Origin of the sequence: Labrenzia sp. PO1, assembly GCF_012273635.1 — a bacterium.
In the GTDB taxonomy this organism is placed as follows: domain Bacteria; phylum Pseudomonadota; class Alphaproteobacteria; order Rhizobiales; family Stappiaceae; genus Roseibium; species Roseibium algicola.
In genome coordinates this window covers 56,378-114,048 of the sequence record NZ_JAAXCR010000005.1, presented here as the reverse complement: position 1 = coordinate 114,048, position 57,671 = coordinate 56,378, and the positions used below count along the sequence as shown (strand labels likewise).

The window sequence follows — 57,671 nt, the reverse complement described above, 5'->3', positions numbered from 1 at the left end:
GGGCTGCCATCGGAGCCCTGATCGTGACCGGCGTCCAGGGTGCCCTGTCGGAATCCGAAGTCTTCCTGGAAAGCTGGATGCTGATCATGGGGGGGCTGTTCGTACTCGCTGTCCTGTTTCTGCCGAAAGGCATTGCAGGTGCCGTCTCGATGGCCGTCGACCGGCTGCCCTTTTTCGCCGGCAGCGCCAGGAAATCCGCGAGCAATGTCATGAAAACCACGGAGGCGGCGTCATGAAGACAGCAACCGACCACCTCAGCCTTCGGGACGTCAGTGTGTCCTTTGGCGGTTTCCAGGCGATCTCAGGACTGTCGCTGGATGTGAACAGCGGCGAACTGCGTTGCCTGATCGGACCGAACGGTGCTGGCAAGACCACGGCGCTCGACCTGATCTGCGGCAAGACCCGTGTGACCTCCGGCGAGATCCGCTTCAAGGGCGAGGCGATCCATACCCTGAAGGAATATCAGATCGCCCGCGTCGGTATCGGGCGCAAGTTCCAGGTGCCGAGTGTCTTCCGCGAACTGACCGTTCGGGAAAACCTGAATATCGGTCAATCACGAAACACCGGCGTTCTGGCCAACCTCGTGCGTTTCGGTGCAAGTCACGACGACGAGGAAATCGAACGTCTTGCGGTTCTGGTCGGCCTTCAGGACGATCTCGATCTTGCTGCCGGACATCTGTCTCACGGTCAGACGCAATGGCTGGAGATCGCGCTGATCCTGGCCCAGAACCCGACACTCATCCTGATGGACGAGCCGACAGCAGGCATGACCGCGCAGGAAACCGGCAAGACGGCCGAGCTGTTCAACAGGCTGCGGGGCGAGCACACGCTGATTGTCGTCGAGCACGACATGGGATTCGTGCGCGACATCGCTGAAACCATTTCGGTCATGCACCAGGGCAAGCTGCTTGCCGAAGGTTCGCTGGAGGAAGTCTCCAGCGACCCGCGGGTGAAGGAAGCATACCTTGGAACGAAGGAGGCCGGCCATGCTTGAGCTGAACGGTCTCGATGGTTTCTACGGCCGAAGCCGTGCGCTCCAGTCCGTTTCCATGGACATTGACGAGGGTGATTTTTTCTCCGTTCTCGGCCGCAACGGCGTGGGCAAGACGACGCTTCTTCGCAGTGTCCTCGGGTTGATGAGCCGCACGTCCGGTTCGGTCAAACTGGACGGAATGGAATTGAACAGCCTGCCGACGCACGCAAGAGCGCTCGCCGGCATCGGCTATGTCCCGCAAGGCCGCGGCATCCTGCCGGCCTTCACCGTGCGCGAGAACCTGATGATCGGCACCTTCGCCGCCCAGTCGGGCCAGGGTGAGATCGCCGACTGGGTGCTGGAGCTGTTTCCGATCCTGAAGGAGTTCCTGAACAGGCGGGGCGGCAACCTTTCCGGAGGTCAGCAGCAGCAGCTTGCAATCGGTCGGGCGCTTCTTTCCCAGCCCAAGGTGCTTCTTCTCGATGAGCCGACGGAAGGCATCCAGCCCAACATCGTCGAGCAGATCGAGGATGTCCTGATCGACCTGAACCGAACCAGGGGCCTCACCATCGTTCTGGTGGAGCAGAACCTCACTTTCGCACGCCGGGCCTCGAACCGGTTCGCGATCCTCGACCGCGGCACCGTCGCGGTCACTTCCGGCATTGCCCAACTGTCCGACGACCTTGTCCACGAACACCTCGTGGTCTGAGGCGCGGCAACCCGTTCCTAGAAGGAGGAATTGATGTATCACGGTGATATTTCCAGCAGCAACGACACCGTCGGCGTGGCGGTGGTCAACTACAAGATGCCGCGTCTGCATACCCGCGAGGAAGTGCTGGCCAATGCCCGCAACATCGCGGACATGATCGCGGGAATGAAGGTCGGCCTTCCGGGCATGGACCTGGTGATCTTCCCGGAATATTCCACCCACGGGATCATGTATGACCCCAAGGAGATGTACGAAACCGCTTCCCAGGTGCCTGGAGAGGAAACGGCCATCTTCGCCGAAGCCTGCAAGAAGGCGAACGTCTGGGGCGTGTTCTCCCTGACAGGCGAGCGACACGAGGATCACCCAAACAAGGCGCCTTACAACACGCTCATCCTGATGAACAACAAGGGCGAGATCGTCCAGAAATACCGCAAGATCATGCCCTGGGTGCCGATCGAAGGCTGGTATCCGGGCGATTGCACCTACGTCTCGGAAGGCCCGAAGGGGATGAAGATCAGCCTGATCATCTGTGACGACGGCAACTATCCGGAAATCTGGCGTGACTGCGCCATGCGCGGGGCGGAACTCATCATCCGCTGCCAGGGCTACATGTATCCGGCCAAGGAGCAGCAGATCCAGATTTCCAAATCCATGGCCTGGGCGAACAACTGCTATGTGGCGGTTGCAAACGCCGCCGGCTTCGATGGCGTCTATTCCTATTTCGGCCATTCGGCCCTGATCGGTTTCGACGGCCGGACGCTGGGGGAATGCGGCACCGAAGAAAACGGCATTCAATATGCCCAGATGTCGGTGTCGGGGATCCGCGATGCCCGCAAGAACATGCAGTCGCAGAACCACCTCTTCAAACTGCTGCACCGTGGCTACACCGGCACTATCAACTCCGGCGACGGCGACAAGGGCCAGGCAGCCTGCCCCTATAACTTCTACGCCAACTGGGTGAACGATCCGGAAGGAACGCGGGAGATGGTCGAGGCCATGACCCGCACGACGGTCGGCACCGAGGAATGTCCGATGGAAGGCATCCCGAACGGCGCAAGCACCCACCGCTAGGGCTCAGGTCCAATCCGGGCGGGAAGTCTCTCGCCCGGTTCGAAATCGATCAGCTCTTGCCGCAGGCCAACAACCTGTCAGCACGCGCTGATCCGGCGATCCTCCCGAGCGATGCGGTTCGCAGCGCCGCATCCTCCTGGCGCTGCAGCGATTTCCCCCGCTGCAGCGTCTTCAACAGGAAGTCCAGGAATGAATGCACCGATAGCTGGTCCGGTTGAGGACCCGATTGACGCCTATCGCATTGTCAGCGAACCCTTTTATCGCCCCTTTGCAAAGGAGGTCGGCCATTATGAAGCCGCCTATGCCGCACGGTTGCCGATCCTTCTGAAGGGGCCGACGGGATGCGGCAAAACGCGGTTTGTCGAGCACATGGCCTGGCGGCTGAAGCGTCCTCTCGTCACGGTGTCCTGTCATGAGGACATGACCGCGTCGGATCTGGTTGGACGGTTTCTGCTGGATGCCGACGGTACCGTCTGGCACGACGGCCCGCTGACGGCGGCCGTCCGGAACGGTGCGATCTGTTATCTCGACGAAGTGGTGGAAGCGCGGCAGGACACGACGGTCGTCATCCATTCCCTGACCGACCATCGCCGCCATTTGCCGCTGGAAAAGAAGAATGAACTGGTCAAGGCGCATCCGGACTTCCAGCTCGTGATCTCCTACAACCCCGGCTATCAGAGTGTGCTTAAAGATCTGAAGGAATCCACCCGGCAGCGGTTCTGCGCGATTTCCTTCGACTATCCTGATGCGGCAATCGAAGCGGAAATCGTGGCGCGCGAAGCCGGTGTCGAGCCTGAAACAGCAAGGGTTCTTGTCCGGGTTGCGGAAAGATCCCGGAACCTCAAGGGTCACGGACTGCGCGAAGGTGCATCGACGCGCATGTTGATTGCAGCCGGTCAGCTGACAGCGCAAGGCGTGCCGTTGGAAGAGGCCTGTCAGATTGCCATCGTGCTGCCGCTCGTAGATGAGCCGGAGATCCGCGCTGCGATGTCCTCCGCTGTTTCTGCCTGCCTGTAAGACATGGCGGCGACGATGACCGAGGCTGCCACGGCAAAGACGAACACCGTTGAGACGCGCGAATATGAACGGCAATTGTCTGCCGTCTGGACTAAAGCCCTGTCCCGGATTGCCCAGGCCGGTTACGGCGAAACCGTAACGCAAGCCTATCGAACTTGTGGCCCGATGGTTGCGGAGGCGGTTTCGGAAGAAGCCGCAGCCGATCTCGGACGCCTGGTTTCCTGGATTGCCATTCGTTCCGGCCGGCGCGCATCGGCAAGGGTGCCGCATACAGCGGCTCGCGCAGCGCAGCACTTGAAGACATTTCCTGCTTTTTCGGAGTGGTGCGCTCTTTTGGAACGGACCGGACGCGACTTGCCGGAAGCCGTTGAAGCACTGCTTGAGACGTCTGACAGATCCTTGGCAGAAATCGGCTTGTCCGGCTTCAGGACATTCGTCGGCATGGGTTTGGCACTCAGACTGACGAACCGCGAAAAAGCGCGATTGTTTCTCGCTGGTGAAGATCCGGAAGCGCGGCACTTTCTTGACCGGCAGTCGTCAGTCTTGCGATTTGACGACGAAGAGCTTCGGTTGAAGACGTTTCATGCCGCCTTGTGGGGTCAGCTTCCGCCCATTGTCGAAACCCCGGCCATAGCTCCGGAGCAAATGCGTCGCAGGGCCGGGTTCGGACGGGATGGCATTCGTCTGCCGTCGGGATTCCCGGGTTTTGACCGCGCGGACAGCCTGAAGCTTTATCATGCGGCTCTTGCCCATGTCGGCGCTCACATTGCCTTCACCCGGCAGGTGTTTGAGCGAAAGTCCCTGAAACCCTTGCAAGTCGCAGTTATCTCCTTGCTTGAAGACGCGCGGGTCGAACGGCTCGCTCTGCAAAAGATGCCGGGACTGAGGTCTCTCTGGAGCAGCTTCCACACCATGGATGCACGCTCCGCAGACCTGGCGACAACCTTGATGGCACGGTTGTCGCGCACGCTGATAGATCCGGAATACAGCGATACCAACGGTTGGGTGGAGAAAGGAAAACGCCTGTTCGAGGAAGCCTTTGCGGCGACCCCCAACGACCAGACCTTCTGCCGAAGAATTGGCGGACTGCTAGCCAACGATCTGGGTCAGATGCGGCTGCAGTTCGACGCCCGTACCTATGTGGTGCAGCCGGCCTACAGGGACGACAACCTCGGTATCTGGACCTTCGACGAGGAACCGGACCTGATCGAGATGGATGTTGCGGTTGAAACGGAAGGTGTGCGCCTGGAGCAACAAGAACGCGACGAGGCCGAGCGGCAGGAGCCCGAAGAGGAAGAAAAGCGCGAGGAAGAGGCCGCGGCTGCGGAAAAGCTAAGGCTTCGAGATGAGGACGCGGTAACCCGGCTGATCTCCTACCCCGAATACGATCATGTCAGCCGCCGCATGCGTCCGGACTGGTGCACTGTTCATGTCACTGAGGCACCGCGAAAGGCGGCAAACGGTCTGTTGCGGAGCCTCAGGCATGAAACCAGGATACAGAGTTCTCTCATCTCTCTGATCTCCGGTGCCAATGTGAATGCGTTTCAGCGGGAGGGCCGGCTGGAAACCGGTGACTTTCTCGATCTGGATGCATGCATCGATGCCCAGGCAAGTCGCCGCAACCGGGAGATCCCCGATCCGAGGATCTTCGGCCGGAAGAGTTGCAAGGGACGGGACCTGGACATTCTGTTGCTGATCGACCAGTCACACTCCACCGGCGAGACGGCAGGCGAGGGGGGCGCCAGCGTTCTCGATCTTGAACGCCTGTCTGCCGCGATAATGGCCGGGGCGATGGAGACGACCGGCGACAATTGCGCACTTGCAGGGTTTTGCTCGGACACTCGGGAGACGGTCCGATATGCGCGGATCAAGGACTTCGGCCAACCGGTCGACCAAGGCGTGTATGAACGCTTGGCCGGTCTGGAAAGTGCATTCTCGACCCGGCTGGGCCCGGTTATGCGTCACGGTGGGCGTGAGCTTGCCGAAAGGACGGCATATCGAAAGGTATTGCTGGTGGTGACTGACGGCGAGCCGTCCGATATTGATGTCGATGATCCGGATTATCTCCTGGAAGACGCCCGTTTCGCCTTGCGCGAATTGGCGATGGCCGGCATCGATGTTTTCTGTTTCTCGCTCGGCGACAACCGCAACGATTATTCCGGCAGGATTTTTGCCAGCAAGAATGTCAGAAAGCTCGCGGACCTTTCCAGGCTTCCTGGCGCTCTGCTTGGGCTCTATGGAGAGTTGAAAAAGTAGGAACTGCCTCTGGTGAGCTGCTCTCATTTTGCCGGATTGCCAGTTCTGTGGTGAACCTTGCGCCAGTCCTGAGCGAGCTCTGGTCGCCTGTTCCGACCGTACCGATTCTGTTGAAACATCAGAAAATCTGCCTTTAACCGGCAAAACACCCGGAAAAGTTTCAAGGAAGATTTTGCGTGGGTTTAACTTCAGCCAGGGTTCTGAAAATGTGGCCGGTCCATCGCCGGAGACCTCGCGGCAGGATTCAAGGGCAAATTAAGCAATTGAAATAAATAAGGAAAAAATAGGATCGGCTAGAATGATGCTCTGGAACTGGCAAAGATTGGCACACCCGTCGGGTCGGAAAGTTTCGTAGAGGCATCTGGAATGCCGGTTCAACCAGGCCGGGTTAGGGTTTCGTTAACTTAAATTTCCTTGCACCATCTGCTGGAATCCTGCATCCATGACGGAGTTACCGCTTATATCGGGTACAAAACCGTCAGAGGGCATTAATGGCCGTTACCGAACAATTTTCCGGTGGACGCGATACGACCGCAAAAATCGAAAGTTTCACGCAGAAGCTTTCCGACCGTTTGCAGACGATGCGCGAAATGACCTACCCGCCGGAAGCCCGCAAGGTTTTCGGCCGGACGTTTTCCACGACGGATCTGGTTCGTCTGCTGGGCGTGCCGGAAAGCACGCTTCGCACCCTGACGCTGGAAGGCAAGGGCCCGCAGCCGCATCGCGCCGAAAACAACCGCCGGATCTATACAGTCGATCAGGTTTGGGAACTGAGGGCATTCCTCGCGGAACTCAGGCCTGACGATGCGCATCGCCTCGTGCCTCATCGCCGACCGGGAGAAAAACTGCAGGTCGTTGCTGCTGCGAACTTCAAGGGTGGCAGCTCTAAGACGACCACCTCCGTTCATCTGGCCCATTACCTGGCTATCCAGGGCTACCGGGTGCTGTGTGTCGACCTGGATCCCCAGGCCTCCATGACCACGACCTTCGGCATTCAGCCGGATCGTGATCTTCGGTCCGGCGAAGACGATGACGAACGGACCGACACGACCTACGATGCTTTGCGGTATGACAATTACCGCGTGCCGTTCTCCGAGGTCATACGCGAGACCTACTTCCCGGGCATTCACCTTGCCTGCGGCAACCTGCGCCTGATGGATTTCGAATACGATACGCCTACCGCGCTTGCCGAAAGGACGACCGACGAGCTTGGCCTGTTCTTCCAGCGCCTCGATGCCGTGATCCAGTCGGTTGAAGAGCACTATGACGTCGTTGTCCTCGATACGCCACCTTCGCTCGGCTACACGACTATGGCGGCTCTCTATGCGGCAACGGGCCTGATCATCACCGTTCACCCGGCCATGCTCGACGTCTCGTCATGCTCCCAGTTCCTGAAGATGATTTCGGATGTGACCCATACGTTGTCCGAAGGCGGTGCGGTTTTCGAACACGACTTCACGAAGTTCCTGCTGACCAGGGTCAACCCCAATGACGGGCCGCAGAAGATCATGTCCGGCACCATGAGGGACTTGTTCGGGACAGACGTCCTTGTGGCCGAGGCGATTGAATCGACTGCCATCGCATCTGCCGGCGTTGCCAAGAAAAGTCTCTACGAGATCGAATCCGGTGAAGTCGGCCGGGAAACCCTGAAGCGGGCGCTGGAAAGCGCAGACCGCGTCAACGCCGAAATTCTCGATCTGATCAAGAGTGTATGGGGCAGGGAGGTTTGACGATGAAAAAGTCGATCGTCAAAATGATGTCCGACGCGGCGGCTGCAGCTGCCGACAAGAAGGAGCCGCCCAAGCCGGTTGCGGGCCAGAAGGTAACCGCGCCCGTCGTGAATTCCATGGGGCGGGCCTTGTCGCATATGCGCGAGGACAGCATCGTTGCCCTTGATCCGTCGAAAATCGACCCAAGCCCGTTTTCCGATCGCTTCGAAACAGACCTCGAAGCGCAGGAGGCCCTGGAGGAACTCAAGCTTTCGATCCAGGATGAGGGGCAGAGGATCCCCGTTCTGGTGCGCCCGCACCCCACGGAACGGGACCGCTATCAGCTGGCCTATGGACACCGCAGGCTGTTTGCCATTCAGACATTGATGGCGGAAGCCGGCAAACCGGAGACGTTCAAGGTCAAGGCGTACGTTCGCAAGCTGAGCGATGCCGAGCTGATCAAGGAACAGTCGCTTGAAAACGGCGTCCGCGAAAACCTGACCTTCGCGGAGATGGTCCTGTGGGCTGTGCAGCTGCGCGAAGCAGGGCTCAAGCAGCGCGAGATGCAGCCGGTGCTCGGCCAGGTTCAAACGGTCATTTCCAATATGCGGAAGATCGCCGACAGCATCCCGCACGACATCATTCGCGCGATTGGCCGTGCCAGGAATGTCGGCCGGCCGGCATGGATGGAACTGGCAAAGCTGTTTGAAGACCCTGCCGCCGAACAGCGCGTTCGATCCGTCATAGACGGTGAGGATTTCAGGCTGGCTGCTGCGCAGGACAGAATGTCCATGGTAACGCAGGCCGCAAGAGGCAAACAAAAGAAGGCTGCACCGGCAACTCAGGCTGCAGCAGAAATCACATCGAACGGAACGGTACTGGCAAAACTGAAGAGAACATCGGCGGCAACCGTGTTCTCGATACCGAAATCCGAAGCTGAATTCAGTCACTGGCTGGAGGAGAACCTTCCGGACGTCTATCGCGATTATCTGCGGCAACGGCAGGAAACGGGACGTACGAAGGGCTGAAGATGATCGCGGCATACCTCGAAAGGGTATGCCGGGCGCACAATGATCCGGGGCAGGTGTTCAAGTGTCGTCCCGGGCCATATCGGCAAGAGGCCGGATTTCGGCCAGGCCCCGTGAGGAAGGAGACGGTGCGAGAGAAATAGAGACTAAATGAAAAGAGACCGAAACGGCGGCAACCGTTCAGTCTCTTTAATCACGGTTCAACTTGGAACGTCCAAACAGGAACCTCAACACTTCCCTGTTTTAGGCGAATTCCGAATCACGCGCAAGATCCATCTTGTGTGAACGGTGGATTTCTGCCGATTTCCCGAAGTTGAACCTCCTGAAACGCATAACGCCGCACGTTGGCTCGTGTCGGTGAACGGAGGTTGTCATGCCTGCTGTTTCGAACGTCTCTTCCTTCCGGAAGGTGACGCCGGGGATACTTGCGTCCCAGCGTCTGGCAATGTCGAACGACATTCCCGATATTGGAAAATCCGAAGTCGCTATTGCCTTGAAACGTGCGGCCCAGCCGATCGGTCTCACGTCGACTGCCTACCATGTCCTGGACATCCTGCTTGGCCTGTCAAAGCCGGACGACTGGAAAGGGGACAACAGGCCCGTCGTTGCCATCTCCAACGAGAAGCTTGCCTCATATGTCGGCAAGAGTGAACGAACGGTCATTCGCGCCATCAAGCAGCTGGTCGAGGCCCGTATTCTCGCCTACAGGGACAGTTCTACCGGCCGCAGGTGGGTGCACCGCAACGACAGTGGCGACATTACCTTTGCCTATGGTCTCGATTTCACGCCGGCAAGAGTGCGATACCGCGAAATCAAGTGCCTGGCCGATGAATGGCAGGCTCATCTCAATGCCGTCCGGGAAGCCAAACGGACGGTCATGAGGATCTCTAGGGCGATTGTCGATATCGTCGATGCAACGAAAGACGTCGACTTGACAGACTTCCTGGATCAGATGGCAGGCATTCTGGACGCGGAGATTGATGTTCAGGCAAAAGCTCAGGCGTTGCTGGACCTTTATGACCTGGTGATGGAAGCTCTGAAGGAGGCCTCCAATACACAGCCAACAGCACATAAAAATGGGGATTCGTCATGCGAAGATGACATCAATGTCACCCCTATATTTAATACAAACTCACCAGACTCTTGTTCAAATAACCGGACATCTGCTCACGCAGATGAAATCAAAAATAAGACTAACGTCGCCTACGGCGCCGAAATAGCTCCTGAAAGGGAGCAAGCGGAGCGGGGTGGGGGCTCCAACAGAGGATATACACTGCAGAAAGGCTCCGGTAAGGCGGATTTTGTCCGATCGGAAACCCTGGACGCTGTTTCGATCTCTTTGCTGGAAAGCGCATGTACGTCGATCCAGGGCGATTTTGGGCTATCTCTCAAAAGCTGGCCGGACCTCATTGCCGCAACCGACGTGCTTAGGATCGGTATCGGATTAAGTGAAAAAGGCTTTACCGAAGCCTGCGGAAGGCTGGGGCGGCATGTTACGGCGGCGATTCTGGCGATGGTGGCCGAAAAGGCCTTGCGGGATCCGGAAAAAATCAGCTCGCCGGGCGGTTACTTCCGGGCATGTTGTGAACGGGCGACCGAAGGCAAACTTGCGCTGGCAAAATCCCTGTTCGGCCTCGCTGCGCGCTGATCGGGCGCCGCGGGGAGCGGGATCCTCTTGTGCGAGTACTGCTTCCGGGCAGGGGGCGCCAAAATGAAGGGACCTTGAAACTTTGCGGTCTTCCCGGGAGTGCTGATCCTGCACATACACGGATAATCGCAACAGGGCACGTCGGTGGCGCTGGTTTCGAGCCTTCATAAACTTGCCTTACGCATGGCCGACTTTTGTCAAAACGACGCCTCATTCCTGCGATCCTGTTCCCAACCTGGAAGCCCGGTGTTTTGCACCATGAACTAATTTGTCCGTTCGTTCGTCTTTCAACGACAACGAAGCAAGACCGACTGGAAACTTCATGAGCAGATCTGTTTTCATTGCACTTTTTTTCATGGCATTTGTCCAAAGCGCTTATGCGAAATCCAGTGACCTGAAGAACCACCGGGGAGACCCTGAAGAATTCAGTTTTGCGACGGTGATCGCGAAGGCTCGGGAACTCGGGACAAGACCGTATGAAGCGCAAAAAGTGCGATCTGAAGATCTTCTGGAGGAAATTGACTACGACGCACATTGGAAGATCAGCTTTCGCAAGTCGGCCACCCTGGAGCTGGTACCAGGCGTCCCAATTCAGTTTTTTCACCTGGGCCGCTTCTTCAAGCAACCGGTCAAGCTGAACGAAGTCGCTGATGGCGTTTCCCGAGAAATTCTCTATTCACCTGACTATTTCGACATGCCGCACGACAGTCCGGCGCGAAAGTTGCCCGAAAATCTCGGATTTGCCGGGTTCCGCGTCATGCGGGAGGATTTGAAAACCGACTGGGTTTCCTTCCTGGGCGCATCCTATTTCAGGACAGATGGCCAGTCTCGCCAGTATGGGCAGTCGGCGCGCGGACTTGCCCTTAACACCGGACTTTCGATGCCGGAGGAATTTCCCAGATTTACGGAATTCTGGTTCGAACCATCCGCATCGAAAGATGACGGTTTGGTTGTCTATGCACTTCTTGATAGCCCATCTGTCGCCGGCGCCTATCGAATGCACATGAAAAATGAGGAGGGCAGTGGGCAGGTCATGGATGTGACAAGCCACCTATTCTTCCGAAAGTCCGTGGAAAGACTGGGAATAGCGCCACTCACAAGCATGTACTGGTACTCTGAGTCCAATCGCCTGAAAGGCCGGGATTGGCGCCCTGAAGTGCACGATACCGATGGTCTTGCGATGATTAGCCAGTCGGGAGAGATGATATGGCGGCCCCTCAACAACCCGTCCGAGGTTCGCACGTCCACCTTTCGGGCGGACAATGTGAGAGGATTTGGCCTCGCACAACGAGACCGGGAGTTTGAGAACTTTCAGGATGACGGAGTGTTTTATGATCGTCGGCCGTCCGTCTGGATCGAACCTGACGAACCGTTTGGAAAGGGCGTGGTTCAACTGGTGGAGATCCCGACGGACGACGAGATCTATGACAACATAGTCGCTTATTTTTTGCCGGACGAACTGCCGAAAGCGGGTGACGAACGTACGTTTTCCTACCAGATGACATGGCGTGATCAGCATCCGCTGCCTCAGTCAGGTGCTCAGGTTTTCGCAACCCGTATCGGCCAGGGAGGAATTCCAGGACAACCTCGACCGAAGGACCAGATGAAAGTCGTGGTCGAATTCCAGGGCAATTCCTTGAACGGGATGAAGAAGAAGGACGAGGTTGAGGCCGTTGTGGAGCTTTCCAAGGGCGAGCCAATAAATCTTTTCGTTCAACCTGTCGTCGGTACGGATCGTTGGCGCTTGACGTTCGATGTCAAGATCGACGGGCGTGACCCGGTGGAGGCGCGCGCTTTTCTGAAAGGCGGCGATGATGTCCTGAGTGAAACTTGGCTCGGGCAACTGATAGCGGAGCACCTGGAATTGGAATAAATCCCCGGTGTGGCAAAGGGCACAGTCACCAGGTGCGGGAATACCGAGCCTTGAATACAGAACTGGGATTTTGTGTCTGTATTTCCCTGATGCTTGCCCGAAGTGTGAAGGCTTTGGTCAAGGGTTGTTGCAACGAAACGCTCGAATGCCACACGGCGTCGTCTTTTGAGTTGTTGAATTCCGCTGCCAGCACTGTTGCGGTCGGGCCCAGAGACACTTCCACGCTCTTGGTGGTGTTCCAGTCAATGTCATTCGTCACGAAACCGGGCGTCCGGAAAGAATAGGAATCTCGCAAGATCAGGTTGGCGTGCCTTGTAAGTTTGATTTTCTTTCCTGCAGTGAATCTGGTCGATGCAAGGTCGCTGTCCGGGTCAAAGCGCAAGGTCAGGTCCGTCTCGTCCATTCCTGCCAATTTGTAGTCGTCTTCGAAACGCAGTCGTGTCCATAGCGTTCCACTCGGTACGTAGCTGCGTGGCGCATTGAGCACATGCCTGGGCAATGCTGCTGGCATGTTGATATCCGATCCAAATGCAGGCCGGCCTGGAACAGGAAGTTGAGCGCCTACCGTCATGTTGTAGGAACTTTCAGATGGCTTTGAAAAAGACCAGACGTAAGGTTTAATATTCTCAGCGTGAACAGGCGTGACTGTTGCGGAGGCCGCTGCCGCAGTGCCTGTGATTACGCCTTTGATTACGGAAACTGCCAGTAGGTATCTCGGTGTGCGCATGTTCTATTATCGAGAGCTTGAGGTCGCTTGCTGTCGGTCTGACGTGATGAAACTGAGTGAACTTGATTCCGAAAAGGTTAATGCAACAGTACCCAATGATACCTTGCGAAAGTTACCTAGGTTTCGAAATATAAATCTCTAAGTATCAGAGAAGATTGAATTAATATCTCTTCCGCTGATCATGCGAACATGGATTACGTATGGAATGAGTTCCACTTTTGCTGTGGAAATACACTGATTCCATAACTGCCGGGTTGATAAGAACTGCGTCTCGAGGACTAGCAACGTGGCTATCTTTTGTGGATCCGGCTTTAGGCATTCGGTTGGTCTGCAAACCTAGTTCTGTCGGCAAGTTAGCGAGCACCTTTTCCGCCGCAATTGCGTTGGTCTTCAAATACGTTCACGGCGCTGAAGAATCTTCGGAAACTGAAGATCGGCTCACAGAGAATGCCCTGCAGGTACAGCTACGCGTTCTTGGGAAGCTCAGTACTCCCGATCTCAGTTTCAATTTATGGCTGCATATGAGAGCAGTACATTCACATTCTGTTTCAATCTTGAAATGCGCCGGAACTCGGTGATTTCCGGAGCGTTGCTCCCATATCGTCGCCTCATCCCTGTCAGATACCGGCGACTTCAATCTGGGAGAGTTACAATGCTACGTGAACTTGTCACTGCGTCCGCAGTCGGACTGTTAATGGTCGGCGGTGCGTATGCGCAAAGCTCGACTGAAGTACCGACGACTACCGTGCCGGCAACTCCTGCCACCCCTGAGCCCGTTCAAATGGTGAAAAAGGCAGAAGGACACCTTGCCACGGACCTTCTCGGCCGAACGGTCTACAATGGTACGAGCGAAGAGTCTGAAGCAATTGGCGACGTCAACGACTTCACTGTGGGTCCTGACGGTCAGATTCAGGCAATCGTGATCGGAGTCGGAGGCTTTCTTGGCCTGGGCGAGAAAAACGTCGCAATCGAGTACGGCCTTGTGAAGTTCGAAGATCGCAACGATAGCGAGGTGCTGGTGGTTGAAACGACCGCAGAAAAGCTGGATGCGCTGGAGCCCTTCGAGGAAGCTGCATATCGCCCCGTTCCAGCTGATGAAAGTGTGAATGAAACCAGGCCGGCAACCGCTGAGGATCTGAACAATGCACCGGTTGAGAAAGCTCCTGAGGAGCTGATTGATTCCGAAGCGGATAGAAACGTTACGCCTGCAAACTGACATCGTGACCAGAACAGCGCGGGCCGCATTCCGAAATGTCGCCCGCGCTAAAAATATTCCATAATCAAAATTACGCGATTCTCGCTTGTGGGTGATTGCGCGCTATTCCCAAGTGCGACTTCTGTTTGAAGCCAATAGGTTATCAGACAAGACGATTGTGTCATGCCATCAATATACAGTCATCTGATCCTGGATGAGCGCCGCAAGATTGAACGCTGGTGCCAGGTGAAAGTGTCACTTTGCCGAATTGTGATGATCCCTGGACGACACTGATCGACGATTTATCTGGAAATGACACCGACTGTGGCTTTTGATGCCATGTTCAGCGGCGAAGCTCCTAGCTCCAAGTGTCGTTCGTGATGGCGGTACGCTGGACCTTTCCGCCGTCGGTGTCCTGGCCCGGAGTAACCTGCGTTCCAGAGAATGCAGACGGGATGTTCAATCCTTCTAAAAACGATCAAACTGCATCCGTTACTTGAACGGATCTTCTCTGTCTGCAACATTCGCGTTTATTGACATATTTTCACAACCAATGACTTGATCAGCTATCAAGGGGTCTGCCGGATGCCTGTCTACACCTTCAACACTTTGTACGATCGAAAAGAAAAACGTCCCGACGAATACGGTGCGGTGACTGTATTGACTGAAATCATTGCCCCTGGAACCCATCATCAGTACGAGCGGCAGACCTCGGTCTATGGATATGTCTATCCTCTTGACACCACGTCGGGCCGTAAGTCGGCGCCGGAGCCGTTTTCGGGTTTCCGGATTGGCGCGACCAAGCGCATTCCCAAGAAGGCCAAACTGATCAGCCCACGCAATAGCGGCAAGGTCGACATGGACAAGGGACACATCATTGCTCTGGAGTTGGGTGGCCCCGATGTCCCGGCCAATATCTGTCCGCAATGGTCGCAATTCCAACGGAACGGCGAATGGCGGCGAATGGAAGTCGAGGTTCATGAGATCGCGCAGCAGCAAGAAGCGCACGACAATCTGGTGAAGATGACCGTGCATCTTTATTACAATGGTTCTCTGTCGCACACCCGCGGGCTTTGCCCCTCGGGATTCCAGGTAGACCTGACCTTGAACGACACGAACTCGCTGCTCAAACGCTACCAGATCGACAACACCCACAGCTCCGTCGATGACCAAATGTTCTGGCGCATTGCGGACCCACTGGATTCGAAAATGGACGAGGTAGATCCGATCGGCATGCCTCCCCCCATTACGCCCAGCCCCAGCTTCCCCGGCGCACAACCGGTAATGACCCAGCGGCAAAACGGCATGAACTGGTTCGATTTTGCCAATCGTCACATTGATGACGAGGATGAATACATGGATCAGAGCTAACGAGCAGAGTGCAGAACTCAGCGAGGAACAAGCCGAAAATCCAACGGTGTATTCGTGGCGAACGTAACGGCGTGCGCGGTAAAGGTCAGCATTGAGCCTTTCGCGGGCCTCTGGCCCCTGACAAATCCAGGGGCCAGAAGCTGCGTCGTTCAGCGCGACAGCAACAGGGGGATGACGGTTTGCTCCAGCATTTCCCGTGTTGTTCCTCCCAGAATGTTCTCCCGCAGGCGTGAATGTCCGTAGGCACCCATTACCAGAAGGTCGGCTCCCAGTTCGCGTACACTGTCCAGCAAGGCTTCGGACACGGGCCTGTCGGCGGACGCCACACTTTGAACGGAAATGCCGAGACCGTGGCGGGCAAGGACCGTTGCGATATCGCTGCCAGGGTCTTCTCCGTGATCATTGTCGCCGACGACCGGGTCAACCAGCAGCAGCGTGATTTCCTCGGCTGACTTCAGAAACGGCAGCGACTCGGATACGGCACGGGCGGCTTCCCGCCGTGAATTCCAGGCGATGGCCACTTTTGTGCCAATGCGGTCGGCTTTGAAGGAATTGGGAACATAAAGCACGGGCCGGCCGGAATCGAACAGCGCACCATCGATCGCATTCTTTTCGACGGAATTGAGCTCTTGCTCCACGGAGCGCAGGACAACAGCCAGATCACAATAGATGGCATGGCGGGCAACAAGATTGTCTTGGCGAGCGGTAGAAGACAGACTTGGCCGGACGTCGAACGAGATACCTTCCCTTGCAAGCTGTGCTTCTATTCGGGAAGCAAGGGATGTCAGCTCGATCTTTCGCTGGTCGAATTCCTTCGCCCAGATTTCGATGTATCCGTGCCCGCCAGATCCGTAGAACGGCAGTTGCGGGACTTCACCGATCGGCAAAACTGTGAGATGAGCATCAAAAGCCCTCGCTACCGTGACAGCCTTGCCAACGGTTTCCGTGGAGACATCGAGTTCCGTTATTGCGAGTATGGTCTTGTAGGTCATCGTACCGGCTCCCTCCCCTGTTCGCCTGCGTGGGCGCGCGCCGTACAGAGCTTCATCTGCATTGTCCGGGAAAACGATTGAGAGGCAAACTGGTGGTGACTACGTAGCCAGTCGGCAGGGTGTTCCGGGTGGAATAAGCATTGCTCCCGACTTGGCGTACCGCGTTCCACCCGCGAGAATTCGTCCGTGATACAAGTGTATTCAGCATTCTCATCTTATCCTGAACGGCCAAGTTGCCGCTGCCTCGACGGATCCATCAGCCCTGAACCGTTTGCACCAAACCAGCATCGACGCTCCCTTCGCAATCGACCCTGAAGTGGTTGCTCAGGAGCTTTCGGTTCACCCCATGGCGGGGCTTGGGGAGGATGAAGTTGTCAGGCGTCGACGGCGTTACGGCACCAACAGGTTTCGCGAGCTGAAAACCAAGAGTGCATTCGCAATCCTTGCCCATCAATTTGCGAGCATCATCGTCTGGCTTCTTGCAGCCGCCGTTTTCATGTCTCTGCTTCTGGGCGATTTCGCGGACGCGATCGCGATATCCATCGTCCTGGTTCTGAACGGTGCCATCGGGTTCTTCACCGAGTTGCGCGCGGCCCGGTCGATGGAAGCCCTGTTGCGGATCACCACGACGCACTCCCGTGTGCGCCGAGACGGCAAGGTGCTTGAGATCGAGGCAACGGCGCTGGTCCCTGGAGACATCGTGATCCTTGAGGCAGGAGACGTCGTCACGGCTGACCTTCGGCTCACGGCTGCTTCCGATCTTCATTGCGATGAGTCCCTGCTGACCGGGGAGAGCGTCCCGGTTGAAAAGCAGACTCCCAGGATGGCCGAAGAGACGGTGCTTGCCGAACGCTTCAACATGGCTTTCAGCGGAACGGCGGTCACCCAGGGGCTTGGCGAAGGCATCGTTGTTGCCACCGGCATGTCGACGGAACTTGGCCGGATCAGCGCCCTTGCGCAGCAGGCCGACGCCGAAATTTCTCCCCTAGAAAGGAGACTGGACAGGCTGGGGCAGAAACTGGTCTGGCTGACGCTGGTGCTTGCCGCGCTCACGATCATGGCAGGCATTCTCTGGGGGCATCCTCTGTCAGAGATGCTTAAAACCGGAATTGCGCTTGCGGTTGCCGCCATTCCGGAAGGTCTGCCGATCGTGGCGACGTTGTGCCTGGCCAGAGGCATGTGGCGCATGGCGGCCCGCAACGCGCTCGTCACCGAACTTTCGGCTGTAGAGACGCTGGGGGCGACGACACTGATCCTGACCGACAAGACCGGAACCTTGACGGAAAACCGGATGACGGCCGTCCGTTATCTTCTCGACAGCGCGTATATCGACATTCTGCATGAAGGCAACGGCATTCGTTTTTGTTCAGAGGGCCAGGACATCGAACCAGCGTCCACGGAGGACCTCGCAACCGCTCTCAGGATTGGTGCGCTGTGCAATTCGGCGGAATATTCAGATGCTCCGGATGAAGTACGGATCGGTGATCCGATGGAGATATCGTTGCTGGCCACTGCATCTGCCGCAGGTCTTGCAAGATCTCGTCTGCTGCAGACAATGAAGCCGGCAGAACAGTATGCTTTCACTCCACAACGCAAGATGATGGCGACGGTCCATCATGGTGACGGGCACTTTCTTTATGCCGTCAAGGGCGCTCCGGAAGCCGTCCTGAACGCGGCATCAGAGGTTCTAGGAAACGAAGGTACCCGCACCTTCACGGATGCGGACCGTGCCGCGTGGCGCGGCCGTCAGGAAGAGGCAGCCCGATGCGGCCAGCGTCTCCTCGCCCTTGCCTTCAAAACGGCAGCGACACCTTCCGAAGATCCCTATGAGGGTCTGACGCTGGTCGCACTGGTCTGCTTTCTTGATCCGATACGGGAAGACGTTCCAGGAGCGATCAGGGCCAGTCAGCAGGCGGGTGTCCGGGTTGTGATGATGACCGGTGACCATGCCGAGACCGCGGCGAAGATCGCACAGGACGCAGGTATCGGAACGTCCGGCCTGAAAGTGCTGTCCGGCCATGAGTTAAACGGGATCGACATGGCACAGGCGACGGCAGAGCAGCGCGAACAGCTCATGGCGACCGATGTCTTTGCAAGGGTGGCACCCGACACCAAGCTGAACCTGGTTTCACTCTTTCAGGATGGCGGCCATGTGGTCGCCATGACGGGCGATGGCGTCAACGACGCTCCGGCGCTCAAGAAAGCGGATATCGGCATTGCCATGGGCAAGCGCGGCACACAGGTTGCCCGTGAAGCGTCCGACATTGTCCTGAAGGACGACGACTTCGCGACGATCATCGCCGCAATGCGCCAGGGCAGGATCATTTTCGAGAATATCCGCAAGTTCGTCGTTTATCTGATGTCCTGCAACGTCAGCGAGGTGTTGATTGTGGGCATTGCGGTTGGTGTCGGCCTGCCTGTCCCGCTCCTGCCACTTCAGATCCTGTTCCTCAACCTGGTGACCGATGTCTTCCCCGCCTTTGCCTTGGGGCTCGGTAAGGGGGAAGACGGGGTGATGCAGCGCCCGCCACGGGACCCTGGTGAGCCTATCGTCGACGGGTCCCGCTGGATGTTGATCGGTTATCTTGGTTGTGCGATTACGTTTTCGACGCTTGCTGCATTTGTCATCGCGTTGTTTCTGCTTGGTCTGGAAACGGAAAGAGCCATCACGGTTACCTTTCTGACGCTGGCACTGTCACAGCTCTGGAACGTCTTCAACATGCGTGCCGCAACAGGCCCGTTCTGGAAAAGCGATGTCCTTCGCAATGGTTATGTCTGGGGTGCTATCTCGTTGTGCCTCTCACTTGTCGCAATGGCACTTCTGAATACGGATCTGTCAGCGCTTCTGGCATTGCCATGGCCAGGACTGACGGGTCTTCTGGTCGCTGGCGCGATCAGTTTTCTGCCGCTGGTTCTCGGACAGGCCTGGATAAGCCTTGCGGCACGCTACAGCGGTTCGAAGTAAGTTGAGCTTTCATGCGAGGAACTGGCTCTTACTCTTATGTCGCTTTGCGATTTCTCTGTAGAGGGCTTCTGGACTGACTGCAATCTGTCGTGCAATCTGGTGCCATTCACCCTTTGGCGGCAATGTGCCGTGCCAGGCGAGCCAGGCATCCAGACGTTCCGCGACTGTTCTGAGGGCCAGAATTTCGCTCCTCAGGCGAGTTGTCTGTACCTCCCGTGCAAGCCGTGCCGCCCAGGCTTCTGACAGTTTCGGATCAGTGCGAAAAAGGTCGAGGAAGCGCCGCTTCGAGATCCCACGTACGGTGGCATCTGATCGGACAATCGCGTCGCAGTGATAAATTGCGGCAAAAGCAGAGGCTTCAGCCACGACTGCATCTGGAAAAGCGCGTTGTAGAACGAGTGCGGCTCCCCCTGTCTGGTGGCGGACAAGCTGAATTTCACCCGCGGTCACCAGAAACAGGTTCTCCACCTTGCTGTTCTGATGGAACAGATACGCTCCCGCCGGCACTCGGCGCTCAAAGGTTCCAGACGTTTCAAAGAAGGCGGGAATATCCATCGACATGATAGCTATCATGTTCTGATTTTGGTTCCTCAGGCAAGATGGGATGCAAAGCAAAGGAGAAACCATGAGCCGGTACATTCTTGCCCTGACCGCCGCCATTGTGTGCAGCACTCCGGTTCTGGCCGAGACCCAGACCCAGACCCAGACAACGCAGCATCATGACCATTCTGCCACGCAGCATGCGGCACATGGCACCAAACCATCGTCCGCTAAGGCGGTTCCGCGTGAACCGGGGCAGTCCGCTTTCGCAGCAATTCAGGAAATCGTGGCGATCCTTGAAGCAGATCCTGAAACAGACTGGTCCAGGGTCGATATCGAAGCACTGCGGAACCATCTTGCCGACATGGACAATGTCACCTTGCGGGCAGATGTAAAATCCTTGCCGGTCGAGGATGGTTACCGGTTCACCGTGACGGGAGACGGCGATGTCACCAACTCGATCAGGCGGATGTTGACGGCCCATGCCGCCACCATGAACGGAACCCATGGTTTCCGCTATGAAGTGGCAGAAGTGCCCGGCGGCGCGATTCTGTCGGTTTACGTCAGCAAGCCTTCAGACCTGCAGAAGCTCTCGGGACTCGGGTTTATCGGCGTGATGACACTGGGAGCGCATCATCAGGAACACCATCTCGCACTGGCGTCCGGCCAGTCACCCCATCACTGACCCTGGTCGTGATTTGGGTTCAAGAGCCGAAACATATTCGGGAGACGCGGATGTATCGAGGAAAAGTCCCCCTTTCCGGACAACCGCGGCAGTAAGAGCGGGTGAGGTCGTTTCCGTGAGGTTCACGACCGCAGCGCCTTTCGGGAGCCTGTCCTCTGCCTCGTTTGCACCGAGGTCCATCTTCAGGTGCCGGACACGCTCGGTATCTGTGCCGCCTTTCCTTGAGACCAGATAAATCCTACAATCCGTGTGTTCGTTCAAGAGGTTGACCACCCGGCGACCTACGTCGCCGGGGCCGCCCAGCCGAACAATGGATGAAAACATCAGGCAATGTCCCCGGAGAAGAGGGATAAAATTCTTACGGGGTTTGCTGCAATAGTTCGGAACTGTAGCCGGCCTCCTTGAGAACGCCTGCGATTTCCTGTGCGGACCGGGCGCTCGTCACGGTCACGGTCCTGTTCGCCATGTCGAATTCGACCTGGGCAGATCCGTCCGCCTGCTCAATGGACTTGCCGATGGTTGCCTTGCAGTGACCACAGCTCATATCTGGAACGCTGAACTTCATGATTGGCTCCGTAGTTGATCGATTTTCTGTTTTTCCCGGTTCCAGCGGCTGGAGGGTCAAGAAGAAAAATGTTTGAAAAATATCTTGAACGATCCTTGACCTTCCAGTGACTGGAAGCCTCATTTGAGGGAAATCGAACAATCCATGCCGGAGTTGGACCCATGTCTGGGCAACAGAAATTTTCCTTGTCGGTTCAGGGAATGTCATGCGCATCGTGTGTCGGACGCGTCGAGCGCGGCCTGGCGGCTGTCGAAGGGCTTGAAGATGTCGGTGTGAACCTGGCAACTGAAAGTGCGCAATTTACGGCCACTGCTGACAAGATCACCGCCGTTGTCGCCAAACTGGATGATCTCGGATATCCGGCGCGAACGCAGACAGTCACGCTGACTATTCAGTCCATGTCCTGTGCCTCTTGTGTCGGACGTGTCGACAAGGCGTTGCAGGCGGTGCCCGGGGTCCTCAGTGCCAGCGTCAATCTTGCGGCCGAAACGGCAACGATCGTCTTTGCAGAAGGTGCCACAACCGTTCAGGAGCTGGTGAAGGCCAGCACGGATGCCGGCTATCCCGCAAGTCTGGCAGACGCAGGAACGTCTCAGGATCGCAGCGAGCGCAAGGCGGAAGAAGCCCGTGAGCTGGCGCGCAAGATGGCGATCGCCGCAGCCTTTGCCCTGCCCGTGTTCCTGATCGAAATGGGCGGGCATCTGATCCCCGCTTTTCACCACCTGATCGCGGTGACCATTGGTCAGCAAATGAGCTGGATCCTGCAATTCGTGCTGACGAGCGTGGTACTTTTCGGTCCGGGCCGATCTTTCTATCTGAAGGGGTTTCCGGCGCTCTTGAAGGGGGCGCCCGACATGAACAGCCTGGTGGCCGTGGGAACCGGAGCCGCCTATCTCTATTCGGTGGTTGCCACCTTCCTGCCGGATCTGGTGCCCGCCGAGGTTCGCGCCGTTTATTTCGAGGCAGCCGCCGTGATTGTCGTTCTGATCCTGCTGGGCCGTTTCCTGGAGGCCAGGGCAAAGGGGCGCACCGGCGCGGCCATCCAGAGCCTCCTCGGCCTTCAGGTCAAGTCGGCCCGGGTGCTGCGGGACGAAGAGATGGTGGAAGTGCCTATCGAAACGCTGGCCATTGGCGACATCGTCGTGGTGCGCCCAGGAGAGCGTCTCGCGGTTGACGGTGAAGTGGTCGAAGGGTTCTCCCACGTCGATGAAAGCATGATCACCGGCGAGCCCGTGCCTGTCGCGAAATCGGCTGGCAGCGCGGTGACTGGGGGCACGGTGAATGGCACCGGAGGACTTCAGTTCAAGGCAACCCGTGTCGGTTCCGATACGACCCTTTCGCAGATCATCCGCATGGTCGAGGAAGCCCAGGGCGCCAAGCTGCCGATCCAGGGGCTGGTGGACCGCATTACGCTGTGGTTCGTTCCCGCTGTCATGGCCGTTGCCGTGGCCACGGTCCTGGTGTGGCTGACATTCGGTCCGGACCCGGCATTGACACTGGCCCTTGTTGCCGGTGTGTCGGTGCTCATCATCGCGTGTCCGTGTGCCATGGGCCTTGCAACGCCGACATCGATCATGGTGGGCACCGGCAGGGCAGCCGAGATGGGCGTCCTGTTCCGCAAGGGGGACGCGCTGCAGCAGCTTGCCGACGTGGACATTGTTGCGCTGGACAAGACGGGCACCGTAACGGAGGGCCGGCCGGAACTGACCGACCTCGTCCTGGCGGACGGTTTTGAACGCTCTTTCGTTCTGTCGCGCATTGCTGCGGTTGAGGCTCGCTCTGAACATCCTGTTGCCGAGGCCATCGTACGGGCAGCGGGCAAGGAGAGCGTGGAGAGGTTCGCGGTCAGTGAGTTCAACTCCATCACCGGCCATGGTGTTTCCGCTTTTGTGAACGGTCAACGGGTGCTCGTCGGCGCTGACCGGCTGATGAAGCGCGAAGGTATTGCGACCGATGCGCTGGTGGACGAGGAGATCAGGCTCGCGACCCGTGGGCGCACAGCTCTCTATGCAGCCATTGACGGCAGAATTGCAGCTGTTGTCGGAGTTGCCGACCCGGTCAAACCATCGAGCCGGGCCGCAATTGCAGCGCTTCATGAGCTGGGTTTGAAGGTCGCGATGATCACCGGCGACAAACGGGAAACCGCCGAGGCAATTGCCGCGGAAACCGGGATCGACATCGTCATCGCGGGTGTTCTGCCCGACGGCAAGGTTGACGCCCTGACTGAACTCAAGGGTGACGAGGGCCGTATCGCCTTCGTTGGAGATGGCATCAACGATGCCCCTGCCCTCGCCCATGCCGATGTCGGTATCGCGATCGGCACAGGCACCGATGTGGCGATTGAATCCGCCGATGTCGTGCTGATGTCGGGCGATCTGAGAGGCGTCGTGAACGCTTACGAAGTGTCGCGCCGCACCATGCGCAACATCAAGGAAAACCTGTTCTGGGCATTTGCCTACAACACGGCCCTGATCCCGGTGGCCGCCGGGGCGCTTTATCCAGCCTTTGGCCTGTTGCTGTCACCCGTTCTTGCAGCAGGCGCCATGGCGTTGTCGTCGGTGTTCGTCCTCACCAATGCTTTGCGACTTCGCCGGATCGCGCCAGTGATGGATGAAGCAAGGTCCAGGGTCGCTTTCACGCCAAGTGCCGAAGCCGCGCCTGCTGAATAGGAGGGGGTGACATGAACATTGGAGAACCTTTGCGCCAGTCCGGGCTACCGACCAAGATCATACGCTGCTTTGAGGACATTGGCCTGAGTGCCCACAAGACGGCCTCGATCAAGCTTTTATGGTGCGGATCGGCAATATGCCGGCCAGAGAAGGGTTGACCGGGGCGCAGGTTCACCGGATTGTGACAGAGGTTCGGGTTCGTTGCTGGCAAACAGGATCCAGTAGGTCATTGTTGATGCGGTTGCAGTCTTGCTTTTGGACGACTTTGAAAATGCTCCTCGTGGCGGCCTTCGTTGCTGCCGGAGGATCGTTCAGTCACTCGCTTGCCGGAACTGCCCACGAACACTCACATGAAACCGCTGCCGCCTCCGGCGGCGATATTCCCCACGATCATGCTTCAAACCATTCCGATCACAATGTGGCAGATCATGAAACCGTGCATTGTGGGGCCTATTTGCTGGCGTTGACGGATGACGAGCATCTGAGCATCCCTGACGTCATCGAAGACAGCGTCCGCGATACCGTGGTGTCCAATGTGTCCCGGGTGTGGAAGATTGATCCGCCTCCCCCGCGACCGGCTCCTTTATCCGTTTGAAATCGCTTGAGGCGAAATATCCGCCACGCAATCTGGATACAGGACAAGATCAATGAAACTTACGGTTATATCAGTGACTGGCGCGCTGTTGCTTGCAGGCGTTGCCGGCGCCTTTGCACATGGTGGGGCGTCCGGAATCGTCAAGGAACGCATGGACGCGATGGATGAGATGGGCGACGTGATGAAGTCGCTGACTGCCATCATGCGTGGAGAAAAGGACTATGATGCGGACGCAGTGCGTGAGGGCGCTGCGGTTATCCAGTCCCATTCCGGCGAGGCCCTGACCAAGCTGTTCCCGGAACACAGCATCGAAGGCCCATCGGAGGCGAAACCGGAAATCTGGACCGATTGGGAACAATTCTCTGAGCTCGCAAAACAGCTGGACGTTTTTGCAGCAGGACTTGGCGCAGCGGCCGAAAACGGCCTGGCACACGGCAAGGGCGGTGCAGGTATGACGGGTCAGTCGGGCATGATGGGGCAAGACACCATGATGGGTGGAAATTCCATGATGTCCCAGGGTGGTATGATGGGCTCCGGAGGAATGATGGGGTCGGGTGGCATGATGGGGAACGCCGGTCACATGGCCGATCCCGAAATGCTGGCCCAGATGCCTGCGGACGGGCTTTTCAACATGGTCGCGCAGACCTGTTCGGCCTGTCACTCAAAATTCAGGGTCGAGAAAAACTGATCGATGCGCCTCTGGCTCATTGTTGCGATCGTTGCTCCCGCGTTGGCGGGAGCGGCGTTCGCCGTGCTTTACCTCTGGCCTGTCGACAAGCCCGAACGGATCGAAGTCCTTGCCGGCGATCCGGGCCGCGGCGCCTATCTTGCCAGGATGTCGGGATGTATCGCCTGCCATACCAATACGGAAGGTGGCGGGAAACCTCTGGCTGGCGGTGTCAGGCTGCCGACGGACTTCGGCACGTTCTATTCGCCCAACCTGACGACGGATCCGGATCACGGCATTGGAAACTGGAACTTGCAGGATTTTGCAGCGGCGGTGCGACAGGGTATTTCGCCGGAAGGAGAGCCCTACTATCCGTCGTTTCCCTATCCGTTTTACGGTTCCTTGAGCGACCAGGATATCGCGGACCTGTGGGCAGCCTTCAAGACGGTTCCCCCCGTTGCTGAAGCATCGACACCACATGACATGTTGCCGCCATTCAATCTCAGAATGGGTCTGAAACTCTGGCGCGGACTGTTTTACACGCCGGAGACATTCGACCCGGATCCTGCGCGCTCTGATCTGTGGAACAGGGGCAAGTTCATTGTTGAGGGACCGGCTCATTGCGGCGCTTGCCACACCCCTAGAAATGCCGCTGGTGCACGTCAGGCGGAATTGGCTCTGCATGGCGCCAGCGAACTGCCTGACGGCGGCAAGTCTCCACCCATCACGAGTGCCGAGCTGAAGAGGCAGGGCTGGACGTTAAGTTCTCTGCAGTATGCGCTCAAAACCGGGATCATGCCCGATGGGGATGTCTTTGGCGGCTCCATGGGCGAGGTCGTGCGCGACGGCACAGCTTTCCTGTCCGAAGAGGACAGGGAAGCAATCGCAACCTTTCTCCTGGAGAGGGACGGCTGACCGTGTGAAGGAGAGAAACCATGAGAAGCCGCATCTTGCTCGGCGCACTTTCTGCGGCAGTGGTGATTGTCGTCGCCAGTGCCATTTTCTTCCTGGCACCCCCCGATGTTGACGAAAGTGTCGTCCGGCTGAAGCCGGGCGACCTCAAGCTTGTGAGTTTGGGAGCAGACATTTACGCGCAGAATTGCGCAGCATGCCACGGAGACGACCTGAAAGGAGAGCGCGACTGGATGGACGCCAATCCGGACGGTTCCCTGAAGGCCCCGCCGCACGACGAAACCGGGCACACCTGGCATCATCAGGACGACCTGCTGTTCCGTATCACGAAGCTTGGCACCGCGAAGGCAGTTGGCCTTGAGAATTTCAATTCGAACATGCCGGTGTTCGAAGGAGTGCTGACAGATACCGAAATCATCGCCGTCCTGTCCTGGATCAAGGCACAGTGGCCGCAGGAAATTCGTGAAAGGCATGACCTCATCAATGCGCAAGGAGGAGCCCCATCGTCTTGAAGGCCGTGCGTTTTCGCCATACGGCTATGAAGCATTGCGGTTGCGGCACAGGTTCGATCGCAAGGCGCGGTGAAGCTGGACGGCTGGAGAGTTAAGTGATTTCGGTACTTGCCAATCAAACCTACCGCCATCTTTTTTTCGCGCAGGTCATCGCGTTGTTCGGCACAGGTCTGATGACGGTTGGCCTGGCGCTGCTGGCCTTCGATCTTGCAGGCGATGAGGCTGGCGCCGTTCTGGGAACAGCCCTTGCGATCAAGATGATTGTCTACGTCGGCATCAGCCCGATTGCTGCCGCTTATGCGAGCCGGTTTCCGCGTCGGATGTTTCTCGTCACGTTGGATATCGTCCGGGCTCTGACCGCGGTGGCCCTGCCCTTCGTTGACGAGATTTGGCAGATCTACGTTCTGATCGCCCTGTTGCAAACCGCGTCCGCGGCCTTCACCCCTGCCTTCCAGGCCAGCATTCCCGATATCCTTCCGGATGAAAAGGACTACACGAGTGCCTTGTCGCTATCGCGCATGGCGTATGATCTTGAAAACCTTCTCAGCCCGATGATTGCAGCCGTCCTGGTTGGCCTTGTCGGCTTCCACTGGTTGTTCGGTGGTACCGTTGCCGGCTTCCTGTTCTCTGCCGGGTTGATCCTGACCATTCGGCTCGTCTCGCCGCAGGCCGACGCGGAAGAGCCCGCGTTCCGAAGAACCGTCAAGGGCCTGCAGATCTATCTGAAGACACCACGCCTGAGAGGATTGCTGGCCCTCAATCTCGCGGTTGCCGCTTCGGGGGCCATGGTGATCGTCAACGGTGTCGTCATCGTGAAATCGTACCTTGGTCTCGATGACACCGACCTGGCCTTGTCGATGGCGGCCTATGGCGGAGGCTCCATGGTTGTCGCGTTGACGCTGCCAAAGCTTCTTGCAAGCCGTTCCGAACGGTTCGTCATGCTCGCCGGCGGAGCATTGCTTCCCGTTTCATTGCTGATATTCGCGGGCCTGTTGGCGGTCCTGCCGGAGCCTTTCGTTTGGCCAGCCCTGCTGCTGGTCTGGTTTGCCATGGGGGCAGGCATGTCGGCGGTGCTCGTGCCCTCTGGACGGCTTCTCAAAAATTCCGCCCATCCCCAGGACCGTCCATTGGTTTTCGCTGCGCAATTTGCTCTTTCGCACGGTTGCTGGCTGATTGCCTATCCGCTTGCCGGCTGGCTTGGAGCAAATTCCTCGATGTCTGTGACAATGGTCGTTCTCGCCGGTTTGGCTGTGCTTGGCTGGGTTGTGGCCGGCAAGTCCTGGCCTGCAGACGATCACAGTATTCTCGACCATGCGCACCCCGACCTGCCGGCAAACCACCCACATCTTGCCAAAGCGCATGGAAAACGACACGCACATGCGTTCGTGATCGACAGTCTTCACCACACCTGGCCGGATCGCCAGCCATGATGGATCTTCTCATCTCCTGGCAACGCTGGATCTATGGCGATGTGCGGGCTTCGTTGCTGGAATTCAGCCAGTCGGGGGATTTCTGGCTTCTTGTGAGCATGATCGGGACAGGGGTGCTGTTCGGCGCCATTCACGCTTTGACGCCCGGGCACGGAAAGACGATCCTGGCTAGCTATGTCGCCGGAGCCAGAAGCAGCTTCGCCCGTGCATTTTCGGTCTCGACACTTCTGGCGGCAACACATGTGCTCACAGCCGTTCTGATCGCCTTCTTTGCCTCCCAGCTTGTGGAAAGATCCTTTGTTGGTGGCGGCCGGGCCCCGGCCCTCGAGTTGATCAGCCGCCTCACGCTGATCGGTATCGGCGCATGGCTTTTTGTCCGGGCAATCCGCTCAAGGCCGGGCAGGAAGCGAGCCGAAGGCTTCTGGGTGGCCCTTACAGCCGGTCTCGTACCGTGTCCTTTGACATTGTTTGTCGTGGTGGCAGCCCTGTCGCAAGGCGAACCGGGGGCGGGTCTGATGTTCGCGGCATCAATGCTTGTCGGCATTGCCTTTACGCTTTGTGCAGTGGCAGGATTGGCGGTTTTCGGCCAACGCCTGTTTCTCGATGTCGCTCTCAGGAACGGCGCGACCCTCAGCGTGGTTTCCCGAGCGCTCGATGCGACTGCCGGAATTCTCATTATCCTTTTCGCTGGTATCCAATTGCTTGAATAGACGCGACCCTGTTCAGATCCGCATCAATCTCCCAGACGCAAACGAAAAATTGAAGGGTCGGCGCTCATATTCGCTTCTGCTTCGGCCCCGCCAGGCGTATTTAGGTCTCAGGTTGACTTGTGATCGGATGAACTATCGCAGAACCGTACGTTTCACGGTTCCAGATCAAGAACGGAAATTTATTAACCGCCCATCGAAGGTATGCTCAACAGCACCTATCAGGCACTTGTATTTGTGCTGGACTGGATTATATCGCGCAACATGACCCGACCTGTGCATCACATCAGCAGACTGGCCGCGACGATCCTGTTCGCGATTGCCCTGCTGTTTGCCGGGTTTGCACCGGCTCACCAGGCGATGATGGCTCCTGGAGAACATGTTGCGGTCAACGCCGGCATGCCGTGTGAAACGATGATGGGTCATGCCTCGGCAATGATGGGCGATGAAATGCCGGACGACGGACAGGTGAAATTCGACCTGTGCTGCGGCGGTGCGTTGTGCGCTGCCGATACGGTTCGCGATAGCCAGGAAATGGCACTGGGTTTTGCCCAGGCCCTCGCCTTCACACAGTTGCCGCCTGATGCCCTGCACGTCTCGGACACCACCCTTCCCGAACGACCTCCCCGCCTCCTCTGAAAACATCGTTCCTCCGCAGATTTTCGCGGAGCCAGAAGTGATGGACATGCCTTCGGCAAACAGCCGCTGGCAACTCAGAGGTTACTATGCGTGGACGTTATACCGCGCTCAGCATCATCGCCCTTGCCGCAGGTGTGGCAGGCGGGGTGTTTCTTGAGCGCCTTTATCTGAACCCGGGCGACGGCAATGCGTCGGGGGGACCAGAAATTCTCTATTGGGTCGCCCCCATGGACCCGAACTTCCGCCAGCCCGGGCCCGGCAAGTCGCCGATGGGAATGGACCTGATACCGGTTTATGCCGGACAGGAACCTTCCGCTGATCCGGCTGAAGTCAACCTGTCGGCGGCCGAGGTCAACGCCATCGGTGTACGTACCGCTTTGGCCCGTGTTGGTGAAATCTCCCGGCAAATCGAAACGGTCGGCTTCGTTGGTTACGACGAACATCTGACCAGTCATGTTCACACCCGGGTGGACGGCTGGATCGAGACGCTGAACATTCGCGCCGTTGGCGACCGGGTGAAAAAGGGCGAAGTGCTGTTCGAGCTGTTTTCGCCCGAATTCGGCATTGCCAGCTTCGATTTCCTGCGCTCGCTTTCGAACGGCAACGGTCTGTCCCTGGAGGCTGCCCGCAACAAGCTGCGCAGCCATGGGGCTTCAGAGGAGCAGATTGCCGAGATCGAGGCAGACGGCAAGGTCGCCCGCAGGATCAAGGTGGTCGCGCCGCGCGACGGGGTCGTTATTGCCCTTGCTGCCGCCGACGGCATGTTCCTGCAGCCCGGCGCTCAGGCCATGTCCATCACGGATCTCGACAAGGTTTGGCTGATTGTGGATGTCTTCGAGCGCGACATCGCGCGTTTGACGGAAGACATGCGTGCGATCGCCCGCTTCGAACATCTGCCGGGACGGACATTCGAAGGCCAGATCGATTACATTTACCCGGAACTCGATCCAAAAACGCGAACCCTGCCTGTCAGGCTCCTGTTCGACAACGCCGAAGGTCTGTTGCGGCCGAACATGTTCGGCAACGTCAGGCTGTTTCCAAACGAGACCCGCACTGCCGTCACCATTCCTTCCGAAGCCGTTATCCGGACGGGAACAGCGGAGCGTGTTGTCATCAAGGTCGGCGAAGGCACTTTCAAGCCAAGGCTGATCACCACCGGATTGCGCGACAATTTTGGAGAAAACGGGCGCACGGAGGTTGTTCAGGGGCTTGAGCCCGGTGAAGAGGTTGTTGCTTCGGCCCAGTTCCTGATCGACAGCGAAAGCGCGCTCAATGCGGGCTTGATGCGCATGGCGCCGACGAACGAGGTTCCTGCGCGCGGAACCGGTGAACTGGTCGCGCTCGACCGCGAAGCCCGGCTTGCAACCATCCGCCACGACAGTCTGGAAAGTCTCGACTGGCCCGCGATGACAACACGTTTTCCTGTTGCGGCGTCCATCCCTCTCGACCGGTTGAGCGAAGGCCAGCAGGTTTCCTTTAAGGCAGCGCGCGGCGCTGATGGCCTGCTGGGGTTGATCGAGCTCGGGTCAGACGACGGCATTGCAGCCACGGGGTCGGGAACCGTTCTTGCTGTTACAAGCGACGGCAAACTGACGATGGAACATGGTCCGATCCCGGATCTCGGCTGGCCCGCCATGCAAATGGACCTGGATGTCTCGGGCTTCGATCCGCAGTCGGTTCCGGTGAATGTTCCGGTCGAATTCGACCTCGCCAAGGGCGACGGCGGTCTCTTCTCGATCGTGGCAGTAAGGCAGCCGGGCGTTGCCGAGGATCCGTCGGCAGAGCAGGCCGAGGAAGTTGCCGACGACGCGCAAGCAGAAGTCGCACCCATCGTGGTGTCGGGAACGATCAACTCGATCGATACCGAAAACGCGAAGGCTACAATCACCCATGGCCCCATTGCCGAAATCGGCATGCCTGGCATGACCATGGCATTCGCGGTGGACGAGACCCTGGATCTGGATGCCCTGCCAGTCGGCACGGAAACCACGCTCACCTTTTCAAGGCCGGACGGAATGACAATGGTCCTGGCAAAGGTAGAGCCGGTCACCCCGCCGATGGAAGTCCGCGGCACCATCAACGCCCTTGATCGGGATGCAGGCACGGCCAACATCACTCACGGACCGATGGCAGAGATAGGCATGCCGGGCATGACCATGGATTTTGCCGTTGATCAGGCAGTTGCCCTTGGTGATTTGCCACTGGATCAGGAGGTAACACTCTTGCTCCAGCGCAATCCGGATTTCTCCATGACATTGGTCGGCGTTCGGCGTGAGGAGGGTTTGTGATGATTGCCGCAATCATTCGTGCCTCCATCGCCAACCGCGTGATCATGCTGGCAATCGCCGCCATGATCGCCGTCGCCGGTATCTGGGCAATCCGCGAAACGCCCGTCGATGCAATCCCGGATCTTTCGGACGTTCAGGTCATCGTGCGCACGCCCTACGCCGGCCAGGCGCCTCAGGTGGTGGAGGACCAGGTCACATTCCCCATCGCCACGGCGATGCTTGCCGTGCCAGGAGCCAGTGATGTGCGCGGTTTTTCCTTCTTTGGCGATAGCTACGTCTACATCGTTTTCGAGGACGGCACCGATCTTTACTGGGCCAGAACCCGTGTTCTGGAATACCTCGGTCAGATCGCTGCAAACCTGCCTGAAGATGTTTCACCACAGCTTGGCCCCGATGCGACGGGTGTCGGCTGGATTTACCAGTACGCCCTGATAGACCGCACCGGCAACCATGACCTTGCCCAACTGCGTGCCCTTCAGGACTGGTTCCTGAAATACGAACTTCAGACCGTCGACGGCGTGTCGGAAGTCGCCACGATCGGCGGCATGGTGAAGCAATACCAGGTGGTCGTGGACCCCAATAAACTCAGAGCCTACGACATAACGTTGGCGCAGATCCGAGGCGCCATTCAAGCCGCGAACCGGGAAACCGGCGGCAGCGTGATCGAGATGGGCGAAGCCGAATTCATGGTGCGCTCGACCGGTTACGTCGATGAGCTTGCCGATCTTGCCAAGGCGCCGTTGATGGTCAACGACCGGGGTGCACCGCTGACGCTCGGAGACGTTGCCGACATTCGACTCGGGCCGGAAATGCGCCGTGGTGTCGGTGAATTCGGCGGCGAAGGCGATGCCGTCGGCGGGGTTGTGATCCTGCGCTGGGGCGGCAACGCGCTGGCAGCCATCAAGGCAGTCGAAGCACGGATCGGCGAACTGCGCAGCAGCCTGCCCGAAGGAGTGGAGATCGTCACGACCTACGACCGCTCCGGCGTTATCGAACGTGCGATCGACAATCTTCAGACAAAGCTGACCGAAGAATTCATCGTTGTCGTTCTGGTCTGCGCGGCGTTCCTCCTGCACTTGCGCTCGTCGCTCGTCATCCTGTTTTCCCTGCCTCTCGGCATTGCGGCTGCCTTCATCATCATGAAGCTGCAGGGCGTGAATGCGAACATCATGTCGCTTGGCGGCATCGCCATCGCTATCGGCGCGATGGTGGATGCGGCGATCGTCATGATCGAGGCGATGCACCGTCGGCTGGAACATGAAAAACTGACCGCGGAGAACCGCTGGCGGATCGTGGGAGAATGTGCCTCGGAAGTGGGCCCTGCCCTCTTCTTCTCCCTGGCGATCATCACCGTCAGCTTCCTGCCGGTGTTCGTTCTGGAAAGCCAGGAAGGCAGGCTCTTCAAGCCGTTGGCCTTCACCAAGACCTACGCCATGGCGGCCGCGGCCATACTCTCCATCACGCTGGTTCCGGTGCTGATGGGGTACTTTGTCCGCGGGCGAATTCTTGCGGAGAACAAGAACCCGCTCAACCGGATTGTCATCTGGCTCTACCGCCCCTTTCTGGATGCAGCCGTTGCCTGGCCCTGGGCAACGACCATTCTGGCGGGTGTCCTGGTCGCCTCCATGTGGTGGCCCCTTCAGAGGATCGGCACGGAATTCATGCCAGCCCTCAACGAAGGTGACTTCCTTTACATGCCGACGCTTTATCCCGGCGTTTCCATCGGCAAGGCGCGTGAGGTTCTTCAGCAGTCCGACCGTCTCATCGCCACCGTACCGGAAGTAAAGACGGTCCACGGCAAGCTGGGCCGTGCCGATACGGCGACAGACCCTGCCCCGCTGACGATGATCGAGACGACCATCCAGCTGAAGCCGCGCGCCGAGTGGCGGGAGGGCATGACGATGGACCGGATCCGGGATGAGCTGGATCAGGCCGTCCAGATACCGGGCGTCACCAACGTGTGGATCCAGCCGATCAAGAACCGCATCGACATGCTGGCAACCGGCATCAAGACCCCTGTCGGGGTCAAGATCACCGGGGCCGATCTTGGCGTCATCGAAAAGATCGGCATTGAAGTCGAAAACGCGGTCGCAGGAATTGACGGCACGGCATCGGCCTACGCCGAGCGGCCCGTCGGGGGACGCTTCATCGAGATCGACGTCGACCGGGAGGCGGCTGCCCGCTTCATGATGAGCGTGCGGGACATCCAGGACGTCGTGCAGACCGCGATTGGCGGCATGCAGGTATCGGAGTCCGTCGAAGGTCTGGAGCGCTTTCCCATCAACCTCCGCTATCCGCAGGACTGGCGCAACAGTCCAGAGCGCTTGCGGGAACTTCCGGTGGTCACGCCGTCCGGTGCCCATATTCCGCTCGGTGCCCTGGCAGAGGTCAGCGTTGTCGACGGACCAGGCATGATCCGGTCTGAAAACGCCCGGCGTACCGGGTTCGTCTTCATCGACATCACCGGCCGAGACCTGGGCGGCTACGTTGATGAAGCTCGCAGGACGGTAGCGGAGAAGGTGCAATTGCCGCCCGGCTATTCGATCGCCTGGTCGGGCCAGTATGAGTACATCGAACGCATGCAGGAACGCCTGAAGCTGGTGGCTCCGGCGACCTTGCTGATCATCACGCTCATGCTGTTCATGGCGTTCAACCGGGTCATTGAAGTCGGCATCATCCTTGCCGCGCTTCCCGTGGCACTGGCCGGAGGTGTGTGGTTCCTCTGGTACCTGGATTTCGACATGTCGGTCGCGGTGATCGTCGGCTTCATCGCCCTTGCCGGCGTTGCGGTCGAGACAGCCATCGTGATGCTGCTCTACCTCAACCTGGCCTGGGAAAAACGCAAGAAGCTTGCGGCCGCCGAGGCCCGCTCCCTGACGGTTGTCGACGTCGAGGAAGTGGTTTTCGAAGGTGCGCTTTTGCGCGTGCGGCCAAAGGTGATGACCGTTGCGACGATCTTTGCCGGGCTGATCCCGATCATGTACGGCGACGGCACGGGCTCGGAAATCATGCAGCGGATCGCAGCCCCCATGGTTGGTGGCATGGCAACCGCCACCCTTCTGACCCTCTTCGTCATTCCCGCCATTTTCACGATCTGGAAGCGGCTTGCTCTCTCGCGGGTCAACCGTGAGCTGAGCACAGCCACCCCGGACATCAAAGGTGCGGTGCAGCCGGCCGAATGATTTTGCAACTCACAAACAAACCCCAAGAAAGGCAACTGAAATGAAGACCCTCATCCTCGCAGCGTTCCTGTCCATGGCGGCCACCCCGGCTGTCCTTGCCCAGTCGTCGCATAGCGGCATGGATCATTCCAACATGCCCATGACCGCCGAACAGATGGACGGGGCGGTCCACGCCAATGCCGTCGTCAACTCCATCGGCGACGGGACTGCAAACGTCAGCCACGATCCGATTCCGGAAATCGGCTGGCCGGCCATGACGATGGATCTGCCCCTTCTGGAAGGCGCAGAGATGTCGGATGATCTCACCCCGGGCGACAGCGTGATCCTGATGCTGGTGAAAGGCGACGACGGCATGTATGCCATCGGCGGAATGATGCCGAAGTAAGATTTCGGACAAACGGCAGCAGCCCATGACACCTGCCTCGGGCTGCTGCCAATACCTTTCCGCCTTCCCCAAATAGGGGTTGGTGAAATACGCAATTCCGTTTTCCTCTGATGCCGGTTCAGAAGGCAACAAAGACATCGGGCTTGATGAGACTGGGACAAGAGAGCGATCGTTCTCTTGTCCTGATTTTTCAGGCTCTCTTTAATGGCTTTGTTGTTTTCTCGTTTGACCGACGTTCAGGTCTCACCGGTTCAGGGAAAAGAAATGAAAAAGTCTTTGGGGCGGATTTTTGCCGCACATGGTTGGCGGGTGGCGGCGTTCGCGGTTGTTGCCTTTTTTGCATTGTCGCCAGTTGCAGCCCGGGCAGAAAGCATGACGTTCGAAAACGTCTGCAAGGGCAACAACGCGGCGTCCTGTTATGTGCGAGCCGAAGGGCAGATTACCGCGGAAACGCCCGCGCTCTTTTCCAGCTACCTGAAGAATGAGCATTCAGACGGCAACAAGGTTCTGCTGCACAGCCCCGGCGGCAGTCTGATTGCCGGCCTGGAACTGGGAGAGCTGATCCGTGCCAGGGGAATGGAGACGGAAATCGGCATCTGGAAGTCCGAGGGCACATTCGGGGACACAGTAGACGGCGGCTACTGCATGAGCGCCTGTTCCTACGCGTTCCTGGGGGGTGAAGTCAGACGTATTCCAGACGGCAACCGTCTGGGCTTCCACCAGTTCTACCTGTCCGGAGAGAGGGCTGGCCAGGTGCCGTCCAGTCAGGTGGACCAGGCACTGATGTCCGCGCAGGAATTGTCCAGCCGGATTGTACGTTACCTTCTGGAAATGGGAATCGATGCTCGCATCTTCGTTCTTGGCACGGGTGCGAAACCGGACGACATGTTCGTTCCCGATGCGGCACAGCTTGAGGAATTTGCCCTTGTCACGCCGGAAGGGTTCGGGGCGTTCTTTCTGGAGCCCTACAAGCAGGGTCTGGTGGCAGCAAGCAAGCGCAAGAGCGCCACGCGCCTTTATGATCTCGCGAGCCAGTTTTCCAGCTATTGCCGCAAGAACAAGCCCTACGTCCTGATCACGACCGATGGTGGTATTCTGAACCCTGATAACCTGCCGACGACAAGCATAAACATGTTCTCAAAAGGACGTGGCATCACAGCGACAGCCACCAAGGATATCCTTCGGGTTGTCGGTGACAGCAGCGTCGAGGTCGAAATCAACGACAAGGTTGTTGAACTGCTGTCGGTTACCGAGCGGATCGAGTTCAGCCTGTTTCTTGGAATGTCGTCCGGTGGCGAGGTGCGCGGGGCGATCGATCTGAGCGACATGGACCGCAAGATCATCGCCGCCAGCTTCCGTTTTTGCATCGGCTAGGAGGGTGAGCCCGACAAAAAGGCTCATCACATAAACGCGACATCGTTGAACTGCCATCAAGGTGTTGTTTTCAGCGCATTTTCGCCGAATTTTGAATGTCTGACGGTCTATCGGAGGTGGCTCAAAGGTCGAGAATGACAGGGATTGGATAGAGACTGTTAACCTTATTTTCCTACATCTCTCCCAAAGGCGTTCAACCCGAAACACTAGTCTTCTTTGTCCATGCGTATTTCCCGGAAGAATTTCTCACTTTCGAATTCGAACGATGCCGGCCAGCCAGCTTCAACCGATGATTCCAGTCGGAAAGCGCAGGGCGAAAACCCGCTCGGGCAACCCGCCGCCACAGATGGTGAACGGGTGGCTGAGGCGCGCCGGTTGCCACATGTTGCAGGCAATCCGCAGCAGCAGACAGGAGATGGAAACCAGGGGGTGGAAACCCCTTCGGACGAATCCTGCCAGAGCTATTTCTACCTTGCACCCAACGTTCGCTTCACCCGGACGCCAGACCGCGGTTCAAAGCAGCGATCTGCACCGGTAGAAAACGCGAGCGAAGTCAGCGCCAGTGAAACTGTACCCCCGGTCGAGGTAGAGCCCGTTGCGCAGCAACCTCTGGTCACGCCAAACCCCTCCCCTGTTATGCCCGCAACCATGCCAGTTGCACAGGTGATTGGTCAGCCCGCCGATAGTGGAACTGTGAATGTGCAGGCGCCTGCCAATGACGCGCATTCTTCCACGGCGCACCTTGGTTTCCTGTCCGATCACGCCTTCTTTGAATTCATGTCCGACGACACCATCACTCCGCAGCCGGCTGCAGAAGTGCCTGCGCAGAGGGTCGTGGAGCCGGTACGAGCCGTGAGGACGGTTTACGAGGAGGTGCCTGTCGCGGGACACGTGGCGCGGCCACCGGAGGGAATCGTGTCGCTGTACAAGGTCGTGGAATGCAACGGTTCTGCATCCCCCACGCCTGCACCTTCCTCTTCCAGACCGATTGCCGCAAGGCCAGCAAACCCGTCTCCGCAGCCGGCCGGCCAAAGGCCGGCAGCACAGCAAAACCCGGAAGGCAATCAGGACGCTACCGGTCGGTCACGAGTGTCGATTTCGATGCCAAGCCCCACACCCCGGTCCTTGTCCTCCAGCACGCATGCTCTGCCGCCGATCGGTGCGGGATCAGGTCAACAGTCGCTGTTCGGCAGCTACGAGTTTCCGTCCGGCGATCTGCTGCAACTGCCGCAGGATGGTCCGGGCTTCCAGATGACGCAGGAGCAACTGGAACGGAATGCGGGGCTTCTGGAAAGCGTTCTGGAAGACTTCAAGGTGCGCGGCGAGATCATCCACGTGCGCCCCGGGCCTGTGGTCACCCTTTACGAGTTCGAACCGGCCCCGGGCATCAAGTCCTCACGCATCGTCAACCTCGCCGATGACATTGCCCGTTCCATGTCGGCCATCTCCGCTCGTGTTGCGGTCGTTCCGGGCCGGAACGTCATCGGGATCGAGCTGCCGAATACGGAGCGTGAAACCGTCTACTTCCGCGAATTGATCGATTCGACCAACTTCCGCGCGACCAGCTGCAAGCTTGCGCTTAGCCTCGGCAAGACGATTGGCGGGGAGCCGGTTGTTGCCGATCTTGCGAAGATGCCGCATCTGCTGGTCGCCGGAACGACCGGCTCGGGCAAGTCGGTTGCCATCAACACGATGATCCTGTCGCTGCTCTACCGTCTGAAGCCGGAAGAGTGCCGCTTGATCATGGTAGATCCGAAGATGCTGGAACTGTCCATCTACGACGACATTCCGCACCTGCTGACGCCTGTCGTCACCGATCCGAAAAAGGCCGTGACAGCTCTCAAATGGGCCGTGCGCGAAATGGAGGATCGCTACAGGAAGATGGCACGGCTTGGCGTGCGCAACATCAACGGTTTCAACCAGCGTGCCGCCGCTGCAAGTCAGAAGGGCGAACCGGTTATCGTGTCCGTGCAAACCGGGTTCGACCGCGATACGGGGGAACCGGTCTACGAGCAGCAGGAAATGGACCTCGCTCCGATGCCGTACATCGTCATCATCGTTGACGAGATGGCGGATCTGATGATGGTCGCCGGCAAGGAGATCGAAGGCGCTATCCAGCGTCTGGCGCAGATGGCCCGCGCCGCAGGCATTCATCTCATCATGGCGACACAGCGCCCTTCGGTCGACGTGATCACCGGCACGATCAAGGCAAACTTCCCGACCCGGATTTCCTTCCAGGTCACCTCGAAGATCGACAGCCGCACGATCCTCGGCGAGCAGGGTGCGGAACAGCTGCTCGGCATGGGCGACATGCTGCATATGTCGGGTGGCGGACGTATCAACCGTGTCCATGGCGCCTTCGTCTCGGACGAGGAAGTCGAACAGGTCGTCGCCCACCTGAAAAGCCAGGGTCGGCCCGCGTACCTTGAAACCGTGACCGCGGAAGAAGAGGAAGAGCTGGAAGAAGAGGAAGCTGTCTTCGACAAGGGTGCGATCGCGTCCGAAGACGGTGATGACCTCTACGACAAGGCGGTGAAGATCGTCCTGCGCGACAAGCGCTGCTCAACCTCGTATATCCAGCGCCGCCTCGGCATCGGGTACAACCGTGCGGCTACCCTGGTCGAGAAAATGGAAAACGAAGGCCTTGTCGGTGCGCCCAACCACGTCGGGAAGCGCGAGATCCTGGCCGGCAAGAGAGAGCAGCCGAGCGAAGAATAGGTACGCAGTACGATTGGCGATGTCGATCTAGTGCTGCGTCTCCTGGTGCCTGGAAAGACAATCCAGGATGAAATCCGCTCGCTTCCCGACATCCGTCTTCGGCAAGATGATTTTCTCGTAGCCAAGTTGGCCGTAGGCATCGAGCAATCGCTGGTATTCTCCGATAGCTTCATCCAGACCGTGCTGCCGGTCGGCGTCTATGGCGTAAATCTCCGGCCAGGGCGGTGTCAGAAAGACCTGAAAATGAAATCGGTTCGTTTTGCCGAGGGTGTCTGACACGGCTACGCCGGTCGCGAATTCCAGGGCAACTGCTGCGTCGATCAGGCTTCGGTCGAAGAAGACCCATCCTTCAGAGCTGTTCAATCGCTCCCTGTCACGGAATGACATGTCGATCGCTCTTCTGGCGAAGGCTTCGAGATTGACCCAGGGAAGCGCCCTCCCCTCAGCTTGCTGCTCTTCGGCGACGATCCTCCTGCCGGGTTCCGGCACGGTCTCGAAACCCCGTCGTTCCAGTTCCGCCAAAAGCGTTGACTTTCCGCCACCCGAACATCCGGACAGGATGACGTGCCGGCGGTAGGTATCGTTTTGCATCATGATTTCCTTATCAGATGCGGGCGTCTGGACTGTCAGGCGACACCCTTTGTTGGAGAGTGTCGCCATCACGGCAAAAGCTACGTTAAGCCTTGCCCACGTTTTGCCGCTGGACGCCAAGTCCTTCAATGCCCAGCTCGATCACCTCTCCGCCCTTCAGATAAATTGGCGGTTTCTGTCCCATGCCGACGCCCGGAGGCGTGCCGGTGGAAATGATGTCGCCCGGCTGCAGGCTCATGAACCGGCTGACATAGCTGACCAGGTGGGCGACACCGAAGACCATGGTCTCCGTCGACCCGTCCTGGTAGCGCTTGCCGTCTACTTCCAGCCACATCTTCAGGTTCTGCGGATCGGAAACCTCGTCCCGGGTCACCAGCCAGGGCCCTGTCGGGCCGAAGGTGTCGCAGCCCTTGCCCTTGTCCCAGGTGCCGCCGCGTTCGATCTGGAATTCGCGTTCGGAAACATCGTTGATGACGCAATATCCCGCGACGTGGTCAAGGGCTTCGGCTTCCTCGATGTAGCTGCCACCCTTGCCGATCACGACACCAAGTTCGACTTCCCAGTCGGTCTTGACCGATCCGCGCGGGATCTTCACGTCGTCATTGGGGCCGCAGATCGCGCTTGTCGCCTTCAGGAAGATCACCGGTTCCTTGGGCACTTCCGCACCGGTTTCGGCGGCATGGTCGGAATAGTTGAGGCCGATGCAGATGAACTTGCCGACATGACCCACGCAGGGACCGATACGGCCTTCCTCGAGCAACGGCAGGGTGGCCGGATCGACGGATGCGATTTTCGCCAGCCCGTCCGGCGTCAGCGTGTCGCCGGCAATGTCGGAAACGAGAGCGGAGAGATCCCGCGGCCGGTTATCACTGTCCAGAATGGCGGGCTTTTCCCGTCCGGCGTCTCCAATGCGGAGAAGTTTCATGGGGTTATCCTTGGTTTTGATGTGTGGCTTGTGACATCAGGCGGCGCCTGCGCCACCGTCTCGAAAGATGTGATGTTCGATGGAGGCCGGTTTCATCTCCACGGAAAAGCCCGGCATCTGCGGCGGCATATAGGCGGCATTGCGGATGGTGCAGGGGTCGACGAAATGTTCGTGGAGATGATCGACATATTCGATCACGCGTCCTTCCCTGGTTCCGGAAACCGCAACGAAGTCGATCATCGACAGATGCTGCACATACTCGCAAAGACCGACGCCGCCGGCATGCGGCCAGACGGGAGTGCCGAATTTGGCTGCCATCAGCAGAACGCTGAGAACCTCGTTGAGACCGCCCATCCGGCAGGCGTCGATTTGCACGATGTCGATGGCACCGCCTGCGATCATCTGCTTGAAGACGATCCGGTTCTGGCACATTTCACCGGTTGCCACCTTCACCGGCGCCACCGCTTCGCGGATCGCGCGATGGCCGGCGATGTCATCCGGGCTGGTTGGTTCTTCGATGAAGTAGGGTTTGGCGAACGCGAGTTGCTGTACCCAGTCGATGGCCTGTCCGACGTCCCACACCTGGTTTGCATCGATCATGAGGAACCGGTCGGGCCCGAGCTCCTCCCGGGCGATCCTCAGCCGGCGGATGTCATCGGCGAGATCGCGCCCGACCTTCAGCTTCACATGGGTGTAGCCTGCCTCGACCGCTTCGTGGCACAGCCGGCGCAGCTTGTCGTCGGGATAGCCGAGCCAGCCTGCCGAGGTGGTGTAACAGGGATAGCCCTGTGCTTCGAGCTGCGCGATCCGTTCCGCCTTGCCCGGTTCCGCCGCTTTCAGGATGGCAAGTGCCTCTTCCGGCGTGATCGCATCGGTCAGGTAGCGGAAATCAATGATGGAAACGATCTCTTCCGGGCTCATGTCCGCGACAAGACGCCAGACCGGTTTGCCGGCCTGTTTGGCCAAGAGGTCCCAGACGGCATTGACGACGGCGCCGGTGGCGAGATGCATGGCGCCCTTGTCCGGTCCGATCCAGCGCAACTGGCTGTCCGAGGTCACGTGACGCCAGAAGCGGCCGGGATTTTCGGAGATCCAGGCAAGATCAAGCCCGGTCACCAGGTGGCGCATGGCCTCGATTGCGGCAACACAGATGTCATTCCCGCGCCCAATGGTGAAGGTCAGGCCATGGCCTTCAAGGCCGTCCTCGTCGGTTTGAAGAACGACATAGGCCGCGGAACAGTCCGGATCGGGGTTCATGGCGTCCGAACCGTCAAGGGTTTCGGACGTCGGGAAGCGGAGATCGTACGTCTTCAGACCGGTGATTGTCGTCACGGGTTCACGTCCTCAATGAAATGTCAGATGGTCCAGCCGCCGTCGATGGCATAGGCCTGCCCGGTGGTATAGGTCGCGTTGGCAAGATGAACTGCGAGATCAGCGATCTCTTCCGGCGTACCGATCCTGCCGATCGGCTGGCGCGCGATGAAGGCGGCCCGGGCGGCTTCATAGTCGCCCTGGGCGCGCAGGCGGTCCTGCAGCGAAGGGCTTTCCACCGTGCCAGGGCAGATCGCGTTGCAACGGATGTTCTGCGCCACAAAATCGGCGGCAACCGCTTTGGTCAGGCCGATCACGGCCGCTTTCGTGGTGGTGTAGACGAAGCGGTTCGGCACGCCTTTCATGGAACTTGCGACGGATGCCATGTTGATGATGGCGCCGCCTCCCCGTTCCAGCATTGCCGGCAGCACGGCCCGAATGGTGCGGATCATGGAGCGCACATTGAGGTCGACCGCAAAGTCGAAGTCCTCGTCTTTCATGTCAAGGATCGAGCCTGCATGAACGAAACCCGCCCCGTTGAAGAGGACGTCCACCGGGCCGGTCTCGGCAACGACGGTCTGGACGTCCATATCCTTCAAAACGTCGAGGCGACGGGTTTCGATCCCCGCTGATCCTTCGAGTTCCGATAGGGCGGTTTCGTTGATATCCGTCGCCACAACCTTCGCACCCCTGGCGGCAAAGGCGAGCGCTGTCGCGCGTCCGATCCCCTGTCCCGCGGCTGTCACCAGAACGGTCTTGTCCTTCACCCAGTCTGTCATGTCGGCTCCCTTTGCCCGTTAGGCGGGCTTGTTCTTTCGTTCAACGATGTGGATGTGATCGGCGACGAGAACCACTTCGTCGCTTTGATTGAGAACTTCCGTCCGCTCGACCACGCGGCCGAATGCCGGGCGTTTCGGGTCATCGTCCTTGGCAACGATGGTCACGCGCGAACGGATGGTGTCTCCGATGAAAACCGGCTTCACGAAGCGCATCCGGTCGTAGCCATAGGAGAAGGCAACCGGGTTTATGACGCTGGCGGTCAGGCCAACGCCGATGGCGAACACCATGGTACCGTGGGCAATCCGCTGGCCGAAGGGCTGGGTCTTCATGAACTCCGCGTCCATGTGATGCGGAAAGAAGTCTCCGGTATGGCCTGCGTGGACCACGAAGTCGGTTTCGGTAATCGTGCGGCCATAGGTGATGCGCTCATGGCCGAGCTCATACTCTTCGAAATAGGTCGTTTGTTCCATGACTTATGGTCTTTGTGCGAGTGGAGTTGCAGGGGACGTGGAGGAGGCATAGGCCGCTTCCACCAGAGCCATCGTGTTCCAGGCGTCTTCGACCGAACTCACCAGCTCGGCGTCCTCGCCGGACGCAAAGCGCTGGAGATTTGCCATGCGGCCGACGAAAGCGTCCGGGAACCAGGCCCCTTTCAGGGGGACGGGGATCCACTCGTCTCCACCCTTGGGGCGGATCTCCAGGATGTCCGGTTCGCCGTGTGGATAGTCGAGATTGACACCGAGCTGCAGATAGGCAGCGCCTTCCGTGCCACACACTCGGAACTCGCAAGCCTGGTGCCGGCGGCCGAACTTGTGATCGTGATTGATGGAGAGCGCACAACGCACCTTGTCGCCGTAGTCGAGGATGGCGCTGGTGCGGGTCTGGGCCATTTCATGGGACGGATGGCCGAGCGATTTCGCGTGCACGCCTTTCGGGTCCCCAAGCACCTGCCGGATCAAGTCGAGATAATGGATCGAATGCATGGTGATCTCGATCCGGGGCAGTCCTTTCAAGAAGGCCCAGAGCTCCCAGGGCGTGGCGAGAGCCAGCCAGGCATCGAAATCGACAACTTCTCCAAGCCAGCCCTTGGCGATGGCGTCCTTGAGGGCGAGCATCATCGGTGCGAAGCGGAGCTGGAAGTTGACGGCGGCGATCAGTTTGCGCTCGCGGCAGATCCTGAGAATATCCGTTGCCTGGTCCAGGTCGCTGCCCATGGGCTTCTGGATCAGCACCGGGGCCCCTTCCGGTAGCAGGCCGAGGACATCGGCATGCACCTGTGGCGGAGTGGCAAGGTCGAAGACCGCACCCGGCACACTGGCTGCTTCCTCCGCGCTGGCAAAGGCCTTGATGCCCCATTGATCCGCCAGAGCCTGCGCTTTGCCGGCATCCGGGTCATAAAGTCCCGCAATCGGAAAGCCGCCTTTCCTGTAAGCGGGGAAATGGGCATCACCGACGATGGAGCCTGCGCCGAAAGTCACGATGGGGCGTGGATTGGCGGGCCTTGGCCAGTCCTGGGAAAGGCTGGCCGGATCGAAAGCTTCAGTCATGATGGAAGACCTCTTCCATCATCGCCCACCACTCGCCGTCCTTTCGGGTGTCTAGCGGCTTCTGGCAGGGCATGCAGACGTCCCACCATTCCTGCGTTTTCGGATCGGCGGCCATCTTCGCCGCGTCGGCCTCAAAGTCCGTGCCATGATATTCCCAGTAGCCGAAGAGCAGATTTTCCGGCTCCTTCAGGAAGATGGAATAATTCCGGATGTTGCATTTGGAGATCATGTCGAGGATCTCCGGCCAGACCGCGGCGTGCAGCCGCTTGTATTCGGTGACTTTCCCCGGCTCGAGACCGATCACCATGCCCATGCGCTGCATGACCTACGCCTCCTGCCGGGTAATTGTGCTGGTGAACTCGGGAATGCTCTTTCCGCGCACCGCGTCCCAGTCCCAATCGATGCCGATGCCCGGTTCGACGGGTGCGAGCGCATGGCCGTTTTCAATTGTCATGCGGCTATTGGTCAGCTCGTCGAGCTGCGGAATGTACTCGACGTATTTGCCGTTCTGCACGGCACAGGTCAGGCTGACGTGCAGCTCCATCAGGAAGTGCGGACAGATCGGCATGTCGAAGGCTTCTGCAGCATGAGCGACCTTCAGCCAGGGGGTGATGCCGCCGATCCGTCCGGCATCGACCTGCACCACAGAGCACGCTCCGGCCTGCATGTATTCCCGGAAATGCCGGATCGAATAGAGCGACTCGCCGACAGCGACCGGCGTAGAGGTTCTCTGCGACAGGCGCACATGGCCACCGATGTCGTCGGCGGGTAGCGGTTCCTCGAACCAGGCAAGGTCCAGGTCCCGCAGGCGGTCGGCGCGCCGGATGGCTTCATCGACGGTGAAGCCCTGATTGCAGTCGGTCATGATCTCATAGCCGTCACCGACGGCGGCACGCACGGCGGCAAGCCGCTCGTAGTCCTCGGAGACATGCGGGCGGCCGATCTTGACCTTCGATCCGGTAAAGCCCTTTGCCTTGGCCGCAAGAGCATCCTCGACCAGGGCTTCGGTTTCGATATGCAGCCAGCCGCCTTCGGTCGTATACAGCGGGCAACGGTCCTTGGCTCCACCCGCCAGCTTCCAGAGCGGCAGCCCCATCTTGCGCGCGCGCAGGTCCCAGAGGGCCGTGTCGATGGCGGCAAGCGCAATGGAGGAAATGGCGCCGATCGTGGTGGCGTGGGTGAAGAACTCCAGTTCGTGCCAGATGCCCTCGATCATGTCTGCGTCACGGCCGATCAGAACCGGGGCGAGATGGTCCGCAAGAAGCCGCATGACCGACGATCCACCGGTGCCGATCGTATAGCTGTAGCCTGTGCCCGTCGCACCGTCCGCATCGGTAATCGTGACGATCGGTGTTTCCTGGCTGACGAAACTCTGGATCGCATCGGTTCGCTTGACCTTCGGAACCAGGTCGACCATGCGCAGTTCGACTTTTTCAATCCGTGCCATGCGTTCAGCTCCTCAAGGTCTGTTCGGTGGCGGCATCGAAGAGATGTGCCTGGCTGAGGTCGAAACTGAGATCGATCTTGTCACCGGTGTGCAGCGCCTTCGGGTTGAGCATGCGCGCAATCCAGTCCTCACCAGCGAACTCCGCAAAGACCAGGGTCTCGTTGCCGAGCGGTTCGGTGATCGAGACAGGCACCTGCGTCGTGTGCACGTCATGGGCCTCGCCGGAATGCAGGCCATGTCCCGCCGGATACAAATCGTCCGGTCTCAGTCCGAACACGACCTTCTGGCCGACGCTGACCGCGTTCCGGAATTGCATCGGCAGCGGAAGGCTGGCGCCATTTGCGAAGGCGAGCTTGCCATCGTCGATGACCGCTTCGCGCAGGTTCATGGTCGGCGAACCGATGAACCCGGCGACAAAGCGGGTCCTTGGGCGCTGGAAGACTTCCTCCGGCGTGCCGACCTGTTCGATATGGCCGTCGCGCATGATCACGATACGGTCGGACAGGGTCATGGCTTCCACCTGGTCGTGGGTCACGTAGATGACCGTCGACTGGACCTTGGAATGCAGTTTCTTGATCTCCGTGCGCATCTGCATGCGCAGCTTGGCATCAAGGTTGGAAAGCGGTTCGTCGAACAGGAACACATCCGGATTGCGCACGATGGCGCGGCCCATGGCAACACGCTGGCGCTGGCCGCCGGAAAGTTGGGACGGCCGTCGTTCCAGAAGGGCCTCGAGGCTGAGCGTGCGCGCCGCTTCCGCGACCGCCGCATCGATCTCTGCCTGAGATTTTCCGGCGATCTTGAGCGAAAATCCCATGTTCTCTGCAACCGTCATATGCGGGTAGAGCGCATAGGACTGGAAGACCATGGAGATGTTGCGTTGGCGCGGCGGCAGGTCATTGACCACCCGGTCGCCGATGTGGATTTCGCCACCCGAGATGTCCTCCAGCCCGGCGATCATGCGGAGCGAGGTCGACTTGCCACAGCCGGACGGGCCGACCAGCGCGATGAACTCCCGGTCCTTGACCTCAAGGTTGATGGAATGAACCACCTCCAGTTGCCCGTATTTCTTGACCAGGTTTTTCAAAGAGACGGTAGCCATGTCTATCCCTTCACTGCGCCGGAGGTGAGGCCGGAGACGAGGTGTTTTTGTACGATGAATGTCAGGGTGAGTGCCGGAATGATCATGACCACGGCCAGCGCGCACATGCCCCGCCAGTCGATGGTGAATTCGGCGGTGTAATCCAGCAGACCGACCGGTAGCGTCTTGGAATTGGTCGACCGGGTGAGCTGGGATGCCAGCGCGAATTCGTTCCAGGAAATCAGGAAGGCGAAGATACCGGCGGAGGCGATGCCTGAACGCGCCAACGGAAATTCAACCTGCCAGAAGGCTTGCCACCGGGTGCAGCCGTCGATCTGGGCCGCTTCCGCAAGATCCCGGGGGACCTGGCGGAAGAAACCATCGATCAGCCAGACCGTGAAGGGCACGTTGAGTGCCACATAGGCAAGGATCAGTCCGAAGTGGGTGTCGATGATGCCGATCTTGGCATAGACGAAGAACAGCGGCAGTGACAGCGCGATCCCTGGCACGGTCCGCGTGAGCATGAAGCCGAGGAAAATGGCCGACTTGCCGCGGAAGCGGTAGCGCGCAAACGCGTAACCACCGGCCATGCCGACCGCCAGGGCGATCACGGTCGAGGTGACCGAGATGATCAGTGAATTGCGGAAATACTCCAGCACCGGAATGCCGCCTTGGCCAACGCCGGAGAACATTGCCACATAGGCATCGAACGACAGCTCGCGCGGGATCCAGACCGGCGGTTTGGCCATGATCTCGACTGTCGGGCGGAGCGAGGAAAGAACGATCCAGACCCCCGGCAGACAGATGATCGTCATGGCGAGGAACAGTCCGATCAGGTGGCCGGCCTTCAGGAAACGGCCCTTGAGGCGATGTGCGGTATTCTCGTCCATGATCACCACTCCGCGCCGATCTGCTGGCGGGCCTTCGCGAGTTGCCGGAAGAACAGCGCCGTGAACAGGATTGAAAGAAGAATGGCGATGTAGGCCATGGCGTTGGCCAGCCCCATGCGCGCGTCGGAATAGGCGGTACGGGCAATCATCGTCCAGAGGATCTCGGTACGCCCGGCAGGGCCGCCATCGGTCATGATCTTGACGATGTCATAGGCGCGCGCGATGTCGAGCGAACGGATGGTCATGGCGATATAGGCAAAGGGCATGATGAACGGCCAGGTCACATAGCGGAAGCTCTGCCACGAGGTGCAACCGTCCACCTTGGCCGCTTCCAGCGGCTCGCGCGGCATGGCCATCAGGCCCGCCAGAATGAAGATCGCGAAGACCGCAGTGGACGACCAGATTTCCGCAATCAGGATGGAAATGAAGGCAAGCTGTCCGTCGATCAGCCAGGGAATGGCGATATCCGTGAGCCCGAGCGATTGCAGGGCGTTGTTCACGACACCGATGTTGTCGTTGAACATGAACTTGAACTGGAAGCCGACCAGAACCGGCGAGAACATCATGGGAAACATCATGATGGTGCGCAAGATCCGCTGTCCGCGTGTGGCCTTTTCAACAAGCAGCGCCAGGCCCAGGCCGAGCAGCATTTCCAGGTTGAGCGCGAAGGTCAGCAGCAGCACCGTGCGGCCGAAGGCGACCCAGAAATCCATGTCCGTCAGAAGCCGCACGTAGTTGCGGAAGCCGATGAACGTATAGATCGTGTCCGGCCGGGTCAGGCGGAACGGCGTGAAACTTGAATACAGTGACAACAGGAGTGGCACGACCACCACTGCCGCCAGGACGATAAACGCCGGCAGCAGCAGAAGCACATGCGGCGCGGGCTTCCAGCCTCTCATTCTATCCTCATATCGTTTTACGAAAGGAGCTAGCCGACCCGCGAATGTCGCGCGCGGGAAACCCGGCGGGATCAGGCGCGGCAGGGCCGCGCCTGTCCTTGAGCGAGCTTAGAGCTCTCCGGCATCCTGCAGGATTTCGGTGGCCTCGGCCGCTGCATCGTCAAGTGCCTGCTGGGGCGTCTTGTCGCCGAGGATGGCAGCCTGCAGCTGCGGGTAGACCGCGTTGGAGATCTCGATCCAGGACGGAGACTGAGGAACCGGGTAAGCGCCTTTGGCGGCTTCCTGGAAGGCCTGCAGAACTTCCTTGCGGAACGGGTCGTCGGAGGCTTCCGCGATCACCCAGTCCCAGACGGCGTCGCGCGTCGGCAACGGTCCACCGGCTGCTTCCTGCTTCTGGCTGTCCTCGTTGGTCAGGAACCAGACGAGGGAAGCTGCGGCTTCCTTGTTCTCGCAGTTTTCGGTGACGGAGAAACCGTGATGTCCCGACCATCCGGTCCGGGCACCCGAGGACCCCTTGGGCGGTGCAACGACACCGACATCGCCGGCCACCTTGGAAGCACCCGGGTCGTTGAAGAAGCCGGCCCAGCCCGGCCAGTCCAGGTTGATGGCAACCGTGCCGGAGGCAAAGCCCTGGCCGAGGTCGTCCCAGAGGTAGTTGGTCGTACCGGCGGGAACGGCTTTCGCTTTGTAGAGATCTACGAACCAGTTGAGCGCACGCACACCGGCTTCCGAATTGAATGCAGGCTTGCCATCTGCATCCAGGTATTCGCCACCTTCCGCGCGCAGCATTTCATAGAAACGGCCGTTGATGGCCTCTTCCTTGCCGGCAAATTGCGTGCCGTAGAAGTCCGGCGGATTGGCGAAGAACTCGGCCTGATCGGTCACCTGCTGCCAGGTGTCCGGCGGCGTCAGGTCATAGCCGAATTTTTCCTTGAACTTCGCCTTGTTGTCTTCGTCCGCATAAAGGCTCTTCTGGTAGTAGAGCGCGGAAACATCGAACTGGGCGCGCGGCAGCATCACCAGTTTTCCGTCAAGCGTCGAGGCGGAGATGTTGGCATCGACGAAGGCGTCGATTTCGTCCTTCGGCAGCAGTGCTGCAAGGTCGGTGTAGATGCCCGGATACTGGGGCGCGAAGGATGAGTGGTTCGAACCCACACACCAGTTCAACGCACCCACGGCGATGTCCGACTTGATCTCCTTGTCGAGGTCGAAGTGGTTCTTCTTGGAGATGACGTTGACCTTGGCCCCCGTCGCCGCCTCCCATTCGCCGATGCGCGCGTAGAGCTTTTCGTACTGCTGGCCACCGATCAGCTTGGCATCGATCGTGACCCCGTCAAACTTGCCCGGCAGATCCTGCGCGAGCGCAGAGCCAACGGCAAAAAGAGCGATAACGCCGGCGGACGCGCCGGCCAGTAGATTTTTCATGAGCCTCCTCCCGAGACTTTCAAAGAAGGCGGGTGCCCGCCCAAACAACTCACTAATGAGTGGTTCATTTATATACAAACATGCTCTTCATTTATGGTCAAGCTACTCCGGCGCATTCTTGTTTGTTTTTCGAGCAGGGTGTGCGTATATGAATATTGCACTTCATGGAGAAAAGTATGGAACAGGAAGAGGATCGATACCGGGCGCCCGCCCTCGACAAGGGGCTCGATATTCTTGAACTTCTTGCAGGCATTGACGGCGGATTGACCCAGGCGGAGATCGCCAAGCATCTCGGCCGCAGCCCCAACGAATTCTACCGCATGCTGGACCGGTTGGTGCGTCGGGGTTACGTCACAAGGATCGACGGTGACCGCTACTCGCTGACACTCAAGCTCTTCGGTCTGGCGCAGTCCCATGCGCCGGTCCGCCGTCTCGTTTCCTTTGCAACGCCCTTCATGCGCGACCTTGCGGAAAAGACGCTCCAGGCAAACCAGCTCTCCGTCTTCGACCGTGGATCGGTTGTCGTCGTCGCGCAGCAGGAGGCGCCGAGCTACTGGGGGATTTCAATCCGCGTCGGCTCGAATATTTCGCTCTATGACACCGGATCCGGTCACGTTCTTCTGGCCTTCAGGCCGCAAGAGGAGCGTCTGATGATGATCAACGAATATTCCCGCAGCACCGAACATCCGACCGTCGAGAAGGAGTTCTTCGACCGGCTCGACCAGATTTCGGAACGTGGCTACGAAATGATGCCGAGCCTCCAGACTGCCGGTGTCTACAACCTGTCCGCTCCGATCCTGAGCCCGGACGGACGGGCCATCGCGGCACTGACTGTTCCTTTCATCACGCTGGTGAACACCCCGCAGGCCCCCGACATCACCGGGACGCTGGAACTTCTGACCAGGACCGCGCGACAGTTGTCGGAACTGACCGGAACGGACGGCAAATCGGCCGAATAAATTCTTATTTGAATAATCTATTTTCCTGTGGAAGGATTACCCGGCTATTTGCGAGGAGGAGCAGCATGATCGTCGACACCCATCTTCATGTCATAGACCGGTCGGCTCTGGAGTATCCGTGGCTGGCGGGTGTCGAACCGCTCAATCGGGACTGGACATATGAGACCTATGCCCGTGATGCGCGGCGCGCAGGCATTTCGACCACGCTTCATATGGAGGTGGATGTCGCTGAACCCCTCATCGAAGCTGAGACAGGATATGTCGGCACTCTGGCAAACCGGCCGGACAGCCTCATCACGGGGGCAATTGCATCCTGCCGTCCCGAGAAGGAAAGCTTTGCTGCCTATCTGGAGCGGCAGCAGGCAAATGAGCTTGTGAAGGGTTTCCGGCGTGTGTTGCACGTCATGCCGGACGAGTTGTCTGATCAGCCTTTATTTCGGGAAAACCTGAAGCGCCTTGGCGGCACGCGCTTCTCCTTCGACCTCTGCGTCCTGCCCCGCCAGCTTGAGCGGGCAATGGAGCTTGTCGATCTGGCTCCCGACGTCACCTTCATACTGGACCATTGCGGTGTACCGGATATCGCCGCCGACGAACGCCAGCCCTGGCAGGAGCGGGTTACGGAACTCGCAAAACGCCCCAATGTCTGCGCCAAGATCTCCGGGATCGTTGCCTATGCCGATCCTGAAAGCTGGATTGCCGAGACCCTGCGCCCATGGGCCGAGCACACCATTCAGGCATTCGGCTGGGACCGTGTTGTCTGGGGCAGTGACTGGCCGGTCTGCACGCTCGGTGGCGGCTTGCTGGCATGGGTTGCTGCGACCCACGCCTTGCTGGAAGGCGTCAGCGAGGATGAACGTACAAAGCTGCTGTCTGGAAACGCAAACCGTATCTGGCAGCTTTGACCAACTGAACCGCGCCCCCAATGTGATTGGAGGCGCGTTTGGACGGTTGTCCGCAGACGCATTGTTTTGGAAGGGCTTACTCAAAACTCCCGGCGAAAAGCGCATTGATGTCGCCGATGACGGATTGCGCTGTCTCACCACCTTGCAGGCCCAGGTTCAGCCGTTCTGAAGCCGCTGCCTGAAATGCCATGTAGCCCTTGTGGCGCGGACGGACCCAGGCGTTGTCCAGGGTCCGGCGGGTGTTGCGGTAAAAGCCGTTTGTCGCTTCATTGACGGTCTCGTCAGACCAGCCGTCCGCATGACCAGGCTGGCCTCCGGCAGCTGCAAAAGGCCCGCTCTGCACTAATCCGCTTGCGATCCAGAGAGCGAAGTCCGCAGCCTTCGAGACATGGTTCGAAAACGCGGAAACGGCAATGCCGGTGCCGCCAAGTGCGGAGCCCGTCGGGCCGTTGTCGCCGGCAGTAGGGATATCGGCAAAGGACAGGCGTTTCGGCCTGAAGCCTTCGATACCGTAGTTGACATACCCGTAGATCAGGGGAACACAGGCAATCGGGCTGTCCGTCTTGCACATCTCCTCAAAGATCGCGATCGGATCCATGCCATAGCACCGGTCAGGAACGTGCCGCATCAGGCGCGAGATCAGCTCATAGACCGGTGCGCCGTTCTCAATCGAAACAAGCTCGCCCGGTCCTGTCGTCGTGCAGGGTGTTCCAAGGTTTGCCGACAGGGTGAAGAAGGTCATCAGCGAGTGGGGCGGGCGCATCGGGATCAGCACCTTGCCCGCTTCCGCCAGTTCAAGGACTTCGTCGAAGCGTGTGGGTGCCGCGCCGACGAGGTCTGCCCGATAGGCCTGGATCTGTGCGGCGGCGTCGATCGGATAGGCCCACTGGTGACCCTCCCAGAAATAGCTTTCATAAGAACCGCCGACACTGCCATTTGCGACGGCCTGCCGGTTTTGCGGGTCCCCGTGACTGTCGAGTGGAGCAAGACAGTTCTGCGTGGTGATTTCACCAACGTGCGGATGGTCGATGACGATCAGATCATACTGGCGCGCGAGATCTTCGACCGGGTAGGATTCGAAGTCCTGAAGCGAGCGCTTGTCCCAGTCGATCCCGACACCCGTCTGCTCTTCCCAGAGCTTCGAGCAGGCAACCATGGGCTCGTAGCCGCGCGGATGGCTCCAGGTCATGCCTTTCAGGCGAACGGTGCTCACAGGCCGAACTCCTTTTCGATCGCGGCCGTGTGTTCGCCGACGCGCGGTGCAGCCCGGGCGATTTTCGGACGGGCGCCGTTCACTCTCAACGGGGAACGGGTTGTCAGGATCGAGACATTGTCTTCACGCTCGACGCGCTGCAGCAGGTCCAGACCGTTGAACCCTTCGCTTTCCAGCAGGCTGTCCCAGTCGAGCACCGGCGCACACCAGATGTCGGCGGGTTCGAAAACGGACATCCAGTCGTCGACCGTTCGTTCGGCTATCGCGCCTGCGATCAGCTTCTTGATCGTCTCGCGTTCGGAAAACCAGACCGCCGGATCGCCGCAATAAGGCTCGAGAGCTTCCAGTTCCATCAGGTCACGCAGTTTCGGGATCGGCGTCATTGCAACCGCAATATACCCGTCCTTTGCCTCATACACGCCGTAAGGCGCGGAGAGATAGGCATGGGCGTTGCGGAAACCGGACCGTTTCGGCATGCGCCTTCCGTCGTTGAGATAAGTGGTCAGAACCTCGAACTGAAAGTCGACCAGAGCTTCGAGAAGGCTGGTCTGGACATGGCTGCCCTTGCCGGAAACACCGCGCCGGACGAGGCCTGCAAGAAGGCCCTGTGCCAGGGCAGCCCCTGCAAACATGTCGCCGACGGCAAGCCCCATCGGTACCGGGCCGTCACCATCGTTGCCGCTGAGCCACATGAGGCCCGAACGGGCCTGGGCAAGCAGATCCTGCCCTGGGCGGGCAACCCATGGGCCGTCTTCCCCGTAACCGCTGATCGAGCCGTAGACCAGACCCGGATTGATTGCCCGTACGGTCTCGTAGTCGAGGCCCAGCCGTTCGATCACGCCGGGCCGGAAATTCTGGACCAGCACGTCGGCCTTGGCGATCAGGCGCTTGAGACGGTCTATGTCCTCCGGCTTCTTCAGGTCGACGGCGAGGCTTTCCTTGCCGCGGTTGATGGCGTGAAAGATGGTCGAATCCCCGCCGATTTCCGTGTCGCTCAGATAGAGGCTGCGCGACAGGTCTCCGGAGCCTGGCCGTTCGATCTTGATAACGCGCGCGCCAAGATCCTGCAGGCGCAGAGTGGCATAGGGACCGGAGAGAAACTGGCTCATGTCGAGCACGGTGATCCCGGCGAGCGGTAGTTCTGAAGTGGAGTTCATGTCGGTTCAGGCCCGGTTTTCAGGTTCTGTCCGGTCCGCATGGGCGGCCGGATTGCGGTATTTCACGGTTTGCAGATGCTCGCAGTAGAGGACGAGTTCCCCTGCCCCCTTGAAGACTTCGTAGGACGCCCGAATGAGGCCCATCTCTTCGTATTTCGGCTTCTTGTCGAGGTTTGTCCGGACCGTATAGATCGTGTCGCCAATGAAGACCGGCTTGATGAAGCGCAGCTTGTCGTAGCCATAGGAAAACGCGTTGACGCAGTTGGTCGCGACAAGGCCGAGGCCTGCGGAGAAGACGAACGCTCCGGCAACCAGTCTCTTGCCGAAGACCCCTTCCGTTTCTGCGAACATCTGGTCCTGCACATAAGGGTGAATGTCGACGACCAGCGTGTTGAAGAGGTGGCTTTCGCCTTCAGCGATCGTCCGACGCAGGGAACGTATGCAATGCCCCGGCTGCCAGTCTTCGTAAAACCAGTTTTCCGAATTCCAGACCGGGATGGCCGCATGCGCCGCCGGCATATCCTTCGGCAGCGTGCTGGCGATCCCGACCGTCGGTGCGAATGACGTTTCCATGGCTCCTCCCAATTTCTTATGTGAATACTATATTCACATATGATTTTTAGAAGCAAGGGCTCTGTTCTTCCCGGTGCATGACTGGAAGGCGCCATCGCAGGCCCCGCAGGCAATGAGCCAACAGAAAAGAAGCTGCAGCGAACTGGGTGTGCCGATCCATTCAGGGAATTGTCCGGGCGTGCGCGGGATTCGTCAGGAATGGAACCGGAAGTGCGGCATCTGTCGTTCGGGCCGAGCGTTCAGCCGGCCATCAACTCAAGTATAAAACGGTCTGGTGTGCCGCAGCAGCCAACCGCAACCGGAACTGCAGTGCACGCAGAGCCAGGCGATTGTGGTGGGTTAAGTGGGCAATGGGCAGAATGACAGCCAGGCAAGACGGCTATTGCGGCCATTGGCGTCAAGGCGCCGGCGAGGCTGAAGAAGAAGAACCGCGAGACTGTCAGCGATCCTGATGTGCTTTGCCGTCGTCCGTCACAGCAAGAACAACCAGCGCCAGACGCCTATTCGTTGGCGCTGTTCCAGCTGTTGAGGGATGCCAGGAGCCGTTCCAGGGACGGCTTGATCCGGTCCGCATCCGATTGGTTCAAGGCAGACAGCAGGGTTCTTTCGTGTTCCCTTGCCTCTTCGACCACTTCGGAGCTCAGCTTCTGCCCGGCGTCGGTCAGGTGAACGCGGACGCGGCGGCCATCGCCCTTGTCGCTCTTGCGCACGACCAGACCTCGCTTTTCCATCTGATCGACAATACGCGTCATTCTGGATTGCTCCAGAAGGGAGTATTTCGCCAACTGCGTGATCATCAGTCCGTCCTGATCGTAAAGGCAGGCAAGAACCCGCCATTCCGGAACGCGCAGGCCCAACTCGCGCACACGGAGGTGAAACTGGTGGCTTGCCGCTTCGCTTGATGCTGCCAGCAGGTACAGCAGGTAAGAAGAAACGAATTTTTCCGGCGTCAGGGTCAACACCCCCTCCAACTATGCACCTGTTTTCAAAGTGTCATTTATCCCGGACAGATCGGGAAAAAAAGAGGCTTGACTCATTTTATATGAAATTTCATATTTTTTACAGGAGGAGGCATTGCGGTGAAACTTGTTCTTGAAGGTGTAGAACCGGAAACCGATCAGATTCGTGTTTTCAGGTTTCGGGCGGAAGCCGGCGGGTCATTGCCGGGCTATGAGCCCGGTGCGCATGTCAAATTCGATCTCGGTCCTTTGGGCGAACGGGAGTACTCCCTGATCGACTGGCCGGAGACTGATGACCTCTATACGGTCGCGGTTCAGCGGGAAGAGAGCGGCCAGGGCGGCTCCAAGGCCATGCATGCCCTGAGCGCTGGTCAATCGATCTCCGTCAGCGAACCGAAGAACGACTTCCCGCTTGCCGAAGATGTTCCGCACGTCCTGCTTCTGGCCGGCGGCATCGGCATCACGCCGCTCATTTCGATGGCGACCCGGCTGAAATCGCAGGACCGGTCTTTCGAGCTGCATTATTCTGCTCGTTCGGCTGCGCGGATGGGGTTCGCCGACAAGCTGAAGAACGCCTTCGGTGACAACGCCCGTTTTTACCTTGACGACACGGACCCGCTCGATCTGGCCGCACTGATGAAAGCCCAGCCCTCCGGAACGCATCTTTATATCTGCGGCCCGAAGGGAATGATCGATGCCGCACGCGCTGCCGCGACCGCAGCCGGACTGGCGGAAGAGGCCATTCATGTTGAACTCTTCACTGCCCCCCAGGCGCAGTCCGGCGATGCGGCATTCGAGGTGGAGGTACACAGCACGGGACAGGTTGTGACCGTAGCCCCGGACCAGACCATCATCCAGGCACTGGAAGATGCCGGCCTCGACGTCATGTATGACTGTCAGCGCGGCGACTGCGGCATCTGCCAGACGGATGTGATCAGCGGTACGCCCGATCACCGCGACGTCGTGCTGTCGGATGCCGAGAAGGCATCGGGAAAGGTCATGCAGATTTGTGTCAGCCGCGCGAAATCCGCGCGACTTGTCCTCGATCTTTAGGGTTTCGCATTCCAGGGAGGAGCCAGCATGCAAACGGCCAGCCAAATCGCCGCTCTGTTCACGGGGCCGCAGGTGCATCGGGACGTCTACACGAGCCCGGAAATCTACAAGCTGGAAATGCAGCATCTGTTCGCAAACACCTGGGTGTTTGTCGGCCATGACAGCCAGACCCCGAACAAGGGTGACTATTTTACCACGCAGATCGGCGACCAGCCTGTCATCCAGGTGCGTCACTCCGATGGCGAAATTCACGTTCTTTACAATCGTTGCCCGCACAAGGGCACCAAGATCGCGATCGACCGGGAAGGCAACACGGGCAAGTTCTTCCGGTGCCCCTATCACGCCTGGTCGTTCAAGACGGACGGCTGCCTGCTCGCGATCCCGCTGAAGAAGGGGTACGAGAACACCGGCTTCGAAAACACCGAAAATGCCAAGGGCATGACAGCCGTTGGTGCGGTCAAGAACTATCGCGGTTTCGTCTTTGCCCGCCTGGCTGCCGAGGGCATCAGCTTCGAGGATTACTTCGGCGACAGCCTGAGTTCCATCGACAACATGGT

General features: G+C 58.8%; 52 protein-coding genes (2 of these 52 running past the window's edge). 31 read left to right on the top strand and 21 right to left on the bottom strand.

What is annotated here, in order from left to right; genetic code table 11:
• From urtC to HCG46_RS23945, 10 genes are all read left to right on the top strand, one after another.
• Window positions 1-236 carry the final stretch of an urea ABC transporter permease subunit UrtC gene (gene urtC / locus HCG46_RS23990; RefSeq protein ID WP_023001368.1) on the top strand. It extends 883 nt beyond the left edge of the window, so the window shows 236 of its 1,119 coding nt (coding positions 884-1,119); its start codon lies off the left edge, out of view; the stop codon is at window positions 234-236.
• Window positions 233-994: an urea ABC transporter ATP-binding protein UrtD gene (gene urtD / locus HCG46_RS23985; protein ID WP_075283434.1), complete on the top strand. Its 762-nt coding sequence runs from the start codon at window positions 233-235 to the stop codon at window positions 992-994. The genes urtC and urtD overlap by 4 nt, the downstream gene beginning before the upstream one ends.
• The gene (gene urtE, locus HCG46_RS23980) at window positions 987-1,682 is read left to right on the top strand and encodes an urea ABC transporter ATP-binding subunit UrtE (RefSeq protein ID WP_023001366.1); all 696 of its coding nucleotides are present in this window, start codon (window positions 987-989) and stop codon (window positions 1,680-1,682) included. Before urtD ends, urtE begins: the two co-directional genes overlap by 8 nt.
• Before the next feature lie 33 nt (window positions 1,683-1,715).
• Complete coding sequence (locus HCG46_RS23975; protein ID WP_023001365.1) at window positions 1,716-2,753, top strand: aliphatic amidase; 1,038 nt, start codon at window positions 1,716-1,718, stop codon at window positions 2,751-2,753.
• Window positions 2,754-2,942: 189 nt separating this feature from the next.
• Entirely contained in the window at window positions 2,943-3,770 is an 828-nt protein-coding gene (locus HCG46_RS23970; protein WP_168687641.1) for a CbbQ/NirQ/NorQ/GpvN family protein, read from the top strand.
• Window positions 3,771-3,785: 15 nt separating this feature from the next.
• The gene (locus tag HCG46_RS23965; RefSeq protein WP_168687640.1) at window positions 3,786-6,026 is read left to right on the top strand and encodes a VWA domain-containing protein; all 2,241 of its coding nucleotides are present in this window, start codon (window positions 3,786-3,788) and stop codon (window positions 6,024-6,026) included.
• Between the two features lie 491 nt (window positions 6,027-6,517).
• Entirely contained in the window at window positions 6,518-7,756 is a 1,239-nt protein-coding gene (gene repA / locus HCG46_RS23960; protein ID WP_023001362.1) for a plasmid partitioning protein RepA, read from the top strand.
• A 2-nt stretch (window positions 7,757-7,758) separates the two neighbouring features.
• Window positions 7,759-8,763: a plasmid partitioning protein RepB gene (gene repB, locus HCG46_RS23955; protein WP_168687639.1), complete on the top strand. Its 1,005-nt coding sequence runs from the start codon at window positions 7,759-7,761 to the stop codon at window positions 8,761-8,763.
• A 373-nt stretch (window positions 8,764-9,136) separates the two neighbouring features.
• A complete protein-coding gene (gene repC, locus HCG46_RS23950) occupies window positions 9,137-10,411 on the top strand; it encodes a plasmid replication protein RepC (protein WP_205838666.1) in 1,275 nt (424 codons plus the stop codon).
• A 322-nt stretch (window positions 10,412-10,733) separates the two neighbouring features.
• Window positions 10,734-12,284 carry a glucan biosynthesis protein gene (locus HCG46_RS23945; RefSeq protein WP_168687637.1) on the top strand — a complete coding sequence of 517 codons (1,551 nt, stop codon included), beginning with the start codon at window positions 10,734-10,736 and terminating at the stop codon, window positions 12,282-12,284.
• 25 nt (window positions 12,285-12,309) lie between these two features.
• Here HCG46_RS23945 and HCG46_RS23940 read toward each other — a convergent pair whose 3' ends face one another.
• Complete coding sequence (locus HCG46_RS23940; RefSeq protein WP_168687636.1) at window positions 12,310-12,795, bottom strand: hypothetical protein; 486 nt, start codon at window positions 12,793-12,795, stop codon at window positions 12,310-12,312.
• A gap of 868 nt (window positions 12,796-13,663) precedes the next feature.
• Between HCG46_RS23940 and HCG46_RS23935 the strand changes: the two genes are divergently transcribed.
• Together HCG46_RS23935 and HCG46_RS23930 are read left to right on the top strand one after the other, a co-directional pair.
• Window positions 13,664-14,227, top strand: a complete 564-nt coding sequence (locus tag HCG46_RS23935) for a PRC-barrel domain-containing protein (RefSeq protein ID WP_168687635.1) — start codon at window positions 13,664-13,666, stop codon at window positions 14,225-14,227.
• Window positions 14,228-14,791: 564 nt separating this feature from the next.
• On the top strand, window positions 14,792-15,577 hold the full coding sequence (locus HCG46_RS23930; RefSeq protein ID WP_168687634.1) for a DNA/RNA non-specific endonuclease: 786 nt from the start codon (window positions 14,792-14,794) through the stop codon (window positions 15,575-15,577).
• Window positions 15,578-15,726: 149 nt separating this feature from the next.
• Here HCG46_RS23930 and HCG46_RS23925 read toward each other — a convergent pair whose 3' ends face one another.
• Window positions 15,727-16,569, bottom strand: coding sequence for a universal stress protein (locus tag HCG46_RS23925; protein WP_075283442.1), 843 nt, complete (start codon window positions 16,567-16,569; stop codon window positions 15,727-15,729).
• Between the two features lie 271 nt (window positions 16,570-16,840).
• On the opposite strand from HCG46_RS23925, the gene HCG46_RS23920 reads away from it, so the two are divergent.
• Window positions 16,841-19,534, top strand: coding sequence for a cation-transporting P-type ATPase (locus tag HCG46_RS23920; RefSeq protein WP_286185506.1), 2,694 nt, complete (start codon window positions 16,841-16,843; stop codon window positions 19,532-19,534).
• A 9-nt stretch (window positions 19,535-19,543) separates the two neighbouring features.
• Here HCG46_RS23920 and HCG46_RS23915 read toward each other — a convergent pair whose 3' ends face one another.
• Entirely contained in the window at window positions 19,544-20,173 is a 630-nt protein-coding gene (locus tag HCG46_RS23915; protein ID WP_205838665.1) for a Crp/Fnr family transcriptional regulator, read from the bottom strand.
• Here HCG46_RS23915 and HCG46_RS23910 point away from each other — a divergent pair.
• On the top strand, window positions 20,160-20,759 hold the full coding sequence (locus tag HCG46_RS23910; RefSeq protein WP_168687575.1) for a hypothetical protein: 600 nt from the start codon (window positions 20,160-20,162) through the stop codon (window positions 20,757-20,759). The two genes, HCG46_RS23915 and HCG46_RS23910, sit on opposite strands and share 14 nt — an antisense overlap.
• Here the strand turns inward: HCG46_RS23910 and HCG46_RS28705 are convergent.
• Window positions 20,745-21,083 carry a saccharopine dehydrogenase NADP-binding domain-containing protein gene (locus HCG46_RS28705; protein ID WP_353621838.1) on the bottom strand — a complete coding sequence of 113 codons (339 nt, stop codon included), beginning with the start codon at window positions 21,081-21,083 and terminating at the stop codon, window positions 20,745-20,747. The two genes, HCG46_RS23910 and HCG46_RS28705, sit on opposite strands and share 15 nt — an antisense overlap.
• Window positions 21,084-21,117: 34 nt before the next feature.
• Window positions 21,118-21,324 (bottom strand): heavy-metal-associated domain-containing protein, encoded by a 207-nt coding sequence (locus tag HCG46_RS23905; RefSeq protein ID WP_055661043.1) that lies wholly within the window; start codon window positions 21,322-21,324, stop codon window positions 21,118-21,120.
• A 161-nt stretch (window positions 21,325-21,485) separates the two neighbouring features.
• On the opposite strand from HCG46_RS23905, the gene HCG46_RS23900 reads away from it, so the two are divergent.
• From HCG46_RS23900 to HCG46_RS23840, 13 genes are all read left to right on the top strand, one after another.
• Complete coding sequence (locus HCG46_RS23900; RefSeq protein WP_168687632.1) at window positions 21,486-23,993, top strand: heavy metal translocating P-type ATPase; 2,508 nt, start codon at window positions 21,486-21,488, stop codon at window positions 23,991-23,993.
• A 271-nt stretch (window positions 23,994-24,264) separates the two neighbouring features.
• A complete protein-coding gene (locus HCG46_RS23895) occupies window positions 24,265-24,588 on the top strand; it encodes a hypothetical protein (RefSeq protein ID WP_205838664.1) in 324 nt (107 codons plus the stop codon).
• 52 nt (window positions 24,589-24,640) lie between these two features.
• Window positions 24,641-25,276 carry a cytochrome c gene (locus tag HCG46_RS23890; RefSeq protein WP_168687630.1) on the top strand — a complete coding sequence of 212 codons (636 nt, stop codon included), beginning with the start codon at window positions 24,641-24,643 and terminating at the stop codon, window positions 25,274-25,276.
• Window positions 25,277-25,279: 3 nt separating this feature from the next.
• Window positions 25,280-26,170, top strand: coding sequence for a cytochrome c (locus tag HCG46_RS23885; RefSeq protein WP_168687629.1), 891 nt, complete (start codon window positions 25,280-25,282; stop codon window positions 26,168-26,170).
• Between the two features lie 20 nt (window positions 26,171-26,190).
• The gene (locus tag HCG46_RS23880) at window positions 26,191-26,679 is read left to right on the top strand and encodes a cytochrome c (RefSeq protein WP_168687628.1); all 489 of its coding nucleotides are present in this window, start codon (window positions 26,191-26,193) and stop codon (window positions 26,677-26,679) included.
• Window positions 26,680-26,774: 95 nt separating this feature from the next.
• Window positions 26,775-28,109, top strand: coding sequence for an MFS transporter (locus HCG46_RS23875; RefSeq protein ID WP_168687627.1), 1,335 nt, complete (start codon window positions 26,775-26,777; stop codon window positions 28,107-28,109).
• Complete coding sequence (locus HCG46_RS23870; RefSeq protein WP_168687626.1) at window positions 28,106-28,819, top strand: ABC transporter permease; 714 nt, start codon at window positions 28,106-28,108, stop codon at window positions 28,817-28,819. The genes HCG46_RS23875 and HCG46_RS23870 overlap by 4 nt, the downstream gene beginning before the upstream one ends.
• A gap of 261 nt (window positions 28,820-29,080) precedes the next feature.
• Window positions 29,081-29,455 carry a hypothetical protein gene (locus HCG46_RS23865; protein WP_168687625.1) on the top strand — a complete coding sequence of 125 codons (375 nt, stop codon included), beginning with the start codon at window positions 29,081-29,083 and terminating at the stop codon, window positions 29,453-29,455.
• Between the two features lie 86 nt (window positions 29,456-29,541).
• On the top strand, window positions 29,542-31,743 hold the full coding sequence (locus tag HCG46_RS23860) for an efflux RND transporter periplasmic adaptor subunit (RefSeq protein ID WP_168687624.1): 2,202 nt from the start codon (window positions 29,542-29,544) through the stop codon (window positions 31,741-31,743).
• The gene (locus tag HCG46_RS23855; RefSeq protein WP_168687623.1) at window positions 31,743-34,925 is read left to right on the top strand and encodes a CusA/CzcA family heavy metal efflux RND transporter; all 3,183 of its coding nucleotides are present in this window, start codon (window positions 31,743-31,745) and stop codon (window positions 34,923-34,925) included. The genes HCG46_RS23860 and HCG46_RS23855 overlap by 1 nt, the downstream gene beginning before the upstream one ends.
• 40 nt (window positions 34,926-34,965) lie before the next feature.
• Window positions 34,966-35,310: a copper-binding protein gene (locus tag HCG46_RS23850; protein WP_023001336.1), complete on the top strand. Its 345-nt coding sequence runs from the start codon at window positions 34,966-34,968 to the stop codon at window positions 35,308-35,310.
• A gap of 264 nt (window positions 35,311-35,574) precedes the next feature.
• Window positions 35,575-36,684 carry a hypothetical protein gene (locus HCG46_RS23845; protein WP_168687622.1) on the top strand — a complete coding sequence of 370 codons (1,110 nt, stop codon included), beginning with the start codon at window positions 35,575-35,577 and terminating at the stop codon, window positions 36,682-36,684.
• A gap of 357 nt (window positions 36,685-37,041) precedes the next feature.
• A complete protein-coding gene (locus tag HCG46_RS23840; RefSeq protein ID WP_353621837.1) occupies window positions 37,042-39,402 on the top strand; it encodes a DNA translocase FtsK in 2,361 nt (786 codons plus the stop codon).
• Window positions 39,403-39,429: 27 nt separating this feature from the next.
• On the opposite strand, the gene HCG46_RS23835 is transcribed toward HCG46_RS23840, so the two are convergent.
• From HCG46_RS23835 to HCG46_RS23780, 12 genes are all read right to left on the bottom strand, one after another.
• Window positions 39,430-39,996 carry an AAA family ATPase gene (locus HCG46_RS23835; protein WP_209009606.1) on the bottom strand — a complete coding sequence of 189 codons (567 nt, stop codon included), beginning with the start codon at window positions 39,994-39,996 and terminating at the stop codon, window positions 39,430-39,432.
• A gap of 82 nt (window positions 39,997-40,078) precedes the next feature.
• Window positions 40,079-40,918: a fumarylacetoacetate hydrolase family protein gene (locus tag HCG46_RS23830; RefSeq protein ID WP_075284566.1), complete on the bottom strand. Its 840-nt coding sequence runs from the start codon at window positions 40,916-40,918 to the stop codon at window positions 40,079-40,081.
• A 36-nt stretch (window positions 40,919-40,954) separates the two neighbouring features.
• Window positions 40,955-42,250, bottom strand: a complete 1,296-nt coding sequence (locus tag HCG46_RS23825; RefSeq protein WP_168687619.1) for an L-fuconate dehydratase — start codon at window positions 42,248-42,250, stop codon at window positions 40,955-40,957.
• 23 nt (window positions 42,251-42,273) lie between these two features.
• Window positions 42,274-43,008 (bottom strand): SDR family oxidoreductase, encoded by a 735-nt coding sequence (locus tag HCG46_RS23820; RefSeq protein ID WP_023001330.1) that lies wholly within the window; start codon window positions 43,006-43,008, stop codon window positions 42,274-42,276.
• 18 nt (window positions 43,009-43,026) lie between these two features.
• Window positions 43,027-43,479 carry a MaoC/PaaZ C-terminal domain-containing protein gene (locus HCG46_RS23815; protein ID WP_168687618.1) on the bottom strand — a complete coding sequence of 151 codons (453 nt, stop codon included), beginning with the start codon at window positions 43,477-43,479 and terminating at the stop codon, window positions 43,027-43,029.
• A 3-nt stretch (window positions 43,480-43,482) separates the two neighbouring features.
• Entirely contained in the window at window positions 43,483-44,556 is a 1,074-nt protein-coding gene (locus HCG46_RS23810; RefSeq protein ID WP_168687617.1) for a Gfo/Idh/MocA family oxidoreductase, read from the bottom strand.
• Entirely contained in the window at window positions 44,549-44,878 is a 330-nt protein-coding gene (locus tag HCG46_RS23805; RefSeq protein ID WP_168687616.1) for an L-rhamnose mutarotase, read from the bottom strand. Before HCG46_RS23805 ends, HCG46_RS23810 begins: the two co-directional genes overlap by 8 nt.
• A 3-nt stretch (window positions 44,879-44,881) precedes the next feature.
• Complete coding sequence (locus HCG46_RS23800) at window positions 44,882-46,003, bottom strand: mandelate racemase/muconate lactonizing enzyme family protein (protein WP_023001326.1); 1,122 nt, start codon at window positions 46,001-46,003, stop codon at window positions 44,882-44,884.
• 4 nt (window positions 46,004-46,007) lie between these two features.
• Window positions 46,008-47,105: a sn-glycerol-3-phosphate ABC transporter ATP-binding protein UgpC gene (gene ugpC, locus HCG46_RS23795; protein WP_023001325.1), complete on the bottom strand. Its 1,098-nt coding sequence runs from the start codon at window positions 47,103-47,105 to the stop codon at window positions 46,008-46,010.
• 2 nt (window positions 47,106-47,107) lie between these two features.
• A complete protein-coding gene (locus tag HCG46_RS23790; protein WP_031269448.1) occupies window positions 47,108-47,974 on the bottom strand; it encodes a carbohydrate ABC transporter permease in 867 nt (288 codons plus the stop codon).
• A gap of 2 nt (window positions 47,975-47,976) precedes the next feature.
• Window positions 47,977-48,873 (bottom strand): sugar ABC transporter permease, encoded by an 897-nt coding sequence (locus HCG46_RS23785; protein WP_023001323.1) that lies wholly within the window; start codon window positions 48,871-48,873, stop codon window positions 47,977-47,979.
• A 108-nt stretch (window positions 48,874-48,981) separates the two neighbouring features.
• Window positions 48,982-50,298: a sugar ABC transporter substrate-binding protein gene (locus tag HCG46_RS23780; protein ID WP_152507924.1), complete on the bottom strand. Its 1,317-nt coding sequence runs from the start codon at window positions 50,296-50,298 to the stop codon at window positions 48,982-48,984.
• Window positions 50,299-50,474: 176 nt separating this feature from the next.
• Here HCG46_RS23780 and HCG46_RS23775 point away from each other — a divergent pair, with 176 nt between their 5' ends.
• Together HCG46_RS23775 and HCG46_RS23770 are read left to right on the top strand one after the other, a co-directional pair.
• Window positions 50,475-51,257 (top strand): IclR family transcriptional regulator, encoded by a 783-nt coding sequence (locus tag HCG46_RS23775; protein ID WP_023001321.1) that lies wholly within the window; start codon window positions 50,475-50,477, stop codon window positions 51,255-51,257.
• Between the two features lie 65 nt (window positions 51,258-51,322).
• A complete protein-coding gene (locus tag HCG46_RS23770; protein ID WP_168687615.1) occupies window positions 51,323-52,159 on the top strand; it encodes an amidohydrolase in 837 nt (278 codons plus the stop codon).
• Window positions 52,160-52,235: 76 nt separating this feature from the next.
• On the opposite strand, the gene HCG46_RS23765 is transcribed toward HCG46_RS23770, so the two are convergent.
• From HCG46_RS23765 to HCG46_RS23750, 4 genes are all read right to left on the bottom strand, one after another.
• Window positions 52,236-53,372 carry a carbohydrate ABC transporter substrate-binding protein gene (locus tag HCG46_RS23765; RefSeq protein WP_168687614.1) on the bottom strand — a complete coding sequence of 379 codons (1,137 nt, stop codon included), beginning with the start codon at window positions 53,370-53,372 and terminating at the stop codon, window positions 52,236-52,238.
• On the bottom strand, window positions 53,369-54,529 hold the full coding sequence (locus tag HCG46_RS23760) for a CaiB/BaiF CoA-transferase family protein (RefSeq protein ID WP_168687613.1): 1,161 nt from the start codon (window positions 54,527-54,529) through the stop codon (window positions 53,369-53,371). Before HCG46_RS23760 ends, HCG46_RS23765 begins: the two co-directional genes overlap by 4 nt.
• A gap of 6 nt (window positions 54,530-54,535) precedes the next feature.
• Window positions 54,536-55,102, bottom strand: a complete 567-nt coding sequence (locus HCG46_RS23755; protein WP_168687612.1) for a MaoC family dehydratase — start codon at window positions 55,100-55,102, stop codon at window positions 54,536-54,538.
• Window positions 55,103-55,602: 500 nt separating this feature from the next.
• A complete protein-coding gene (locus tag HCG46_RS23750) occupies window positions 55,603-56,064 on the bottom strand; it encodes a MarR family transcriptional regulator (protein ID WP_286133830.1) in 462 nt (153 codons plus the stop codon).
• A gap of 117 nt (window positions 56,065-56,181) precedes the next feature.
• On the opposite strand from HCG46_RS23750, the gene HCG46_RS23745 reads away from it, so the two are divergent.
• Window positions 56,182-57,114, top strand: a complete 933-nt coding sequence (locus tag HCG46_RS23745; protein WP_168687611.1) for a PDR/VanB family oxidoreductase — start codon at window positions 56,182-56,184, stop codon at window positions 57,112-57,114.
• A gap of 27 nt (window positions 57,115-57,141) precedes the next feature.
• Window positions 57,142-57,671 carry the beginning of an aromatic ring-hydroxylating dioxygenase subunit alpha gene (locus tag HCG46_RS23740; protein WP_168687610.1) on the top strand. It continues 781 nt past the right edge of the window, so 530 of the gene's 1,311 nt are visible here — the first part of the coding sequence; the start codon lies at window positions 57,142-57,144; its stop codon lies beyond the right edge, outside the window.

Excerpts from the sequence above, each read along its gene's own strand:
- urtD (WP_075283434.1), top strand. The coding sequence starts at position 233 with ATGAAGACAGCAACCGACCACCTCAGCCTTCGGGACGTCAGTGTGTCC.
- urtE (WP_023001366.1), top strand. The coding sequence starts at position 987 with ATGCTTGAGCTGAACGGTCTCGATGGTTTCTACGGCCGAAGCCGTGCG.
- HCG46_RS23975 (WP_023001365.1), top strand. The coding sequence starts at position 1,716 with ATGTATCACGGTGATATTTCCAGCAGCAACGACACCGTCGGCGTGGCG.
- HCG46_RS23970 (WP_168687641.1), top strand. The coding sequence starts at position 2,943 with ATGAATGCACCGATAGCTGGTCCGGTTGAGGACCCGATTGACGCCTAT.
- HCG46_RS23965 (WP_168687640.1), top strand. The coding sequence starts at position 3,786 with ATGACCGAGGCTGCCACGGCAAAGACGAACACCGTTGAGACGCGCGAA.
- repA (WP_023001362.1), top strand. The coding sequence starts at position 6,518 with ATGGCCGTTACCGAACAATTTTCCGGTGGACGCGATACGACCGCAAAA.
- repB (WP_168687639.1), top strand. The coding sequence starts at position 7,759 with ATGAAAAAGTCGATCGTCAAAATGATGTCCGACGCGGCGGCTGCAGCT.
- repC (WP_205838666.1), top strand. The coding sequence starts at position 9,137 with ATGCCTGCTGTTTCGAACGTCTCTTCCTTCCGGAAGGTGACGCCGGGG.
- HCG46_RS23945 (WP_168687637.1), top strand. The coding sequence starts at position 10,734 with ATGAGCAGATCTGTTTTCATTGCACTTTTTTTCATGGCATTTGTCCAA.
- HCG46_RS23940 (WP_168687636.1), bottom strand. The coding sequence starts at position 12,795 with ATGCCAGCAGCATTGCCCAGGCATGTGCTCAATGCGCCACGCAGCTAC.
- HCG46_RS23935 (WP_168687635.1), top strand. The coding sequence starts at position 13,664 with ATGCTACGTGAACTTGTCACTGCGTCCGCAGTCGGACTGTTAATGGTC.
- HCG46_RS23930 (WP_168687634.1), top strand. The coding sequence starts at position 14,792 with ATGCCTGTCTACACCTTCAACACTTTGTACGATCGAAAAGAAAAACGT.
- HCG46_RS23925 (WP_075283442.1), bottom strand. The coding sequence starts at position 16,569 with ATGACCTACAAGACCATACTCGCAATAACGGAACTCGATGTCTCCACG.
- HCG46_RS23910 (WP_168687575.1), top strand. The coding sequence starts at position 20,160 with ATGAGCCGGTACATTCTTGCCCTGACCGCCGCCATTGTGTGCAGCACT.
- HCG46_RS23915 (WP_205838665.1), bottom strand. The coding sequence starts at position 20,173 with ATGTACCGGCTCATGGTTTCTCCTTTGCTTTGCATCCCATCTTGCCTG.
- HCG46_RS28705 (WP_353621838.1), bottom strand. The coding sequence starts at position 21,083 with ATGTTTTCATCCATTGTTCGGCTGGGCGGCCCCGGCGACGTAGGTCGC.
- HCG46_RS23905 (WP_055661043.1), bottom strand. The coding sequence starts at position 21,324 with ATGAAGTTCAGCGTTCCAGATATGAGCTGTGGTCACTGCAAGGCAACC.
- HCG46_RS23900 (WP_168687632.1), top strand. The coding sequence starts at position 21,486 with ATGTCTGGGCAACAGAAATTTTCCTTGTCGGTTCAGGGAATGTCATGC.
- HCG46_RS23895 (WP_205838664.1), top strand. The coding sequence starts at position 24,265 with ATGCTCCTCGTGGCGGCCTTCGTTGCTGCCGGAGGATCGTTCAGTCAC.
- HCG46_RS23890 (WP_168687630.1), top strand. The coding sequence starts at position 24,641 with ATGAAACTTACGGTTATATCAGTGACTGGCGCGCTGTTGCTTGCAGGC.
- HCG46_RS23885 (WP_168687629.1), top strand. The coding sequence starts at position 25,280 with ATGCGCCTCTGGCTCATTGTTGCGATCGTTGCTCCCGCGTTGGCGGGA.
- HCG46_RS23880 (WP_168687628.1), top strand. The coding sequence starts at position 26,191 with ATGAGAAGCCGCATCTTGCTCGGCGCACTTTCTGCGGCAGTGGTGATT.
- HCG46_RS23870 (WP_168687626.1), top strand. The coding sequence starts at position 28,106 with ATGATGGATCTTCTCATCTCCTGGCAACGCTGGATCTATGGCGATGTG.
- HCG46_RS23865 (WP_168687625.1), top strand. The coding sequence starts at position 29,081 with ATGACCCGACCTGTGCATCACATCAGCAGACTGGCCGCGACGATCCTG.
- HCG46_RS23860 (WP_168687624.1), top strand. The coding sequence starts at position 29,542 with ATGCGTGGACGTTATACCGCGCTCAGCATCATCGCCCTTGCCGCAGGT.
- HCG46_RS23855 (WP_168687623.1), top strand. The coding sequence starts at position 31,743 with ATGATTGCCGCAATCATTCGTGCCTCCATCGCCAACCGCGTGATCATG.
- HCG46_RS23850 (WP_023001336.1), top strand. The coding sequence starts at position 34,966 with ATGAAGACCCTCATCCTCGCAGCGTTCCTGTCCATGGCGGCCACCCCG.
- HCG46_RS23845 (WP_168687622.1), top strand. The coding sequence starts at position 35,575 with ATGAAAAAGTCTTTGGGGCGGATTTTTGCCGCACATGGTTGGCGGGTG.
- HCG46_RS23835 (WP_209009606.1), bottom strand. The coding sequence starts at position 39,996 with ATGATGCAAAACGATACCTACCGCCGGCACGTCATCCTGTCCGGATGT.
- HCG46_RS23830 (WP_075284566.1), bottom strand. The coding sequence starts at position 40,918 with ATGAAACTTCTCCGCATTGGAGACGCCGGACGGGAAAAGCCCGCCATT.
- HCG46_RS23820 (WP_023001330.1), bottom strand. The coding sequence starts at position 43,008 with ATGACAGACTGGGTGAAGGACAAGACCGTTCTGGTGACAGCCGCGGGA.
- HCG46_RS23815 (WP_168687618.1), bottom strand. The coding sequence starts at position 43,479 with ATGGAACAAACGACCTATTTCGAAGAGTATGAGCTCGGCCATGAGCGC.
- HCG46_RS23810 (WP_168687617.1), bottom strand. The coding sequence starts at position 44,556 with ATGACTGAAGCTTTCGATCCGGCCAGCCTTTCCCAGGACTGGCCAAGG.
- HCG46_RS23805 (WP_168687616.1), bottom strand. The coding sequence starts at position 44,878 with ATGCAGCGCATGGGCATGGTGATCGGTCTCGAGCCGGGGAAAGTCACC.
- HCG46_RS23800 (WP_023001326.1), bottom strand. The coding sequence starts at position 46,003 with ATGGCACGGATTGAAAAAGTCGAACTGCGCATGGTCGACCTGGTTCCG.
- ugpC (WP_023001325.1), bottom strand. The coding sequence starts at position 47,105 with ATGGCTACCGTCTCTTTGAAAAACCTGGTCAAGAAATACGGGCAACTG.
- HCG46_RS23790 (WP_031269448.1), bottom strand. The coding sequence starts at position 47,974 with ATGGACGAGAATACCGCACATCGCCTCAAGGGCCGTTTCCTGAAGGCC.
- HCG46_RS23785 (WP_023001323.1), bottom strand. The coding sequence starts at position 48,873 with ATGAGAGGCTGGAAGCCCGCGCCGCATGTGCTTCTGCTGCTGCCGGCG.
- HCG46_RS23780 (WP_152507924.1), bottom strand. The coding sequence starts at position 50,298 with ATGAAAAATCTACTGGCCGGCGCGTCCGCCGGCGTTATCGCTCTTTTT.
- HCG46_RS23775 (WP_023001321.1), top strand. The coding sequence starts at position 50,475 with ATGGAACAGGAAGAGGATCGATACCGGGCGCCCGCCCTCGACAAGGGG.
- HCG46_RS23770 (WP_168687615.1), top strand. The coding sequence starts at position 51,323 with ATGATCGTCGACACCCATCTTCATGTCATAGACCGGTCGGCTCTGGAG.
- HCG46_RS23760 (WP_168687613.1), bottom strand. The coding sequence starts at position 54,529 with ATGAACTCCACTTCAGAACTACCGCTCGCCGGGATCACCGTGCTCGAC.
- HCG46_RS23755 (WP_168687612.1), bottom strand. The coding sequence starts at position 55,102 with ATGGAAACGTCATTCGCACCGACGGTCGGGATCGCCAGCACGCTGCCG.